Below are 57,671 nucleotides of genomic sequence, written 5' to 3' on the forward strand. Positions count from 1 at the left end.
GTTCTTGTGGGAATTTACTTTCGTAAGGGGATGTCCAGTCATAGTTGAGATATTGCAACCAGTCCATTTGGGCGGTATCCATTTCTCGCCATTCTTTCACTACACGATCGCCATTATCTAAGGCATCACGATAGAGATTCATCATCTCGATGGCTTCTTCTTCGGTGATTACCCCTTCAGCAATTAAACGATCTGCATAGACTTTGCGGGGCGTTGGATGTTTTTTGATGATGCTATACATCATTGGTTGAGTGGCTAATGGTTCATCAGCCTCATTATGACCATGACGACGATAAGAAATCAGATCAATGAAAATATCGCGTTTGAATAAATTACGATATTCCACCGCCATTCTCGCCGCAAAAGCAACCGCTTCAGGATCATCACCATTCACATGAATAATCGGTGCCTGAATCATTTTCGCAATGTCCGTACAATATTCTGTTGAACGGGTGTCATTTGGGTTAGAGGTGGTGAAACCAATTTGGTTATTGATCACAATACGGATTGTGCCACCAACGGTATAACCACGAGCATTAGACATATTCAAGGTTTCTTGTACAACACCTTGTCCCGCTACCGCGGAATCCCCATGAACAGTAACCGCTAATACTTGATTACGCTCTGTATCGTTCTTTTTGGTTTGACGAGAACGTACCGCACCAATAACCACTGGACTAACAATTTCTAAGTGCGACGGGTTAAATGCAAGGGTTAAATGCACGCGACGATCATCTACAGCAAAGTCAGAAGAGAAACCTTGGTGGTATTTCACGTCACCTGTACGCTCGCCTGAATGTTTACCCGCAAACTCGTCGAAAAGATCTTCAGGTTTCTTACCAAGCACGTTTACTAACATGTTTAAACGGCCACGGTGTGCCATACCAAACATCACATCTTGTACGCCTTGTTTGCTCGCATGACGAATAATTTCTTTCATTAATGGAATAAAGGCATCACTTCCCTCTAAAGAGAAACGTTTTGCCCCCGGGAATTTTGCACCGAGATAGCGTTCTAAGCCATCTGCAGCGGTCAATTCACTTAATAAATTAATTTTTTCTTCTTTGGTAAAGAGCGGTTTATTTAATTGGCTTTCTAATTTGCTTTGTAGCCAACTTTTTTGCTCCATATCTTGAACATGCATAAACTCAAGACCAATTGAGCCGCAATAGGTCTCTTTCAGCATTTCAGCTAAATCACCTAACTTGATGTTATCGCGATGATAGACGTAGTGATTAATATTGAAGGTTTCATTGAGATCCTGCTCGGTAAAACCGTGATAACGGTAATCCAATTCAGGTACGGTGGAGACTTTCCAGCGATAATAATTGATTGGGTCAAGTTTCGCTTCTAAATGACCGCGGAAGCGATAAGCATTGATAAATTGGAGGACTTTAACTAATTTGGCACTGGCTTCTGGATCGATAACCGTCACAGCTTCTGTTGTATTTTCTCTCGCTAAGCGACGGAAATAATCACGGACTGGTGAATGTGGTTGCTCTACTGCGATTGTTTTCGGCAATGCATCAAACGTAGCACGCCAGCTTTCATCGACTGAAGATGGATCTTCTAAATAACGTTCGTATAATTCCTCAATATACGATTGATTAGAACCACCCAAAGCGGTTGAAGCCAACCATTCATCAAAGGCATTGTAATGCTGCATATCTACCCCTTGTATTACATGATGTTGTCCGCCCATTATACATAGGATAAAAAAAGAAATAATCCTCAAATCACATTTTGTTACAATTTTGTGATCTACTTCAACAAAAAAACCGCACATAAAGTGCGGTCTGTTTTATCTGAATTTTCTTAGAAACTTAAGAATGGCGTGATTTTTTCAATTGTAGCTTCACCGATACCATCAATATTAGAAAGCTCGGCAGCACTTTTGATTTTGCCCACTTTGTTACGGTAATCAATAATCGCTTGTGCTTTTTTCTCACCGATACCAGAAAGTTTTTGTAATGTTTCTGCATCCGCTTTATTGATGTTTACTTTTGCAGAAGAAGCCACTTTCTCTTTTGCTGACTCTTTTGTTGAAGTCGCTTTTTCTTTCACTTCTTTTACTTTATCTGCGGCTTTTGTTTTTGCTTCAGATGCTTTTTCTTTCGCATTATCTTTAACTGAATTTAATTTTTCAGTGGTTTTGTCTTTCATGGACGGTTGATTATTCTCAGTCGCTTTTTCTTTTAAAGCAGATGCTTTCTCTTTTACCGCATTTTTTGCAGAAGTCGCTTTGTCTTTCATGGCATCTTTTGCTGATGTCGCTTTTTCTTTAGCCTCTTTTACTTTATCTAATGCAGTTGATTTTGTTGAACTTGCACTATCTGTCATTGATTTAAGCTTATCATTTGCCGCATTTTTTATATCAGCTTTTGTGCTTTCAACCATTGATTTTGAATTCGTTACAACATCTTCTTTTGTTGGCAATACGGAAGTATTCGTTGCTAATGCAGAACCTGATACCGCTAATGCGAGTGATGTTAATGTTAAAAGTGATTTTAAAGATTTCATAAAAACTCCTGTTTTATTATCAATAGGTTCAACTAGCGAACCTGTATGCTAAGACTTCTCTTCAGAAAATTAGTTCAAAACAAAAAACGCCCCTAATAAGGGGCGTCTTTAAATTTAATACTGACTAATCATCGCTTGAGAAGATAGAAAGTAATCTTAATAAGCTAATGAATAAGTTGTAAATTGATACATAAATACTCACTGTTGCACGAATATAGTTTGTTTCGCCACCGTGAATAATATTGCTGGTTTCATAAAGGATTGTCATTGTTGAGAACACCACAAACAATGCACTGATCCCTACCGCTAATGCTGGAATTTGGAAGAAGAAACTTGCCACAATTCCTAACAATAACACGATAAATAATGAGAAAATCGCGGTAGAAAGGAAAGACATATCTTTCTTCGTTGTTAGCACATAAGCTGAGCAAGCAAAGAAGACGATAGCGGTACCTGCGAAAGCAAGCATAATCAAATCTTCCATTCCTCTCGCCACATACATATTTAAAATTGGCCCAATGGTATAACCCATAAACCCTGTAAACGCGAATGCAGCCAAAATCCCCCACGCACTATTTGCTAAACGGTTTGTCACGAAAAGTAAACCGTAGAAACCCACAAGTAACACGATAAGGTTAGGATAAGGCAAGTTTAAGCTCATAGAGATATAAGCAACAACTGCCGAAAATGCCATCGTTAATCCCAATAAGAAATAGGTATTACGTAGCACTTTATGTGTGCTAAGTAGTGATTCTTCCTGTGAATTAACAACAATGCGAGATTGCATAAAAGCTCCTTATTTTACAAAGAATAAAGTTGATGAAACATCAATACGTAAAGTAAGGACTATAGGTCAAAAAGTCAATGGTAAATCAAGAATTTGTTTTAATTTTTAAATTTAAGAAGGTAAAAGTGATCTACCCCCAAAACCTGGACATCTAATTTGAGATGCAGATTATGTCCTACTCTTATCAATTTCGTTTGAAAATTATCAAACTCGTCACCGAACAGGATTATGGTATCCGTGAGGTGGCTAAACTTCATCAAATTTCCCATGCTCTCGTCATTTATTGGCTAAAAGCATTTCGGGAAAGAGGGCTTGATGGCATAAAATCGCCTTATACAAACCTTCAAACACCGAAAGTAGTGAAGCCAAAGATGAAAAAGAAAGGCATTGAAATTCCAGAAACCACAGACTTTTCACCTAAAGCGGCTTAAAAATAAGCCGCTTGTCATCGTTATTTTTCAGCAAACACTCGAATTTGCTCTGCGCCTAAATGCCCTGGCACAGTTTTCTTCACATTTAAATCAGAATCTAAAAATAGATTAAACGGATAACCTCGAACATGAACACGATCAATAATATCACCATTTTCATCTAGCAAGACTTTAATATTTTTATATTCTAGCCCTTTGTACCATTCAATAAAATCAGCAGGTGATTTTTCACCTTTATGACCTGGCGAAACAATGGTTATGACTTCAAATCCACGATTTTTTTCCGCACTTAAATCATCAATTTCAGCTAAGCCAGCCAAGCAAATTGGACACCAAGATGCCCACATTTTTACATACACAGGTTTGCCTTTATATTGGCTTAAAGTAACTGGCTGATTGTTTAAGTCTTTGAGTTGAACATCCGCCAAATTAGTTTGTGCAAAAGTGTTTAGGCTGAATGCCATTAAAAATATTGATAGTAGTTTTTTCATTGTTTTTTTCCTTTTATAGATTTCTTTTGTTGAGGTTATGTCTTACGAAAAATTATTCGTAATCAATAAAATGCCCATCACGATAATTAAAATTCCGCCACCGATTTTAAATTTGTCTAAGTGTTTATTTAACCCTTTGGCACGTTTTAGCAAGCTATCAGAGAAAAACGAAAACAGCACAAAAGGCGTTGCTAAACCAAGTACATAAACAAACATCATTGATGCACCGTAAAGTGCAGAGCCTTCATCGCCTGATAAAGCTAACACGGAAGCCAAAATCGGGCCAATACAAGGTGTCCAACCAAGACTAAACGTTAAACCAAGCACAAATGCCTCAAGTGCGGTCGATTTTCCTGATGTTTTGATTTCCACTAATTTCGTGCGTTCCAACAAACCAATTTTGAAAATGCCAAGTTGATGAATACCCAAAATAATCACGATAACGCCAGCGATAATGCGGGTAGTGTTACTAAATAAAATATTCCCTAAAAAACCAAAACTAAAGCCTAGACTTACAAATGTAAGGGAAAGCCCTAAAATAAATAAAAAAGTATTTAGGACTTTTTTACCGCCTTTACTCAAAATACCAAAATAAATTGGAATAATCGGGAAAATACAAGGCGAAAGAAAAGAAGCAAGCCCAGCTAAAAATACAGTTCCAATAAGGAGTTGTTGATCTAACATCCTGCATCTCCTTATTTTTTAATTGATTGAATCAAATATCCGTATCCTGCTTTTTCCATTTCAGCTAACGGAATAAATTTAATTGATGCGCTGTTAATGCAATAGCGCAAACCGCCTTTATCTTTCGGGCCGTCATCAAATACGTGACCTAAATGAGCATTGCCCGCACGGCTTAGCACTTCGGTACGTTGCATATTAAAACTATTATCTGTTTGATAATGCACTACCTCTTTTGCTATTGGTTTCGTAAAACTCGGCCAGCCACAACCCGATTCAAATTTATCATTTGAAGAGAAAACAGGCTCGCCCGTGGTGACATCAACATAAATACCCGGTTGGAAGTTATCCCAATATTCGTTACTAAAAGAGCGTTCAGTATGTTTATTTTGAGTAACGGAATATTGCAACGGTGTCAATTTCGCTTTAAGTTCTGCATCACTCGGTTTCGGATAATCTTTCTCGTCAATCATAGGTTCATCTGCTTTGGTAATATCAATATGGCAATAACCATTTGGATTTTTCTTTAAATAATCTTGATGATATTCTTCTGCTACGATGTAATTTTTAAGCGGCTGCACCTCAATTTGCACTGGTTTTTTATATTTGGTTTGAAGCTGGGCGAGTGCTTGTTCGATCACCGCTTTATCTGCCCCATCTTGATAATAAATCCCTGTGCGATATTGTCTGCCACGATCGTTACCTTGTTTGTTTACACTCGTTGGATCAATCACTTTAAAATAATATTGCAATAATTTATCGAGCGAAATTTGATTTGCATCGTAAGTGACTTTTACTGTTTCTGCGTGATCGGTTACGCCAATCATCTGATAACTGGTTTTTTCCGTATTACCATTGGCATAGCCAGAAATCGCATCTTTCACCCCGTGAATGCGCTCCATATATGCTTCCATACCCCAGAAACAGCCACCAGCAAGATAAATTTCTCGAATGTTTTGTGTATTTTCCATTGCCATTTTTTGTTCTCCAGATGATGATGTTGAATTTTGTATTGCTAAAGTTGGTGTAGCACAACAAAGTGCGGTAATAAATAGAAATGTTTTTGATAGTTTCATTGTTTTTCCTTATGATGTGAAAATTAACGTTACATAAGGTTAGACGGCGGATAATCCGATTTCTTACAGATTTTTGTAAAATTTTTAAAGAAATTGACTGAAATCCATTGTTATAACCAATAATAAAGAGCTAAAAAACACTGTTTCGCCCTCTTTTCTAAGGTAAAAAAATCTATATGCAATCATATTCCACTCCTTCGCTTTATCACAAAGCGGTGCAAAGTATGAGCCGCCGAGGAAATTGCTATGATAATGCGGTGATTGAAAGTTTTTTGCGATACTAAAATCAGAGTGTTTTTACTCTCGGACTTATCATTCAATTGCTGGATTACAGGCTAAAATTGAAGAATATTTAGTGTATTACAACCCAAAACGCATTAAACTTGCTTTCAAAGGATTGAGCCCAGTGCAATACCGATCTCAATATTTAAGTTAACTAACCTGTCCAACTTTTGGGGGGCAGATCAAAGAGCGATTAATTTCATCATTAAATTTGACCTCACTTTCTTTTAACAAGGACAATCAAGGAACAATCATGCAACTTCCTACCCTACAATCCGCAAAATTAATTCGCCGCTATAAGCGTTTTTTGACTGATATTGAATTACCAAATGGTGAAGTGATCACGATTCATTGTGCAAATACTGGTGCAATGACTGGCTGTGGTGAAAAAGGCGATACCGTTTGGTACTCTCATTCTGATAGCCAAACTCGCAAATATCCACACAGTTGGGAATTAACGCAATTAGCAAATGGCCAACTTGTTTGCATTAATACTCACAGATCCAATCAGTTAGTCTTTGAAGCCTTGCAAAATAAGCAAATTAAAGAACTCGCTATGTATGATGAAATTTATCCTGAAGTGAAATATGGTGAAGAAAATAGCCGTATCGACTTCTTACTTAAAGGTGGGGGCTTGCCAGATTGTTATGTTGAAGTGAAATCAATCACTTTTGTAAAAGGCACATTAGGGATGTTTCCCGATGCGGTAACTACTCGTGGACAAAAACATGTTCGCGAGCTTTTAGCTATGAAAAAACAAGGACATCGAGCCGTTGTTCTCTTTGCCGGATTACATGATGGCTTCGATCGTTTTAAAATCGCTGAGTTTGTAGATCCTGAATATGATCGCCTTTTAAAAGACGCCAAATCTCAGGGCGTTGAAGCTTATGCTTATGCGGGAAAATTTGACATTTCAGATGGAATTCCGACCGCACTTTCTCTCACTGAAAGTGTGCCGTACATCGATTAAAAAAATAATTGAGAATTATTTGCATTTTATTGTTGACAAGGTGTTTGAGAATAGTTATCATCTAGCCATTCCAAAAACAAACAGATAATCACTCCAACTTCACGCCTATTTCCCCACAAATAGGCGTTTTTTTTCATCTCAATCTTTTCATTTCAGCCATATTCTCTATAATGTAGCCTTTAATATTAAAATAACATTAGGAAATAGAATGACTGATATTAATACCGTTCTCGCAGAACTAAAACGCGGTACTGATGAGATTCTTTCTGAAGCAGATTTAATCGAAAAACTAAAAGAAAATCGCCCACTTAAAATTAAACTTGGTGCAGACCCTACTGCTCCGGATATTCACTTAGGGCATACCGTGGTATTAAACAAACTTCGTCAATTCCAACAATTAGGCCACGAAGTCTATTTCTTAATCGGTGATTTCACGGGTATGGTCGGTGACCCATCTGGTAAAAATACCACTCGCCCACCGCTTAGCCGCGAAGATGTGCTTCGCAATGCGGAAACCTATAAAGAACAGATTTACAAAATTCTAGACCCACAAAAAACGAAAATCGTATTCAACTCTGAATGGTTGGGTAAATTGGGTACTGAAGGAATGATCCGTTTAGCAAGCAACTACACTGTAGCGCGTATGCTAGAACGTGATGATTTCAAAAAACGTTTTGGTAACAATCAACCTATCGCAATTCACGAATTTATTTATCCTTTATTACAAGGCCATGACTCTGTTGCTTTAGAAGCAGACGTGGAACTTGGCGGTACAGACCAAAAATTTAACTTACTTGTTGGTCGTGAATTACAAAAATCAGCTGGTCAGAAACCACAGATAGCGATTACGCTTCCATTACTTGTTGGTTTAGACGGTGAGAAGAAAATGTCTAAATCATTAGGCAACTACATCGGCGTGACAGATGCACCAAGCGATATGTTCGGTAAAATCATGTCGATCTCGGATGAATTAATGTGGGATTGGTACAACTTACTTTCTTTCCGTCCACTCACTGAGATTGCTGAATTAAAAGCAGAAGTAGCAAATGGTAAAAACCCACGTGATGTGAAGATTTTACTAGCCAAAGAAATCATTGCACGTTTCCATGATGAAGCGGCTGCAGAGGCGGCTGAACAAGAATTTATTAACCGTTTCCAAAAAGGTGCGATGCCGGATGAAATGCCTGAATTCACCTTTGAAGGCGAAATTGGTTTAGCAACCTTATTAAAAGAAGCAGGACTGGTTCCTTCTACTTCTGAAGCGATTCGCTCAGCAAAACAAGGTGGTGTGAAAATCAATGGCGAAAAAGTCGAAGACATGAAAGCCAATGCACCAAAAGGCACGAATGTTTACCAAGTCGGTAAACGTAAGTTTGCACGCGTAACCATCGCATAAAACACCTATGAAAATGACCGCTCTTTTTAAGTGCGGTTATTTTTTAACTGATATCCACAATAGAAGGAAAATAATATGAGCCAAAAAATCTGGGTAACAGGCGATGCGGTTGTCGATCTTATTCCTGACGGTGAAAATCATTATTTACGTTGTGCCGGTGGCGCCCCTGCAAATGTGGCTGTTGGCGTAGCACGATTAGGCAGCCCGAGTGCCTTTATTGGTCGCGTAGGTAACGATCCGCTTGGCCAATTTATGCAAGATACCTTAAATGCGGAAAATGTGAATACACAACATATGATTTTAGATCCGCAACATCGTACCTCTACGGTTGTGGTTGGTTTAGATAATGGCGAACGCAGCTTTACCTTTATGGTAAACCCAAGTGCGGATCAGTTCTTACAAGCAAGTGATTTACCGCCTTTCCAACAAGGTGAATGGTTACATTGCTGCTCTATTGCGCTGATTAATAATCCATCTCGCGAAGCCACCTTTGAAGCAATTCGTCGTATTAAAGCTGCTGGTGGTTTCTTCTCTTTTGATCCAAATCTACGTGAATCACTTTGGTCAAGCTTAGAAGAAATGAAAACCGTGGTAATGGAAGCGGTTGCATTAGCTGACGTATTGAAATTCTCTGAAGAAGAATTAACGCTTTTGACTAATACTGACAGCCTTGAAAAAGCCTTTGAAAAAGTGACCGCACTTTACCCTGAAAAATTGATTATCGTGACCTTGGGTAAAGATGGTGCACTCTATCACTTAGAAGGTAAGAAAGATGTGATTTCTGGAAAAGCCTTACAACCTGTTGATACAACGGGTGCTGGCGATGCCTTCGTTGGTGGCCTACTTGCTGGACTTTCACAGCATCCAAACTGGAAAGAAAATGATGTATTAGTGCAAATCATTCGTCAGGCTAATGCCTGTGGTGCCCTTGCTACGACAGCAAAAGGGGCAATGTCTGCCTTACCAAACCAAACACAATTAGCGGCATTTTTAGCGAATTAGCATGCAAAGGTGCAAATAGCTGCACCTTTTATTTATGAAAATAATTTAGGAAGTATTTATGAAACTTTGGTATTCCAACTCTAGCCCTTATGCTAGAAAAGTCCGTGCTGTAGTGCAATATCATCAATTACAAGATCATGTTGAATTACTCCTCGCAACCAGTGGCTTAGATAAGAACTCACCACATAACTTAGACAATCCTCTTGGTCGTTTACCGGCATTACAACGAGAAAATGGTGAATGGCTTTATAGCAGTTCACTCATTGCAGAATATCTCGATCACATTGGTACTCAACCTTCACTTTATGGGAACAAAGAGACACGTTGGGAAATTCTCCGTTTACATTATTTAGCCGATGGTATTTTAGAGAATGAAATCTCAGTCGTACCAGAAAAACGCCTTCGTCCACAAGAGCAATGGTGGCTTGAACGTCATCAACAAATTTTTGACCGCACAGAACGAAGCTTAATTGAGCTCAAAAAAGCCATTGATATCTTTGGTGAAGAATTAAATATCGGTACATTGAATGCCGTATGTGCGATTGATTTTCTACTATTCCGCGATGCTTGGACTCATGCTTCACAACATGCAACCATCAAATCATTAAAAACATGGGCTGACGCAATGAATCAACGCTATGATTGCTTAAAAAACACCTTACCCAAATAAGATTAAATTATGATTATTTTCAATAATGGCAAATACAAAAGTATTCTAGCCGCAGAAAAAGGCGAACTTGCGGAAATTGCTGAAACCGTGCAAAAAGACAAGGATTTCCGACCGCACTTTCATATTGCCCCACCAACTGGCTTGATGAATGATCCGAATGGTTTGATCTTCGATGGAGAGAAATATCATCTTTTCTATCAATGGTTTCCATTCGATGCAATTCACGGGATGAAACATTGGAAGCATTTAATCACGAAAGACTTCCAACATTACCAATCAGCGGATGATCTGATTCCTTGTGAACTTTTTGAGTCTCACGGCTGTTATTCGGGTGGTGCTTTAAAAGTCGGTGATAAATTGGCTATGTTCTACACTGGCAATACTCGTCGTCCAAGTGATAATCAACGCGTGCCTTATCAAAATTTAGCGATTTTCGATCTTAACGGGAAATTGCTTAGCAAACGTCCGTTGATTGAAAATGCGCCGGAAGGTTATACCGAGCATGTTCGCGATCCTAAACCGTATTTAACTAAAGGCGGCAAAATCCGTTTTATCTGCGGCGCACAGCGAGAAAACCTCACGGGAACAGCCATTATTTTTGAAATGGACAATCTTGAAAGTACGCCTCGTTTATTAGGTGAGCTTTCCTTACCTGCTTTTGACAATACAAACGTGTTTATGTGGGAATGTCCTGATCTATTGAAGATCGGTGATAAAGATGTCTTTATTTGGTCGCCACAAGGTAAAGATCGGGAAGCGCATCAATTCCAAAATAATTATCACGCGACTTATGCCGTGGGTAAATTAACGGGTTTAACCTTTGAAGCAGAATATATCGGTGAGTTGGATCAAGGCTTTGATTTCTATGCTCCACAAACCTTCGGCGGTTTGGATAACAAAACCCATGCCGTGCTTTTCGGTTGGATTGGTTTGCCAGATTTAACTTATCCAACAGACAAATTTAAATGGCACTCAGCTTTAACCTTACCAAGAGAATTGCGTTTAGAAGGTTCGAAAATTTATCAACGCCCGATTGATAAAATATACAAAAATCTGACCGCACTTTCTGCGCTTCATCTCAATGAAAAAGCTGATATTGCTAATTTAGATCGTGCGTATATTAAATTTGAGGCAAATAACCAAGCCTTTGACTTAACCTTCTTCCAAAATGAAAAAGGACAATCATTACGACTTTCTTATGAAAATGGCTTGGTTTGCTTAGATCGCAGTCAAAGCGAACAAACCGAATTAATGGAAAAATTCGGTACCAAACGCTTCTGCGAAGTTGAAAATCTGCAGACTGTTGAGATTTTCTTTGATCGCTCAATTATTGAAATTTTCTTTAATCAGGGTGAAAAAGCGATGACATCAAGATTTTTCATTGAGAACAGAGAAAATACAATAAGCTGTGGCCGTCCATTGGATTTAATGATTGGTTATTTACCAGCAATTCAATATGACAAATAATCAACTCAAGTGCGGTTAAAATTAACCGCACTTTTATTTCCAACTACGCTCTTTTATTAAAATTAATGACTATGTTTGTTCAACAACAAAACGCAACACCATCTAATCTTGTGGCGTTCAATTTTCTATTGATTGCCTTTTTAACGGGGATTGCCTCTGCATTTCAGACGCCGACCTTGAGTTTATATCTGTCGCAAGAGATTCAGGTTTCACCTTTTTTTGTGGGCTTGTTCTATTCCGTCAATGCCATTATTGGCATTATCTTGAGCCAAATTCTCGCGAAATATTCTGATAAGCAAGATGATCGTCGCAAAGTGATGATTGTTTGCTGTTTGATTGCTGTGCTTGGATGCCTGATTTTTGCTTATAACCGAAATTATTATGTGTTGATTATTATCGGTACAACACTATTAGGATTGGGCTCATCCGCTAATCCGCAATCTTTTGCTTTAGCAAGAGAATATGCTGAAAGTAGTCATCGTGAAGCGGTGATGTTCACCACAATTATGCGAACTCAAATCTCATTGGCTTGGATTGTGGGACCGCCGCTTTCCTTTTTCATTGCGCTAAACTGGGGCTTTGATTATATGTATTTGGTGGCGGGTTCTGCCTTTTTACTATGTGCAGGTGTCAGCAAATTATTGCCGAAAATTCCTCGTCAAAGTGCGGTTAAAAATCAAGAGATTTTAGACAATACGCTACCAAGAAAAAGTGTGATTTACTTGTTCATCGCTAACCTATTGCTTTGGACCTGTAACAGCATGTATCTCATCAATATGCCATTATTTGTGATTAATGAGTTACATTTAGGCAAAGAATTAGCAGGAACATTGATGGGAACGGCTGCAGGCTTGGAAATCCCAGTGATGATTTTTGCAGGCTATCTCACCAAATATTTCAGTAAAAAACGCTTGATGATGATTGCTTTAGTTTCAGGCCTTGCTTTTTATTCAAGTTTATTATTCGCGGAGCAAACTTGGCAGCTTATCGGATTACAAATGCTTAATGCGATTTTTATCGGTATTACCGCTACTATTGGCATGGTGTATTTCCAAGACTTAATGCCGACTAAAATGGGTACAGCCACTACGCTATTCAGTAATGCAGCAAAAAGTAGTTGGATTATCGGAGGACCTATTGCCGGTATTATTGCAGAAATTTGGCATTACAATTCTGTTTTTTATGTCGCTGTGGCACTAATTTTTATCAGCGTAAGCTGTATGTGGAAAGTCAAATCAGTTTAATGAAAATAAAAAAGTGCGGTCAATTTTGACCGCACTTTGACTTTACACTATCTTAGCGCCATGCTTTGAATTGGTTAATCAATCCATTTGTTGAGCTATCATGGCTTAAGACTTTCTCTTTATCTGCCAATTCAGGAAGAATTCGGTTCGCTAATTGTTTACCTAATTCCACGCCCCATTGGTCGAAACTGAAGATATTGAAAATCACACCTTGTGTAAAAATTTTGTGTTCATACATGGCAATTAATGCACCAAGAACAAATGGTGTAATTTTTTGCACTAAAATAGAGTTGGTCGGTTTATTACCGGTAAAGACTTTAAATGGCACAATGTCTTTTACCTCATCCAACGATTTACCGGCTTTCACAAACTCGGCTTCGACTTCTTCTTTGGTTTTACCAAAAGCAAGTGCTTCAGTTTGTGCAAAGAAGTTTGATAATAATTTGCTGTGATGATCACCTAATGGATTATGACTTTGTGCCGGCGCGATAAAGTCACAAGGGATTAACATCGTACCTTGGTGAATTAATTGATAGAACGCATGCTGACCATTTGTACCTGGTTCACCCCAAATAATTGGGCCGGTTTGATAATCACGGATAACATCGCCATTACGATCGACATATTTACCGTTTGATTCCATATTGCCTTGTTGGAAATAAGCCGCAAAACGGTGTAAATATTGGTCATAAGGTAAAATTGCTTCAGTTTGTGCACCAAGGAAATTAGTATTCCATAAACCGACTAATGCTAATGTTGCAGGGATATTTTTTTCTAATGGCGCAGTACGGAAATGTTTATCCATTTCATGCGCACCACTTAAGAGTGCTTCAAAATTATCAAAGCCGATTGAAAGTGCAATTGAAAGACCGATTGCAGACCATAAAGAATAACGGCCACCAACCCAATCCCAGAACTCAAACATATTATTGGTATCAATACCAAATTCAGCTACCGCTTTACCATTGGTAGAAAGTGCGGCGAAGTGTTTTGCCACCGCGCTGTTATCTTTCGCTGCCGCTAATAACCAATCGCGTGCAGAATTCGCATTGGTCATAGTTTCTTGGGTGGTGAAGGTTTTAGAAGCCACTAAGAAAAGTGTCGTTTCAGGATTCACTTTTTTCAACGTTTCAGCGATATGGGTTCCATCCACGTTTGAAACGAAGTGCATATTCAAGTGATTTTTATAAGGACGAAGCGCTTCAGTCACCATGTAAGGGCCTAAGTCCGAACCACCGATACCAATATTCACCACATCAGTAATCGCCTTTCCTGTATAACCTTTCCATTCACCTGAAATCACACGATCACAGAACGATCTCATTTTCGCTAATACGGCATTCACTTCTGGCATCACATCTTTGCCATCTACATAGACAGGTGTATTTGAACGGTTACGAAGTGCGGTGTGTAATACAGCTCGATTTTCTGTGCGATTAATTTTCTCGCCTGTAAACATAGCATTAATCGCTTCATCTAATGCCGATTCTTTGGCTAATTGACGAAGTAATTTTAGGGTTTCTTGATTAATTTTATTTTTTGAAAAATCTACTAAGATTTGATTTTCAAAAGTTAAAGAATAGTCATTAAAACGATTTTCTTCTTGCTTAAACAAATCAGCAATCATGGTATGAGCCAGTTGAGATTGGTGAGCTTCAAGCGCTTTCCACGCTTGTGTATTGGTTGGATTGATGTTTTTCATGAATATTTCCTTTTAAAAATTGAATTCTTTACATTTTTGCTTTCTTGCAAAAACAATTAATCAACATATTCTGTTATAACACGCGGGGTTAATTTTGTAATCAATTCATAGCTTAAAATACCACTGTATTTAGCTACCGTTTCAATTGGTAATTCCTTACCCCATAAAATCACTTCATCACCTACTTTATCTTGGCTATCTGCGCCTAAGTCTACCGTTAGCATATCCATTGAGACGCGACCGACAATAGGAACAATACGACCATTTAGATAAACTGGCGTGCCTTCTGGCACATCACGCGGATATCCATCACCGTATCCAATAGCGACAACACCAATTTTGGTATCTTTCGGACTGGTCCAAATGCCACCATAGCCAACAGGTTCACCTTTTTTATGTTCACGCACCGCAAGCAATGAAGAAGTTAAGTTCATCACGGGGATTAAACCAAATTCAGCACCGACAGTATCCGTTGGTGAGATGCCGTACATAATAATCCCTGGTCGAATACAATCTAAATGGGCTTCAGGCCAAAATAGAATCCCGCCCGATGCCGCAATGGTTCTTTCTCCACCTTTATCTTTTGTCGCCTGAAGGAAACGATCAAGCTGAACTTGCGTATAATCGGAATCCAGCTCATCAGCACGGCTAAAATGACTAACAAAACCTAAGTGCGGTTGAATTTGAGGGAGTTTTTTCAGCTCTTGATAAAAATAGTCCACTTCATCAAGCGACACACCTAAACGGTGCATCCCCGTATCAATCTTCAACCAGACTTTGATTGGACTTGGTACTACAGCTCGTTTTAATGCTTCAAGCTGTTCACGGTTATGTACCACCGTTTCGATGTTATTTACCGCAATAATGGGTAAATCTTTTTCATCAAAAAAGCCTTCTAACAATAAGATCGGTTTGATAATACCGTTAGAGCGTAACGATAACGCCTCTTCTAAACGCGCTACGGCAAAGCAATCTACCATGCTTTCTAAAGCAGATGAAACAAATACCACGCCATGACCATATGCGTTTGCTTTTACCACGGCAATAATTTTGCTGTGAGGTGCTTTTTCTTTAATAACTTGTAAATTATGTTTTAAGGCAAGCGAACTAATTTTCGCTGTTGCCGGTTTTACGTTCATTTTTCTAATCCGTTCTATCTTGCCTAATAATCATCTCTGTATTCACGCTGTTCGGCAAGGTTATCAAAGCGTGAGAATTGACCGTTAAATGCTAGACGTACACGACCAATCGGACCGTTACGTTGTTTACCAATAATGATTTCAGCCACCCCTTTATCTTCGGAATTATCGTTATACACTTCGTCACGATAAATAAACATAATCAAATCAGCATCCTGCTCAATAGAGCCAGATTCACGCAAGTCTGAGTTTACCGGACGTTTATCTGCACGTTGTTCCAAAGTACGGTTAAGCTGGGAAAGTGCAATAACCGGGACTTCTAATTCTTTCGCTAATGCTTTTAAAGAACGAGAAATCTCGGCGATCTCTAAGGTACGGTTATCTGAAAATGCGGGCGCGCGCATTAATTGAAGATAATCCACCATAATCATGCTCAATCCACCATTTTCGCGATACACACGACGTGCGCGAGAACGTAATTCTGTTGGAGTTAAACCTGATGAATCATCAATATAAAGATTGTTTTTTTGCTTAAACATCCCAAACACGCTGGCTATTTTGCTCCATTCCGCCTCTTCCAAGTTTTGGCCAGTACGAATTTTGGTTTGGTCCACGCGAGCGAGAGAGGCAATCATACGCATCATAATTTGCTCAGCAGGCATCTCTAAACTGAATACCAATACAGGCTTATCACTTGCCATGGCCGCATTTTCACAAAGGTTCATTGCAAATGTTGTTTTACCCATGGAAGGACGTGCTGCCACAATGATGAGATCGGAAGGCTGTAAACCGGCTGTTTTCTTATCTAACTCAACAAAGCCTGTTGTGACCCCTGTCACACCGTTATGATTTTCAAGCTTACCTAAGGTTTCAATTCGAGCAATGGTGCTTTCCAACACACTGAGCACGTTTTGAGGGCCCTCTGTTGAAGAACTCCGTTTTTCAGCGATCGCAAATACTTCCCTTTCAGCTTCATCCAACACCATTTTGATGTCTTTGCCTTTTGGGGAATAACTGTTTTCTGCAATACGATTCCCCACTGCAATAAGCTCACGCAAAATCGCTTTCTCACGTACGATTTCGGCATAAGCCAAAATATTAATAGCATTTGGGGTGTTATTAGAAAGATCTGCGAGATAAGCAAAACCGCCTACAGAATCACTAATGCCTTTGGCCTTAAGGGCTTGATCAAGGGTGATTAAATCAATCGGCGTTTGGTTACGCATTAATTCTTCCATCGTTTGGAAGATTGCTTTATGTGCAAAAGTGTAAAAATCCTCAGCAATGACCCTTTCAGCGATACCATCCCAATGCTGATTACTCAACATAATACCGCCTAGAACGGCTTGTTCAGCTTCAGTGGAATGAGGCGGGATACTAACTTGTTCAGTTTTCTGATCGGAAGATTGGATTTGTCGTTGTGATGCCATAAGGATTTCAATTTAAACTAAAAAACTGTGCTTATGATACCGCAAATATGAGGTGGTTTTAAGAAAAAAGTGCGGTCAATATTTTCAATATTTTAGACATAAAAAAACGGTGGAAAAATCCACCGCTCTTTTTCATTCAGGAATGTTGATTATTCAACCGTTAAAGTACGACAAACGTTAGTTGTACCTTCTGATTCATCACCTTGTGTTAATAAAACAAGATCACCTGAAACTAAATAACCTTTTTCTTTTAATAGGTTAATCGCTGCTTTTGCACCTGCAGAGCTACGAGATTCACCATCAAAATGAACTGGTGTTACACCACGGTATAATGCGCAACGGTTTAATGTTTCTTGAACACGAGAAAGTGCAAAGATTGGTAAACCTGAGCTAATACGTGACATTAATAATGGTGTACGACCAGAGTGGCTTAATGTAATGATTGCTGCAATACCGCTTAAGTGGTTCGCTGCATACATCGCAGACATTGCTACAGATTCTTCAATATCTCTGAACTCACGATCTAAACGGTGATGAGAAACATTGATGCTAGGCATTTTTTCTGCACCTAAACATACGCGAGCCATTGTCGCTACAGTTTCAGCTGGATATTGACCTGCTGCAGTTTCTGCTGAAAGCATTACCGCATCAGTACCATCTAATACCGCATTTGCCACGTCCATTACTTCTGCACGAGTTGGCATTGGGTTGCTGATCATTGACTCCATCATTTGAGTTGCAGTGATTACCGCACGGTTTAATTGACGTGAACGACGAATTAATTTTTTCTGTACGCCAACTAATTCAGGGTCACCGATTTCAACACCTAAGTCACCACGCGCAACCATGATTACATCAGAAGCAAGGATGATATCGTCCATTGATGCATCATCAACTACGGTTTCAGCACGTTCAACTTTAGCAACGATTTTCGCATCTAAACCAGCTTGTTTTGCTAACTCACGTGCATAGTTTAAGTCTGCACTTGAACGTGGGAAAGATACCGCTAAGTAATCTACACCAATACGAGCTGCAGTGATGATATCTGCTTTATCTTTTTCAGTTAATGCATCTGCAGATAAGCCACCACCTAATTTGTTGATCCCTTTATTGTTTGATAAAGGACCACCAACAGTCACTTCAGTAAATACTTTTGCACCTTCTGTAGAAAGTACTTTTAATTGAACACGGCCGTCATCTAATAAAAGAATATCGCCTGGTACAACATCTTGTGGAAGTGTTTTATAGTCTAAACCAACGGCTTCTTGATTACCTTCACCTTTTGGTAATTCCGCATCAAGAATAAATTTATCACCAACATTTAAGAAAATTTTGCCGTCTTTAAAAGTAGAAACACGAATTTTAGGACCTTGTAAGTCACCTAAAATTGCCACGGTTTTACCTAATTTTTTCGCGATCGCACGAACACGCTCAGCACGCTCAATATGATCATCTGGTGTACCGTGAGAAAAGTTCATACGTACAACATTAGCGCCTGCTGCGATAATTTTTTCAAGATTGTTATCGCGGTCTGTAGCTGGACCCATTGTACATACAATCTTCGTTCTTCTTAATTTTCTAGACATTATCTAAACTCCACAAATGGTTACAATTTACTAAAGCTTTTTTAAATTTCGGCTCATCCGAGATAAAAAACGTTGCGCATTATACGCTTAAACCTACACAAAATCAAAATAACTACTGAGACTTTTTAAATCAGATTTTGGTTATTTTTTTAGCAGCTAAATTTAACTTAAAACAAATCCTCTTGTTTTCATCCTTAAAACTGTTTATCATCTGCCACATCTTTTACGCGACTATAGCTCAGTTGGTTAGAGCACCACCTTGACATGGTGGGGGTCACTGGTTCGAGTCCAGCTAGTCGCACCATGTTGCAATCCCAAGCTTTTTAGCTTGGGATTTTTTCTTTTTATCCCCCTCTTAATTTGAAGAAAAGCTTTCTAAACAACTATTACTCAAATGAAAATAATTTTCATTGATCGACGAAAACGTTTTCGCTATACTTGCGCCTCTTTTATTATCTATCGGGTTATATATCGGAACACAATTATGAAATTTAAATTAAGTCTTATTTCAACTGCACTTTTGGCGAGTTTCTCCGCGTCTACTTTTGCGGAAACTGAACAAGCCGCAAATACAAACACCGAAGTACTTGAGCAAATCAATGTTCAAGATACGGGTATCAAACAAAATGGTTATCAAACAACCGGGACATCCGTTGTATCAAAAGCTGAAGTGCCTGTATTCGACACACCAAACACAGTAAATATTCTTTCAACTAAACTATTGGAAGATCGCAAGCCTGAATCACTCATTGATGCACTTTATAACGTTAGTGGTGTGAGCCAAGCCAACACCTTAGGTGGTATGTTTGACTCTATTCAGAAACGTGGTTTTGGTGGAAACCGTGACAACTCAATTATGCGTAACGGTTTACAAGCTGGCCCAGCTAAAAACTTTAGCGCGACAACTGAAACCGTTGAAGTTTTAAAAGGGCCTGCATCTGTGCTTTATGGTATTCAAGATCCAGGTGGCGTGGTCAATATCATTACTAAAAAACCACAACAAACACCTCGCTATGTCATTGGTGGAACTTTAGGTAATCATAGCCTATGGGGAACACAATTAGATTTCACTGGTGGCTTAGGAAATGGTTTTGCTTACCGCTTTATCTATGACAAACAAGAAAAAGACTACTGGCGTAATTTTGGTAAAGTGAAGAATACCACTTACGCACCATCACTTTCTTGGGAAAATGATAAAACTAAAGTGCTTCTTTCTTATGAACATAAAGATATTCTTGAGCCATTTGATCGTGGTACAAATCTTTTAACGGCAACGAATGCATTACCGGATATCCCTGTATCACGTCGTTTAGATGAGCCGAATAATGAAACAACCGCAAAAACCGATAATATCGATTTCAAAATTGAACACAAATTAAGTGACGGTTGGAAATTAAATGCGGGTTACAGCTATGCTCGTTATAAATATTTCTATAACCAAGCACGTATTACAAATATCAATGTTAAAGATGTTGCGATCCCTGCTATTAAAAATAAAAAGGGCGAGATTACCTCTCCAGAATTAAGCGCTCGTCATGTACGCCGAGCTATTGAGCAACAACAAGGCGATCAACGTGTTCATAGTGGCACATTAAATATCGTCGGTGAATTTGGTATTGGTGATATTGCTAACCGTTTTGTAGCCGGTGTGGATGTTATGCGTAATATCCGCGATATTGGACCTATTTATAACCAAGGTATCATGAGTTCTGATATCAATATCGATCATCCAAATTATACCAATCCGGTTGCTGAACATAAAAACGGTAACGGCAACGCTTACCAATATAACCATCTCAAAACCGTTGGTGTTTATATTCAAGATACCGCTTACTTTACAGATAACTTTATCATGACAGGTGGTTTACGTTATGAGTACTTTGATCAATTTGCAGGACGTCATTGCTTAAATGCAGCAAACTGTAAAAAAGGTCAAAATCTAACAAAAACCGGCAATACCGATCAGCACGATGGTAAATTATTGTATCAATTAGGTGCCGTATATAAATTTACGCCACATATTGCGACCTTTGCAAACTACTCTGAGTCTTTCCGTCCACAAATGAGTGTGGCAACACCTGTTAGCGGAGATTTAAAACCAGAACAAGGTAAATCTTTTGAAATTGGTGCAAAATACGAAAACTCTGGCTTCAATGCGACACTTGCATTATTCAATATCAGCAAACGTAATGTGGCAGAAGCCGTTGGTTCGGGTTCAAATGCGCAATTGAATATCGTCGGCAAACAACGTTCTCGTGGTGTGGAATTTGATCTTAATGGTCAAATTACGGATAGTCTAAGCGTAGCGGCTAACTATACCTACACCAAAGTAAAATCACTTGAAAATGAACTTTATCCTGATGCAGTAAATCAACAACTTTCTGGTGTACCAAAACATCAAGCTTCTCTATTCTTAGCTTATAACGTAGGTGAATTTGATTTTGGTAACATCCGTGTTGGTGGTGGTGCTCGTTATTTAGGTTCTTGGCATGCTTATAACAGTGATTACACTAAAGCATACAAATTGCCTCATGCCGTGGTATATGATGCCTTTATTGCTTACGATACCAAAATCTCTGGCAAGAAAGTGTCTTTCCAACTTAACGGTAAAAACTTAGCAGATAAAACTTACTATCCATCCACCTCTGGTAACGCAACAAACACGTTAATCCCTGTTGCATTAGGTTATGGACGTGAATTTATCTTCAACACTAAAGTTGAGTTTTAATTGAGCGCACAATACGAGGGCGAATCATTTCGCCCTTTTTTCGTTTTTTACTTTATGGATAATCAATGAATTGGCAAACTGAACTTAACTCAAGTTTAAGCTGGATTTTGACCGCACTTTTCTGGGTGATTGTATGCTTTAGCGTGACGACACTGGCACTCAAACACACCACATTCGGTCAAAAGTTTTGGCATATTGCATCCCCTTCGATTAATCTCCGTAACAGCATCAAAATCATCGTTATGCTACTGGTGTTGTTTACGATGATTTTGTTAGAAGTGCGCTTCAGCGTACTCAACTCTTTTTTCTATAACGGGCTTTATAGCTCAATGCAGGAATTAGATGCGGATAAGTTTTGGTTCTTTGCAAAACTGAATGCCCTCTTAGTATTGGTACAAGTTATCCACTCCATCGCCGATTATTTCTTGCAACAAGTATTTGAAATCCGTTGGTTGGAAAGCTTGAATAAAGTCCTTGTTAAACGATGGTTAGAAAATAAAAAATACTATCGCCTCAAATACGAAAAAGATCTGCCCGATAATATTGATCAACGTATTGAACAAGATGCCCGTGAATTTATCAGTAGTACTGTGAAAATTGTGCGCGGTATGATTAATTCTATTTTGACTACCATTGAATTCACCATCATTCTTTGGTCACTTTCTGGAATATTAAGTCTTTTTGGCTTGAATATCGAAAAAGGCGTCGTTTTCTTTATTTATGCTTTTATTATCCTCGCAACACTGATGTCTGTCTGGATTGGTCATCCGTTAATCAAACTGAACTTCAATAAAGAAAAACTCAATGGTGACTACCGTTATTCTTTAATTCGAGTGCGAGATAATGCGGAAAGTATCGCGTTCTATCAAGGTGAACAGCAAGAACAGCATTTACTGAAAAACAAATTTGCCGAAATCATTCATAACCGTTGGGCAATTGTATTGAGAATGTTGGGATTAGACGGCTTTAATGGAAGTGTCACGCGTGTTGCAAAACTCTTACCGTTAATGCTGCAAGCACCTCGTTTTTTCACTGGACAAATCAAACTGGGTGATATGCACCAAACTGTGCAAGCATTTAACCGATTAATGACCGCACTTTCCTTCTTCCGTTTGTTCTATGAGGAATTTACGCTCTACCAAGCACGTTTAAATCGTCTTTATGGTTTTATGACGAAGTTGGATGAATTAGATCATTCAGAGGTTCATCAACCCATGAAATGTTCTAACCGTGTTGCATTATCAAACTTTGGTATTAAAGATGAGCAAGGCAGATTGTTGCTTAATAACTTGAATATTGAATTAAAAAATGGTGATGCTTTATTAATTCAAGGGCCTTCTGGTACGGGAAAAACATCGCTATTAAAAGCGATGGCAGGAATTTATCCTTTTGAAACAGTTGGTCTGGTGGAACATCCTTGTGTGACCAGTTTATTCTTACCGCAACGTCCTTATATGCCACAAGGCACGTTACGTGAAGCGATTTGCTATCCTGATATTGATCCTTATCATCCTGAATTGGAAAAAACACTGGCAGATTGTTGTTTGGATAAATATCTTCACAGCCTTGATGTGGATAATGATTGGCAAGCAATTTTGTCACCGGGTGAATTACAACGTGTGGCATTTATTCGGATTTTACTGACGAAGCCTGAAGTGGTCTTTTTGGATGAAACCACATCAGCACTTGATGAGCCAACCGAGTATATCCTTTATAAAACGATTAAAGAACGGTTACCCAATATGATCATTCTGAGTGTGGGCCATCGCGGCACATTGCATCAATTCCATAATAAACAATTGGATTTGACAGTCTGCATCGTCTAAATAACAAAAGGCTAAATTATATTTAGCCTTTTCTTTTTACTACGCCCGTACAATTGCTTAGAACTTGCACAATGCTTGCTACACACCCCAATCCCCCCTATAATTCCTCCAATTTTTCTAATTTCATTCTCACAATGTCAAATAAAACCATTGCCAAAAATACGCTATTTCTTTACATCCGAATGCTCTTCAATATGGGGGCGATGCTGTATATCTCTCGTGTGGTATTGCAGGTATTGGGTGTGGAAGATTTTGGTATCTACAACATTGTGATGGGTGTCGTGGTCTTATTTTCCTTTTTTAATGGCACAATGACCGCCACTACTCAGCGTTTTATTAACGTAGAAAAAGCCTCGAATGACATTCCACGTGTCAATAAAGTCTTTAATATTAGTATCTTAAATCACCTACTCATTATTTTTATCGTATTCGTGTTAGCCGAAACCGTCGGTTTATGGTTTTTAAATCACAAATTGGTGATCCCCGCTGAACGCTTGCAAGCCGCAAATATCGTTTACCAATTAGCATTAATTATTGCCCTTGTTGAAATCATCAAGGTGCCATTTAATGCCATGATTGTTGCACACGAGAAAATGGGATTCTATGCTTGGTTGGGATTAGGGGAAACCATTTTAAAACTGACCTCTGTCTTTATCTTAAGCCATATCACACATTACGATAAGTTGATTACTTATGGTTGCTTATTGCTTTCAGTCAGCTTAATTGTGCTCTCCCTTTATGTGTTATTCACTAAATATTATTTCAAAGAGGCCGCACGTTTCCACTTATATAAAGATTTAAGCAAAACTAAAGAAATGGTGAGTTTTTCCGGTTGGATGCTTATGGGGCAAGTCGCTTATGTGGGTTCAACACAAGGCTTGAATATGGTATCTAACCTATTCTTTGGCGTAGCAGTCAATGCAGCTGTCGCTATTGCGACTCAGGTAGAAGGTGCTGTTTATAGCTTTGTGAATAATTTCCAAATGGCGGCTAATCCGCAGTTAGTCCAGTCTTATGCAGCAAAAGATTATGATCGCAATCGCCAATTAATTCTTGGTATTTCAAAATATTCACTTTATTTAATGGCGATTCTCTCTGCGCCTGTATTGTATTTCACCCATACCTTACTGACATTTTGGTTAGGCGATCATCTTCCGCAATATACTGAACAACTTGTACAAGCTATTATTGCTTGCTTATTAATCAGCGCAATGGCTGGCGCATTTTGGATGAGTGCATTAGCCATTGGCACATCTACCGTAAAACAATACAATATCATCGTTGCGTTAATTGATCTTTGTACGGTGCCATTGGCTTATTATTTGTTCACACTAGGTTATAATCCAGTATTTGCCTTTGTGGGTAAATTTAGTACGATGGTCATCTCACAAATCTATCGATTATATTTTATTAATAAAAAAATTAAATTTAACCAAAAAGAATTTGTCTCATATTTAGTGAATGTCGGCGTGGTGTTTGGTCTGCTATTAGGTATCATCTATATATCAGATACTACCCGTAGCTATTCTTTATTGGAATTTATTGGACAATCCATCATCTTAGAAATGGTATTAATCTGTGTCATTTTAATCTTCGGATTAAACACAGCAGAAAAAAATTTCTTGTTTAGCTATTTAAAGAAAAGAGTAAAAAATGAATCAACTCCTTATTGATTTAAAAAATAAACTGAATCCTATTGTTGAACTGATCAAAGATAAAAACGACGTATTTTATTTTGACTACCCGCTTCATTTGAACGTGGGCGATTTATTGATTTATCACGGCACAGAACAATTTTTCAAAGATCTCCACATTAACGTGACCTTAAAACGCTGTGAATATGATTTAGATCTTAAAGAAGTCAAAGCAAAAATTACACCGAACACTACCATTCTTTTACATGGTGGTGGCAACTTTGGTGATCTTTATCCGCAGCATCAAAAGATCCGTGAAGAAATGGTGACCCATTTCCCGAATAATCGCATTATTGTGTTACCACAAACCGCTTATTTTAAGCACGAAGAAAATCTGCAAAAATCAGCCGCACTTTTCCGTAGCCACAGTGATTGCCATCTACTAGCTCGCGATGAAAGAACGGAGAACTTATTTGCACAATTTTCTGATCATGTTTATTTATCACCGGATATGGCACATCAGCTTTATGGCACGATGGAAACCAAGCAAGGCACAACGGGTGAACAACTTTATTTCTTGCGTAAAGACATTGAAGCAAGTGATGTAGAGAAAAATATCCTCGCGCAACTGCCCGCCAACAGCAATGTAAAAGACTGGGAAGACATTCTTTCAACCGAAGATGATGTGGTTTTAGCATTAAGTTGGCGAATGAGTAAAATGGCCAATAAATTTGGTTTAAGTTGGCTAAAAGATCTCTGCCATCAATTCTGGTATGCCTATACTCAGCACATTGTAAAACGTGTTGCGCAAGTATTCTTAGCGAACGACAAAGTGACCACAACTCGCTTACATGGTCATATTTTCTCTTGCTTGTTAGAAATTCCAAATCGTGTTTGCGATAACTCTTATGGTAAAAATAGCAGCTATGCGAAATTGTGGACTAAAGAGTTGGATTTTGTTGAATTGGATAAATAATGTTTGAATTGAAAAAACTCATTACCGCCATGATTCTTCCCCCATTTAATATTTTAATTTTGTGGGGGCTATCTCTTATTCTAGCTAAATTCAATTTTAAAAAATTAAGCCGAATTTCGACCGCACTTGGTTTCTCACTACTCTATCTTTTAAGTATTCCTTACACTGCACAAGTACTTAAAGACAGTCTCATTACTGAAGATCATTTAACACTGCAAGATTATCAACAAGCTCAAGCGATCGTTTTACTGGGTGGTGGTTTACGTGATAGCAAAGAGCTTTATGCGCCATTAGCTTCAACGGGTATTCAACTTGAACGCTTACGTTATGCCGCTTTCTTACAAAAAGAAACGCACTTGCCACTATTGATTACAGGGGCGAGTCCAACTGGTGCCATTGAGGCCAAAATCGCCGCAGAAGAGCTCCAAAACTTCTTTAATGTGCCAACTAAATGGATTGAACCTAAAGCACTTACCACCAAAGAAAATGCCCTTTTCACCAAACAAATATTGGAAAAAGAAGGTATTCATAAAATTATTTTAGTTACCAATGAATGGCATATGCAACGTGCAAAATTATTATTCCAACAACAAGGCTTTGATGTGTTACCTGCAAGTGTAGGTGAAGGCATTACGCCTGACAGTTATGGACTTAATATGATGCATTTTATTCCGCAAGGTGGCGCAATTACGAAAAATATGCAATTACTCAAAGAGTGGATTGGATATTGGAAAGAGCGCTAAAGTGCGGTCAAAAGATCACAAATTAGATAATGTTAAGAGGAAGAAAACATGAGTCAAATTACACGCGAACAGATGCTTCAGGTATTCGAAAATCGCTGTTCCACACGTTATTACGATCCGAATAAAAAAATTAGCCAAGAAGATTTCGCGGCAATTTTAGAATTTGCTCGTTTATCACCAAGTTCAGTCGGTTCTGAGCCATGGAAGTTCTTAGTTATTCAAAATAAAGCATTGCGCGATAAGCTCAAACCTTTTAGCTGGGGTATGCAATATCAATTAGATGATTGTAGTCATTTAGTGATCATTCTTGCGAAGAAAAATGCTCGATATGACACGCCTTTCTTCCGTGATGTGGCGGTGCGTAGAGGTTTACAAGGAGAGCAATTAGAAAAAGCCTTGGAAAAATATAAAGGCTTACAAGAAGTTGAAATGAAAACCGCAGAAAGCGAACGAGCATTATTTGACTGGACAAGCAAACAAACCTACATTGCATTAGCGAATATGCTAACTGGTGCTGCCGCTATCGGTGTAGATTCTTGCCCTATTGAAGGCTTTAACTACGATAAAATGAATGAAGTTTTAGCCGCTGAAGGCCTCTTTGATCCAAATGAATGGGGCGTATCCGTGGCAGCAACATTTGGTTATCGAACGAGAGACATTACCAAAAAATCTCGTAGACCAATTGAAGAAATCGTTACTTGGGTTGAATAATCTATTTTCAAATAAATGGGCAGCAAACGCTGCCCTTTTCTTTACCCACCAAACAAGGCTGCGCCACCTGTTACAGCCCCCATCGAGCCATATAACAAGCTTAGTGCAAAAAAGATCATAATTGCGCCCGCAATGCATTTAATCATGGCCTCACCTTTTTGATTAGAACCAGTTAAACCGTACCAATGGCCTAATCGCGTTGCGACATTTCTCGCATAGCGCACTAACGCAGCAAAAAGTGAAAGCATTAATCCTGTGCCCAGAGACATGGCAAACGTAGCTACAATTCCCCACCAATAAAGATCCAGCATATAAGCGAGAAAGAGCACAAAAATAGCGCCACTACACGGTCGCATACCAATAGTCAAAATCACTAAGAGCTGAGATTTTAAATCACCTGATTGCTTAAGCTGTTGATTATTCGGTAGATGTTGATGCCCACAGCTACACTGTGTTTGGCTTACTTTTCCTTGCCCATATCGAAAAGGCGAAGCTGTTCCAATCTGTTTTGGTAATGATTGAATCGATGTGATACGAAAAGATTGCTTTTTCTTTAAGCCTTTCAGACCTTGAGCGATCCAATAAAGCCCTAACAGCACTAATAAAATTAAAGCACTACGTTCCAGCCATAACTGACTAAGTTTAAAATATTTTGAGGAAAGATTAAGTATCACCACCACAATGGAGGTTGCAGCAACTGCGACAAAACCTTGCATGAGAGAGGAAAGCAAGCTTAAGCGTACGCTGGTCTTAAGTTGGCTTTCGTGCGTAGAAAGATAACTAGCGATAATAAATTTGCCATGCCCAGGCCCTAATGCATGTAATACACCATAAGAAAAGGCGGCAAAAATCAACCACAATCCTGCCGTTGATGAATGTGCTTGAATCTGGTGTAGATTTTCAGAGATCAACTGATTAAAGGCTTTTTGCCAATCAGCAACTTGCACAAACAGCCAAGGTAATAATGCGAAGATAATCGTTAATAAACCAATAAAAAGTGCGGTTAGTTTTAACTTCATTTTTATTCACACTTAATTTTTACTTTCTGCGCAAACAATACACCAAGAGAATCATCTTCATTTTTTTGCGATTTATCCAATGATGATGCGTAAGATTGAATTTTTTCATCGACATTAGGTTCCAGCACCTCGCCTTTGCAATTTGCAGGAAGTGATGAAAAATCAACCGCTCTTTTGCCTGGTTCTGCATACCGCATAGCCACATAATAAGTGCGATCATAAGTCATCAGCGTAAATTCATTATTTTGTAAGGCCTGTGGCTGTACCAAAAGAAAATCAAAATAATATTCCACCTCGTTCCCTTTCACACGCATACCGTAATTTTCAGGGTGTTTTGTGTATTTAATCTTATGATTTTCTTTGTCAAAGACATAACTAAAGTAATGTTCATTCACAACGTTCGCCATGACTTCATCAATTAACTTCTGTTGGGCGGCCTTATCCCCTTTCGCCTGTTTCACATCATACAGGACGGCTGAAGAACTGGCCTCATCAAGTAACCACTGCGTCGAGAAACCAATTAATTGATTATCTTTCACTAAGGGTTTCGTTTGCATATCGATGAATGCGTGGGGATGCGCTAGCGCTGAAAAAGGTGAAATCAGCAATAATCCAAGAAGTAATTTTTTAAACATAAATAAGAAAAAAGAGTGGCTAAATGATTGAATAGACAGATTTTATCACAAGCAGTTCCCAATCAAAATCGAATAAAAATCAGTCTAAAAGTAAAAAATCCTATGATTTTATTGATTTTTATCAAAAAATGATTCATTCGCATTTCCCTTATAACTGAAATTTATGTACTATTTGTTTCGTCAAGTGATTGCTTGATATTCATAAAGTTCCTAAATAAAATAATCATAAATATAGCTAAACTACTTTCCTACCACCCTGTATGGGTGGTTTTTTTTGCCTTTCAAATAGCTTATTCCATAAACATCAAGTAAAATAACCGCACTTTTATTCATAACATCGAGAGAATTATGTCAACGCAATTTGTATATACGATGCACCGTGTCGGCAAAGTGGTGCCACCGAAGCGCCATATTTTGAAAGATATTTCTTTAAGCTTCTTCCCTGGTGCCAAAATCGGGGTGCTCGGCTTAAATGGTGCGGGTAAATCAACCCTTTTACGCATTATGGCGGGTGTGGATAAAGAGTTCGAAGGTGAAGCTCGTCCACAACCAGGTATTAAGATCGGTTATCTCCCACAGGAACCAAAACTTGATCCGCAACAAACTGTGCGTGAAGCGGTAGAAGAAGCGGTTTCTGAAGTAAAAACGGCGCTTACCCGTTTAGATGAAGTCTATGCGCTTTATGCTGATCCTGATGCGGATTTCGATAAACTCGCGGCTGAACAAGCTAACCTTGAAGCCATTATTCAAGCACACGATGGTCACAATTTAGATAACCAATTAGAACGTGCAGCTGATGCTTTACGTTTACCGGATTGGGATGCAAAAATTGAGCATTTATCAGGGGGCGAACGTCGTCGTGTCGCACTTTGTCGTTTATTACTCGAAAAACCAGACATGCTCTTATTAGACGAGCCAACCAACCACTTAGATGCGGAATCTGTAGCATGGTTAGAACGCTTCTTACATGACTACGAAGGTACTGTTGTGGCGATTACCCACGACCGTTACTTCTTAGATAACGTAGCAGGTTGGATCTTAGAACTTGACCGTGGTGAAGGTATTCCTTGGGAAGGTAACTACTCTTCTTGGTTAGAGCAAAAAGAGAAACGTTTAGAACAAGAACAAGCAACTGAAAATGCGCGTCAAAAATCAATTGCGAAAGAGTTAGAATGGGTTCGTCAAAATCCGAAAGGCCGTCAAGCGAAAAGCAAAGCGCGTATGGCACGCTTTGATGAATTGAACTCAGGCGAATATCAAAAACGTAACGAAACAAACGAACTCTTTATTCCACCTGGTCCACGTTTAGGTGATAAAGTGATCGAAGTGCAAAACCTCACCAAATCCTACGGTGATCGCACTTTAATTGATGATTTATCATTCAGCATTCCAAAAGGTGCTATCGTAGGTATTATCGGAGCGAATGGTGCAGGTAAATCTACCCTATTCCGTATGCTTTCAGGTCAAGAACAACCAGATAGCGGCTCAATTACAATGGGTGAAACTGTGGTACTTGCCTCTGTCGATCAGTTCCGTGACTCAATGGATGATAAGAAAACCGTATGGGAAGAAGTGTCTAATGGACAAGATATTCTCACTATTGGTAACTTTGAAATTCCAAGCCGTGCGTATGTTGGACGCTTCAACTTCAAAGGCGTAGATCAACAAAAACGTGTGGGCGAATTATCGGGTGGTGAGCGTGGTCGTTTGCATTTAGCTAAACTTCTACAACGTGGTGGTAACGTACTGTTATTGGACGAACCGACCAATGACTTAGACGTTGAAACTTTACGTGCGTTAGAAAATGCGATCTTAGAATTCCCTGGTTGTGCAATGGTGATTTCCCATGACCGTTGGTTCTTAGACCGTATTGCGACTCATATTTTAGATTACGGTGATGAAGGTAAAGTGACGTTCTACGAAGGTAACTTCTCTGACTACGAAGAATGGAAAAAGAAAACCTTAGGTGAAGCTGCAACACAACCACACCGTATTAAATATAAACGTATTGCAAAATAAGAAATTAAAGTGCGGTTATTTTTGACCGCACTTTCCTTTTACATCTGGAGTGACTATGTTAGTTTATTTGCACATTGTTTGTGCATTTTTAAGTTTAGGATTATTAATTATCCGTGGGGGAATGCAATTAAGTGGGAAAAATTGGCGCGCGATTAAACTGCTAAAAATTTTACCACACTTAGTTGATACACTTTTAATTGCAAGCGGCTTAACGATTTTCTTCTTGGTCGGTTATCAGCTACAAAGCTGGTTGGTCATGAAAATCATCATGCTTGTGCTTTATATCTTCTTCTCGGCTAAATATTTTAGTCGTAAAGCGGTCAACCCAAACAGTGCATTTCTGGCATTTGCCTTGTTAAGTTTCTTAGGTGCAATGTTCTTTGCCTACCAACCAAACTTTATGGAAGGCTAATTATGAAAAAATCCATCTTCAATTGAAGATGGATTTTTGTCTTATCTTAACCACCGGCTAATTTTACTTTAAACCCTTTTTGTTCTAAAAGTTGTTTTAGTAAATCACGTTTTTCGCCTTGAATCTCAATATTGCCGTCCTTAACTGAACCACCACAACCACACCGCTTTTTAAGTTCAGCCGCTAACTTTTTCAATTCATCATCTGATAAATCTAGCCCTGTAATCACTGAAACGCCTGCGCCTTTTCGACCACTGGTTTGTTTTTGTATGCGAACCACACCATCACCTTTAGGGCGTTGTACTGGTTGATTTTGCTCTTTAATTCTACCTACTTCGGTAGAATAAACTAAAGTACTCTCTGTCATATTACAAAAGTGATGAATTAATTGAACGAAGCACTTCTGCTGGATTTTCAGCTTGAGTAATTGGGCGACCAATCACCAAATAATCAGAACCAGAACGGATAGCCGCAGCAGGAGTCATAACGCGACGTTGATCGCCAAAATCACTTCCAATTGGACGAATCCCCGGTGTGACTAATTTAAAATCAGGGCCACAAGCATTACGTAAAATCTCCACTTCCTGTGGTGAACAAACGACGCCATCTAATCCCGCACGCTGTGTTAAATGTGCAAGACGTAAAACATGTTCAAGTGGTGAAGAGTTAATACCGATTTGTAATAAATCCAAATCCTCCATACTGGTCAATACGGTTACTGCAATTAATAACGGTGCATCTTTTCCATAAGGCTCGAGAATTTTCTTCGCCTCTTCCATCATTTTCAGACCACCGCTAGCATGGACATCAACCATCCATACCCCTAAATCAGCCGCAGAACGCACTGCTCTTGCCACAGTATTAGGAATATCATGAAATTTAAGATCGAGGAAAATATCAAATTGACGCTCGTGCAATTGCTTAACGAAATTTGTTCCCAGTGTGGTAAACATTTCTTTACCCACTTTTAAGCGGCATAAGCTTGGATCAATTTGATCCACGAGGGATAGCGCTTGCGCTTCCGTTTCGTAATCTAATGCAACGATTACTTTGCTATTCATAATTTTACCTCACTGTGTCAATTAATTATGTTCTGGTTTGATGGATTCCCACCGTTTGCAAGAAGGGCAATTCCACATTAATTTATGGGTCTGATAACCGCAATTTGAGCAACGGTAACCAAAGCCTTGCTTAATTCTCTCACCGACCATTTTATGTAGCAAAATTAAGCTTTCTTTACCTCGCCCTTCCTCTGCATCATCAATTTGGAATTGAATAAAACGGTGGAAAATAGATGTACTCGGATGTTTTGTTAACTGCTGATAAAGTTTTGATTGTGCGGCACTCTTACCATATTTCTCTTCAATCACGCTTGCTAACATTAAATCGACTTTAGTATTGTTAACCTGCTGGCTAGCTCGAATCAAGAATAACTCAAAGTTATCTCTCTCTCCTAATTCATCATAACAATATTTGAGCGTTTTCAGCACTTCACCAATATAAATTGGGTTTTGATCAAGAATATTCTCTAAAAAGTGAATGGCTTGACGATAGTTTTTATTAGCCATTTCTAAATCAGCAAGCAGCATTGATGCTCTCACACTGGTTGGAGATACATTCAGCGCTTTTTGTAAAATACTGCGTTTTTCGACCGCACTTTCAAGTTCACCGCTTAAGGCATATTCACAATAACATTGTGCTAATTCCACATTATTTTCTTTGGGTGAGATCTTGGCAAGCTTCTCTGCGATATTAACGGCTTTTTTCCATTCTTTTGTTTTTTGGTAAATCACCAAAAGCTGCTGAAGTGCATTTTCAGCAAACTCTGGTTCATCCACCATAATAATATAAAGCGCTTCAGCGCGGTCATAAAAACCGACTGTCATGAAATCTTTGGCAAGTTGCTGTTTAGCTAATAATTTTTGTTCGAAAGAATAATTGGGACTACGATCGAGTGCTTGATGGATCCGCAAAGCACGATCCACTTCGCCTCGAGAACGGAAAAGATTACCGAGCGTTAGCTCAGCTTCAAATTGTGAGTTGCTTTCAATTTCATTTTCTGTTTCTTGTTTTTGCAACATATCAAGAAACAAATCAACGGCTTTATCCGTTTGATTGGAAAGCAAAAAATTGACCCCCGTGACATAATCACGGGAGAGTTTATTACTAATATCTTCCTGATCTTTCTTGGCACTCCGATGTCCCATATACCAACCGTAAGCGGCGGCTATTGGCAGAAGCAGAAAGAGTAATTCAAGCATTATACTGCCTTATCGCGAGTAGTCGTTAATTCGTTAATTTGTAATGTTTGACGTTTAACTTGACGCGCTAACGACATATTTTTGAATTTTAATTTTAAGTAGAAGAATCCGGTAATCAACCAACCTAAAATTAATCCAAAACCAAATAAAATCGCGACTAGCGTTGAAAGTTGGAATTGGCTTTCAGCAACAATGTAGTTAAAGGTGATTACTTGATCATTATTCGCCCCTATAGTTACCGCAACGATTACGATAGCTAGCACAATAATGAGTCCGAGAATATATTTAATCATCACAATCTCCTTGTTAAGAATAGTTTCATTATGCCAAAATTTGTAATAAAAAACGACACCTAAGTGTCGTTTTATTGATATCGATTGGTATGTTTAAGCAAAAACATTTACGCGATCTTTTAATTCTTTACCTGCTTTAAAGTGCGGTACCGATTTAGCATCTAATTTTACAGAATCACCGGTTTTAGGATTACGGCCCACTCGCGGTTGACGATGGTGTAAAGAGAAGCTACCAAAACCACGCACTTCAATACGATTACCTTCTTCTAAAGATTGTGCAATGAGTTCAAGAATATCCTTTACAATACCTTCTACTTCTTTTGCGGATAAAGTTGGGTGCTTTGTTGATAGATTTTCAATTAGTTCAGATTTAGTCATCGTCAACTCTCCTTTAAATTTGTACTTAAACTTGTTATTAAGACTTACAGGTAATGCATTAGTTCATAATAAATTACCGCTAAATCCTTGTTAATTATAGCTGGTAGTAATAAGGCTGAGTCAATGACCCAGCCTTATTCATGTGAATTAATTATTCACCTTTAGCTGCTTTGAAAGCTTCAGCCATTGCGTTTGGAATAGCAACATCTTCTTGTTTGGTATTCACGTTTGCAACTGCAGCTGCTTCTTCAGCTTGATCTTTCGCTTTTACAGATAAGTGAACGATACGTGCTTTACGATCTACACCAGTGTATTTCGCTTCAACTACATCGCCTGCTGCAACTTCGTTTGTTAAGTCTGCTGCACGGATATAACCTTCAACGCCACCTGCTAATTCAACTTTAGCACCTTTAGCGTCAGCTTCAACAACAGTTGCAGAAATTACTGCGCCTTTTTTGTTGATCGCTACGAAGTTGTTGAATGGATCATCTTCAAGTTGTTTGATACCTAAAGAAATACGTTCTTTCACTGCATCTACTGCTAATACTACTGCAGAAACTTCATCACCTTTTTTGTAGTTACGAACTGCTTCTTCACCTGCAACATTCCAAGAAATGTCAGATAAGTGAACTAAACCGTCGATACCACCTTCAAGACCAATGAAGATACCGAAATCAGTGATTGATTTGATTTTACCAGTAACTTTGTCGCCTTTGTTGTGAGTTTCAGCGAATTGAGTCCATGGGTTAGGTTTGCATTGTTTTAAACCTAAAGAAATACGACGACGTTCTTCATCAACTTCTAACACCATTACTTCAACTGTATCGCCTAAGCTTACAACTTTAGATGGGTGGATGTTTTTGTTAGTCCAATCCATTTCAGAAACGTGAACTAAACCTTCAACGCCATCTAAGATTTCAACAAAACAACCATAGTCAGTTAAGTTAGTTACTTTACCAGTTAATTTGCTGTTTACTGGGTGGTTTTCAGCGATAGCAACCCAAGGATCTTGACCTAATTGTTTTAAGCCTAAAGATACGCGAGTACGATCTTTGTCAAATTTTAATACTTTAACAGTTACTTCGTCGCCTACATTCACGATTTCGCTTGGGTGTTTAACACGTTTCCAAGCCATATCAGTGATGTGTAATAAACCATCAACGCCACCTAAATCTACGAATGCACCGTAGTCAGTTAAGTTTTTAACGATACCTTTAACTTCTGAACCTTCTGCTAGGTTCTCAAGGATTTGTTCACGTTCTTGGCTGTTTTCAGATTCGATCACTGCACGACGAGAAACAACAACGTTGTTACGTTTTTGATCTAATTTGATTACTTTGAATTCTAATTCTTTACCAAGTAGGTGATCAGCTTCACGCGCAGGACGTGTATCAACTAATGAACCTGGTAAGAATGCACGAACACCGTTTAACTCAACTGTGAAACCGCCTTTCACTTTGCCGTTGATTAAACCGATAACGGTCGCTTTTTCTTCGTAAGCTTTTTCTAATTCAATCCAAGATTCGTGACGAACTGCTTTCTCACGAGAAAGTTTAGTTTCGCCGTAACCATCTTCAACTGCATCTAAAGCTACGTTTACTGTGTCGCCAACTTTAACTTCAAGTTCACCTTGAGCGTTTTGGAATTCAGCAACAGGAATTGCAGATTCAGATTTTAAGCCGGCATCAACAAGTACAAAGCCTTTTTGAATAGCAACAACAGTACCGCTAACGATTGAACCTTGACGGGTTTCAAGGCCTTTTAATGATTCTTCAAAGAGTTGAGCAAAAGATTCTGACATATAAATAATCTTCTTAATTTAAGTTAATAACATCCACATTAAGATCCATAAAATGCGGGGTTGAGGATAAATGTCTATTCTTCCTTGAATAAACAGTTAAATCGAAATTGACGCTTTTTGTTGAATATAAGCTAACGCTTGAGCAATGACTTCATCAATACTCAATGTTGTGCTATCTAACAATAAAGCATCATCAGCCGGTTTCAATGGCGCAACCTCACGATTTCTATCACGAAAATCGCGTTCTTGTATCTCGGCTAAAATCTGTGCAAAGTTACCATTAATTCCCTTATTTTGCAACTGTTTATAGCGTCTTTTTGCACGTTCTTCCGCACTTGCATCTAAAAATAGTTTAACTTGTGCATTTGGGAAAACCACAGTTCCCATATCTCGCCCATCAGCAATCAGTCCATCATTTTTGCTAAAATCCTGCTGAAGTTGCAGTAAAGCTGACCGCACTTTAGGGAACACTGCCACTTTTGATGCAGCTTCCGCCACTTCTTGCGTACGGATTAAATGACTCACATCCATCCCACCAAGAAGCACATTGACTTCTCCATTTTTTGGAATGAACTGAATATCTAAATGACGGGCTAACTCTGCTAATCCTTCTTCATCGGTTAAGTCTGCATAACGTTTCAGCGCAGCCAATGCCGTCACACGATAAATCGCACCACTATCTAATAAGGTAAAACCTAACTTCTCTGCCAATGCGTAACAAAGTGTTCCTTTCCCTGCCCCACTTGGACCATCAACGGTGATAATTATCCCCATAAAAATCTCCAGTTAAAATAATAATGTGGAGAATTTTACCTTATTCTCCACATTATTGCTTTTTAAATTTGATTAGCCAGAGTTACTGTCGAATCAAGTAACACTTTTGCTCCTTTTTGGCACCAATCATCAGTAATATTTTCTGCCTCATTATGGCTTAATCCATCAACACAAGGAATAAATATCATTGATGTTGGAAATTTATGATTTAGTTGACATGCATCATGACCAGCTCCAGAAACAATATACTCCCAAGAATAACCTAATAAATCACAACTTTCTTGGACCGTTTTAACCAACGCTGAATTAAATTTAACTGGAGATAAAGAAACAACTTTCTTAATATCAAACACTAAATTATTTTCTCGAGCAATATCATTCAAAATCTCATAAATTTCTCTTTCGATATTTATTAAACTTTGTTCATTAGGATGACGAACCTCTAGCGTAAAATAAGCTTCACCTGGGATTACATTAGGGGAATTTGGCGTTAATTTAATCTGACCAACAGTTACACGCCCCTGATTCACTACTTCTCTCAAACCTAATTTATTAAATTTGACTATTGCCTTTGCCATGCCTACTGATGCATCTTGACGCATATTCATTGGCGTAGTTCCAGCATGAGAAGACAACCCCGTCAATGTGATTTGATACCAGTTCTGTCCTAATGCACCAGTTACTACACCTATTTCAGTCTGATTATTTTCTAAAACAGGACCTTGCTCGATATGAAGCTCTAATACAGCATAAGGATGATATGATGAAAAATCGTCTGTACCTAAATAATTAATATTATTTAAAGCTTCTTCCACTGAAATACCATCCTTATCTTTTTCAGATAATGCAGCTGTAAGAGATAAATTACCAATAAAAACTGAAGCTCCCATCATAGCAGGAGAAAATCTAGCCCCTTCTTCATTTGTCCACATAACAAGATCAATAGGTCGCTCAGTTTCGATATTATGATCATTTAATGACAATAACACTTCTAATCCAGCTAGCACCCCATAAATACCATCGTAACGGCCACCTAATGGCTGAGAATCAGCATGAGAACCGATTAAGATTGGCGCTAATCGGTTATCCTTTCCACTACGGCGAATAAAAATATTACCAATTGCATCTATTTTTATCGAAAAGCCTGCATCTTTGGAAAGTTTAATCAAATAATCTCTTGCAAGTTTATCCTCATTACTTAATGCAAGTCTTGTTACACCATTTAAGGGTGTTTTCCCAAATTGAGAAAACACATCTAACAAATAAAGTAATCTTGAATTATTAACATCCATGTTATTCCTCATTTTTAGCTGACTCTTCTTGTAATCGATATCTAAAATCACAGAAGCCATCACCATTCATGACTGTATGAGGTCGACTTAAACTCACATTTGGTGCATATCCCTCAATAAATTTGCTATCTCGATTACAAGAAAGCAGGAACCCAATTTCTTCTAATCCCATTTCTTTATACATTTCAGCATAACGACAACGATGTACATTATAATCATATTTATAATGATCATTATTAATAACCTCTATACGTAATGCATCATCCTTTTCCCATAAATATTGTAAGGCCACAAAACTCTCTACACTCGTACCATTAGGTTCTCGTTTGGCATATTCCTTTCCTGCATCAATTGCAGCATTAGCTACAGCTTCCTCTATGATAGATTTAGCTTTATCTAAACCAAATTCACGTTTCATAATTTCGTAAATAGGCTTAATTATTTCTGCTTCAATTTTACGTTGCTGTAAAATACCAATCTCGACAAACTCAGGAAAATCTTTATTCATTTTCACTCCTTTAAATTACAAAATCGTTACGTAAAATTTCATTATTAATAAATCGACGAATTCGAGGATCATCATTATTTCTTAACTCACTTGGAGTTTGTAAAAATGCTATTTCACCAGAATCCATAAACGCAATTTTATCTGATACCCGCATTGCGAATTGCATCTCATGGCTCACAATAATCATTGTCATTCCTTCTTTTGCAAGTTCTTCCATAACAAGCAATACTTCTCCAACTAGCGTAGGATCCAATGCCGAAGTTGGCTCATCAAACAGCATAATTTTAGGTTTCATCACTAAAGCTCTTGCAATAGCTACTCGCTGTTGTTGTCCACCTGATAATTGATGTGGATATTTATTGGCATGTTGCAACATTCCTACTTTATCAAGCATTGCTAAAGCCAATAATCGAGTCTCATCTTTAGGCTTATTATGATACTCAGGAGCAAGGAGAAGATTTTCTAACACTGTCTTATGTGGAAATAAATTATAATTTTGGAATACCATTCCTAAATTCACAATTTTACCCACTGAATTTGAAACAAAATGGCTACCATTGATAAAGTCCTCCCCTTCTAATTTGATACTTCCCTCATCTAATGACTCTAAACCATTAATACTTCGAATTAACGTTGTTTTACCAGATCCTGAGTAACCAATAATAGAAAGTACCTCCCCCCATTTTAAAGAAAGATCAATACCTTTTAGAACTTGTACGCCGTTAAAGGATTTTTTTACTCCATGCACACTCAATGCTTCATCGCTATTAGCATGTTCAGTTTTTAAAATACTATAAGGTACTAATGCTGACTTATCGATAGCAACCTCAGCATAATTTTCATTTTTAATTAAAGATACATCTAATTTACTTTCAACTTTTTTTAGCACCCAAGACAAGAAACTTACGATGATAATGTAATAAAATGCAACAGCAAGCAAAGTTTCTAATACTAAAAAGTTACGTGTATAAAGCTGTTGTCCGACCAATAAAATCTCAGTTAAAGAAATCACCGAAACAAGAGAAGTTAATTTTACAATTGTAATATACTGGTTAGTTAGTGGAGGTAACGCTACTTTTAATGCCTGAGGAATAATAATTAAACGTTGAAGCCCCCAGAATCGAATTCCTAATACTTTACCAGCTTCATATTGACCTTTAGGTATAGAGGATAAGGCTCCACGATGAATTTCTGCTATATAAGCAGATTCACTGAGCACCATAGCAATTAAACCTGCAATAAATGGATTTGATAATAAAACAGAACTAGCACTCCAGAATTGAGGTACATTATAGATAAAAATTAATAACACTAATAAAGGTAAACTACGAAACAACCAGATATAAGTATTCGAAAATTTATTAACTAGTTTTTTATTCGATTGAGTTCCAAGCGCAAGAAAAAATCCCCAAATAACAGCAAAGATCCAAGTTAATGTACTTAACTCAAATACGGTTAAAACAGCTTTCCAGAAATCAGTATTTACGAATAAGCTTGCTAAATATGACCAATTAAAACCTTTTGATATCGTTTTATCATTTCCATTTTCACTAGCTAGAATCGCATTATCTAAGGCATTTTCTAGTCCATTTTGTTTTAATAATGCTTCATTTGGAAACTCAAGGTTATATTTTTTTAGTAATTTTTCATATGAACCATCTGCTAAAGTATCTTTTATCGCATGTGCAATAACAGCCTTACCTGATAAGTCATTCTTATTAAAAGCAAGCCCAATCAATACCGGATATAACTGTTCTTTATTTGTAATTTTTAAACGATCACCTAATTGATTAATCACCATCTGTGCAACAGCTGCATCTTCATACTGAACATCAACACCACCAGATAAAAGTGCTTGGGCCGCCTCTGGCGCACTCGGATACTCTTTCACAATAAGCGGTTTTAGATTTTTAGGCGCACAATACTTCTCTGAAACCTCATTCATCGTTGGAATCCAAGCTGCACCTTTCATTGAAGAAATGCTTTTACCACAAAGATCCTCTAGTTTTTGTGGAGAAAAGCTATCGTTACCTCGGACAACAAGAACGCCTCCAGTTTGTAAATAAGGGAGAAAATCAACTTGCTTCGCACGTTGAGGATTAACATATAAAGCTGAAGCGACAAGATCATAATGTCCAGCATTTAATCCAATAATAATATTTTCAATTCGAGTGTCTTTAAACTCGACTGGACGATTCAGATTTTTTCCAAGTAATCGCATTAAATCAGGATCAAATCCGCTAGCCTCTTTATTATCTAAGTAAGCATAAGGAGCATAAGTTAAATCAATTCCTACTCGTAAAGGGCTTGCGTCATTAGCTTGTGAAAAGAAAGACAACAATAACAGCAATCCTCCCACAAGAGTTTTATGTATGATGTTTAGCATTTTGATAATCCTTTTATTATTATAAAAAATAAGCCTCCATTAACGGAGGCTTTTGATTTTATGTGTTTTATAAGAGGCTATCTAATAACTGATTTCCCTATTATATAATGATTTTATATATAAGCTTACAATCTATCTATCATGCCCAACACCAATGCCGAGGATTGCTTTGCTGCAAGTGGGAGAAATTCTTCAAATGACATACTCGCTTCGCCATCTCCTGCATCAGAAATAGCTCTAACGACTACAAACGGTACGTTAAAGGCATGACAAACTTGTGCAATCGCTGTTGCTTCCATTTCTACTGCTGTCACATTGGGAAAGTCAGCTTTAATTTGAGCAATTTTTTCTTCGCTATTAATAAAGCTATCACCCGAACAAATTAAACCACGTTTTACATTTTGCCCTTGTGACTGGGCAATTTCATCGGCTAAATCTGCTAATTGTTTATCAGAAAGGAAAGCCGCTGGATTAGCGGGTAATTGGCCTTTTTCATAGCCAAATGCCGTCACATCAGCATCGTGATAGCGAGTTTCATCCGAAATAACGATATCTCCAACTTTTAAACCTTTTGCGATACCACCTGCTGAGCCGGTATTTAAAACCACATCCGGTTTAGCCAATTGTAATAAAGCGGTAGTGCCAATAGCAGCCGCGACTTTACCAATCCCAGATTGCAATAATGCGACTTCTTTACCATTAATTTTGCCTTCAAAAATGACCGCACTTGCCACTTTTGTTTCTCTCTTATCTGTCATTAATTGGGATAAAATTTCCACTTCTTGTGCCATTGCACCAACAATCCCGATTTTCATTATTTTTTCCTTTCTTGTTCGAGTTTATTCACTAAGAAATCTAATACTGCTACGCCATAATCATCGTTATACAACGTACTCGCAGTGAGAACATACTTTCCACCCACAACCACATAAGGGAACGTAAATACGCCATATTCTTCTGTTAAATTAATGGCATTATTCACATCTTCCTTTACTTCAGCAGAATGCACGACTTTATTAAATTCAGCTTTACTGATCCCTTGCGAGATTATCCATTCACGCATCTTATCTAATGACGATAATTCGGTATAACGTGCCTTTTCAGAGGTTTCAAATAACAGCGTATCTGACAACTCGCCTACTTTTAAACGCTGTAAGGTATAAAATATTGTCGCTGAAAATTTAGCTTCGTTTGTAGCAACTGGGTATTCATCTAATGCCACTTTATTAGGGCGAATTTGGCTATAAAGCTGCAAGATGTCTTGGGCTGAAGAACAAACTCGACAGTCATAATCAAAGAAAAACTGGATCGGAATTTTACGATCGCTTCTTTTGGCTTGTTCAATGGGTTCTTGATATGAAAAATAATCTCGACCATCTTCAAACTGAGCCACATTCGCTGGTGGTAAGTGCGGTGGATTTTTGGCAGAAAAATCCTTTGCACTGACTTCACCAAATGCGACATTCGTCACACTCAGCAATATCATTGCAAAGGATCCTTTTAATAATTTATTCTGCCAAACTTTTTTCATAAATTAACCAATTGGTTCAATATAATCGACTAATAATTGGACGTTTCGATTTCCACGAAACTCATTAATTTCTAACTTATAAGCAAATTTTGCCTGCTTAATCGACAAATCGGGATAATACCGAGTATCGATATTAAACGCAATGGCATCTAATAATGGACCACCATTTTTAGGCTCTACAAGCATTTTTAAGTGATTTTGATTTTGCCCGATAGCCCGTTGCTCAAAAATGTTAAACTCACCATCAAAAACAGGCTCAGGAAAAGCTTGTCCCCAAGGTCCGCCAGATTTTATCACCTCTGCCGTTTCAATACTAAATTCATTTGCTTGAAGTTCGCCATCCGTCCAAATCACACCTTGTAATTGATCTTCATTTAACCAATCTTGCACCGTTTGATTAAAAATCTTTTGAAACTCAGGGAAAAAGCTTTCTTTAATGCTTAATCCTGCCGCCATGGAATGACCGCCAAATTTTAAAATCATATCTGGATGTTGGGAATGAATACGCTCTAATACATCGCGCATATGTAAGCCTTCAATTGAACGCGCAGAACCTTTTAAAATGCCTTCTTGATCTTGCGCAAAAGCAATAACGGGTCGATGGTATTGATCTTTAATACGAGAGGCTACAATACCTAATACACCTTGATGCCAATCTTTCTGAAATAAGGCTATTCCCATCGGTAATTCATCAGAAAGTGCGGTGAGATTTCGGCAAATTTCTAAGGCTTCTAACTTCATGCCTTGCTCAATTTCTTTTCTGGCTTGATTTAAACTATCCAAATCTAAGGCTTGCGCTCTAGCCTCTTGCATACTTTCTGCAAGTAATAACTCCACACCAACAGACATATTATCTAATCGACCCGCAGCATTTAAACGGGGTGCAATCGCAAAGCCTAAATCCGACGAACAAAGTTTTTCAACTTCCCGATTAGCCACTTCAGCGAGAGCAATAATTCCTGGTCGACAACGCTTCGCACGAATTCGCATCAACCCTTGATGGGCTAAAATACGGTTATTTTGATCAAGTGGAACAACGTCTGCAATCGTGCCGAGTGCAACTAAATCCAGTAATTCAGTAAAATTAGGTTGTGTTTCAGCCGTAAAAATGCCCAACTCGCGAAATTTAGTACGTAAAGCAAGCATTAAATAAAACGCTACACCCACACCAGCTAAACATTTTGAAGGGAAATCACATTGTTGCAAATTTGGATTAACAATGGCATCAGCATTCGGCAGTATTTCTGGTGGCAAGTGATGATCGGTAATTAACACCTTCACGCCATGCTCTTTTAAATACGCCACACCCTCAAAAGACGATACCCCGTTATCCACCGTCATCAATAACTGCACGCCTTTTTCCATTGCCATCTCAGCAACAGGTACACTCAAACCATAGCCTTGCTCAAAACGATTTGGCACTAGGTATTCCACATCAGTAAAGCCCAGCATACGCAAAGCTAATACTGAAAGCGCCGTACTCGTTGCCCCATCTGCATCAAAATCACCGACGATAACAATCTTTTGTTGCTGTTGATAAGCATCAACCAATAAATCTACGGCGTGTTGAATACCGTGTAATTGATTGGGATTCAGCATTGATTGCAAAGTGCGGTCTAATTCTTGGCTATTTTTAATATGGCGAGAACGATAGAGACGATCGAGTAATGCATTATCTGAAACAGAATTTCCGGCAGGAATTTCACGACGTTTGATGAGTTTTTTCACAGTATTTTGTTATTAAAAATGACCACTAAAGGAACATTCGATATGTGCTTTGATGATATGAATATTTTAAGGGCGTATATCATACGCCCTCACTACTAACAATTATTGTGCTGATTCTTGTAACACAGCTAATAAATCTTGAGGTTTTAAATATCCCCCAAGCATTTCACCTGTTGAAGTCACAATACTTGGCGTACCTTTCACACCAAGTTGTACACCTAAATCATACTGTTTTTTCACAATGTTAGGTGTTTTTAATTCTTTCGGTAAGTTACCTTTTTCTGCTTCGTTCAATGCAAATACAGGATCTTTCGATGTCCAAATTGCTTCCATTTGGCGAGCGGTTTCATTCATTCCAGCACGCGGGAATGCAAGATAACGAACAGTAATACCTAAATCATTATATTCTTTCAGTTGTTGATGAAGGATATGGCAATAATGACAAGTAATATCCATAAATACGGTCACAACATATTTTTCATTTTTTGCAGGATAAATGATCATTTCGCTTTTTAATGCATTCACTTTATCGGCTAAAAGTTTACCCGCTACATCAACTGGACCTTTATTTGTTAATTCATACATTTTGCCTTGCAAAACATATTGACCATTTTCGCTCACATATAAAATACCTTGATCAGTCACAGCTGTTTTAAGGCCTTTTACCGGTGAATCTTTCACCTCAATATTTTTCGCACCTAATGCCTGTAACTTCGATTTAATCTCAGCATCACTCGCCATTGCAGTGGCAGAAGCAGTGATTAAAAGTGCGGTCAGTAATTTTTTCATTTTTATTCCTAAATATCTAAACAACAAAGATTAGAATTATAAATGGATCGATGATTTGTGCAAGCTAAACTACCCAAAAAACTGAAAATGACTTATACTTCTGCCGCTTATAGAGGTTTATTTATTATGTTTGAAATTAATCCAATCAAAAACAAAATCGCCGACCTTTCCGAGCGCACTTCTGTGCTTCGGGGGTATCTTTGACTTCGATGCAAAAGTTGAGCGTTTAGAAGAAGTTAATGCCGAATTAGAACAACCCGATGTGTGGAATGATCCTGAAAAAGCCCAAGCGCTAGGGAAAGAACGTGTTTCACTTGAACAAGTGGTTGATACTATCAAGAATTTAGAACAAGGTTTAGAGGATGTTGAAGGGCTTCTTGAATTAGCCGTTGAAGCTGAAGATGAAGAGACCTTTAATGAAGCCGTTGCTGAATTAGACGAACTTGAACAACAACTTGCAAAATTAGAATTCCGCCGTATGTTTAGCGGTGAACATGATGCATGCGATTGTTATGTCGATTTACAAGCGGGTTCCGGTGGTACAGAAGCGCAGGACTGGACAGAAATGTTACTTCGCATGTACCTTCGCTGGGCTGAAAGCAAAGGCTTTAAAACAGAATTAATGGAAGTCTCTGATGGCGATGTCGCAGGTTTAAAATCCGCGACGATTCGTGTCAGCGGCGAATATGCTTTCGGTTGGTTACGTACTGAAACCGGTATTCATCGTTTAGTGCGCAAAAGTCCATTCGACTCCAATAACCGTCGTCATACATCATTTGCAGCAGCTTTCGTTTATCCTGAAATTGATGACGATATTGATATTGAAATCAATCCGGCTGATTTACGTATTGACGTTTACCGTGCATCCGGTGCGGGTGGTCAGCACGTCAATAAAACTGAAAGTGCGGTGCGTATTACTCACATGCCAAGTGGGATTGTTGTGCAATGTCAAAACGATCGTTCTCAGCACAAAAATAAAGATCAAGCCATGAAGCAGTTGAAAGCAAAATTGTATGAGCTTGAGTTACAAAAGAAAAATGCGGATAAACAAGCGATGGAAGATAATAAATCGGATATCGGTTGGGGCAGCCAAATTCGTTCTTATGTACTAGATGATGCGCGCATTAAGGATCTCCGCACAGGCGTGGAAAATCGTAATACACAAGCCGTACTAGATGGCGATCTCGATCGCTTTATTGAGGCAAGCTTGAAAGCGGGACTTTAATCATCTCTTTTATACAAAAAAGTGCGGTCAATTTTAACCGCACTTTTTTATTACACCTCTTCTTTTTCTTTCAGTTTATTCTTGCCTAACACTGCATCTTTCATCACCGTCAGCAATTCTTTTTGCACATGAGAAAGCTTTGGTTTTTCCGACTTTTCAAATACCTGTGGACGACAAAACTCCATAGCCTTAATCCCCAATCGAGCCGTCAATAATCCCACACCAATCCCCTGCGCTGCTCGTGCAGAAAGTTTCGCGGTAATATCTTGCGAAAGCCAATCCATCCCTAAATCTTGCACGATTTCAGTCGCACCGGCAAAAGCAAGATTCACCAATACCATTCTGAGTAAACGAAGACGGGTAAAATACCCTAATTCAATCCCATAAATCGCTGCAATTTTATTGATTAAACGAATATTTCGCCACGCAATAAAAAACATATCAATAATGGCTAAAGGACTGATTGCCACAATCACCGCTGATTCCGCTGCCATTTTAGTAATCAGTTTTTTTGCTTTTTTATCAAACGACTGCAACACAGTCTTACTAAATAAATGGGTAACTTCACGAGCAGAATAACTTTCATTCAACTGTTTTTCCCATTGGACAATTGCTGGATGTTGCGAATCCAATTTTAAGGTATCAGCAATCGATAAACACAAGGCTCTTCCTTTCTCACTATCCTGTTCAGAAAAAACGTGATGATTTTTAACCGCACTTTCACCTATTAATCGCTGACTTTGTTCTTGTAAATTCAAACGCTTTTTGAGTTTCACCAAACGTCGCCATTCTGCGATAATTTCAGATAAACCAAACAGTACAACGACAAAACTCACCAAGGCAAAAGCAAGATAAATCCATTGTTGATTTTGATAACTATCCCAAATCCATTGAACAGATTGCGCAACCGTCGCCCCTAAAAATAAAAGTGCGGTCAATTTCAAAGCCGTTTTCCAACCACTGGATTTAGGCTTCACAATTTGCTCAAATTGCTCGTCCAACAACTCCCCTTCTAAAGGTTCGTTATCAATGCTAGTTTCAACATTATGAAATTCTTGCTTAGGTAGAATTTCTTCCTCTTCGACTTGTTGGGATTGTGTGAAAATTTGTTTTGTCATTATTCTGTCCAATAAAAATAGAAACGGTATTTTACTTCGAATTTCTTTAGCAAATCTTAAATGGCTGAAATAAAAAAGCAATATTGACTAGAAAATAAAATGAGATACTATAGCCATTGTCCACAATTAGTTTATCTAATGTGTTAAGTTTTAACTGTTAACTAACTAGAAGGATCTTTTCATGAAGAAACTTATCGCCACTGCGGTGCTCTCCGCATGTTCCATGGCTTACGCCAATACCGACATTCCAAATTATAATACCGATTCTCATCTGTATGAATTCACTCAAACTTATGACTTAGTTGCGCCAAAAGGTTCACAAGGTCAAGCGAATCTGTGGGTGCCTTTACCGTTTAATGGCGAGTATCAACAGGTAAAATCTATCCATTTTGAAGGTAACTATTTGGATGCCTATGTAACGGAAAACAACAAATATGGGGCGAAAACCCTATTTGCTACTTGGGATAAAGATGCACAAAAACGCGATTTAAAAATCACGATGGTGATTGAAACCAAAGATCGTGAACCAATGGTTAAAGGTGCGTTGACGAATTACAAGCCACCAAAAGATGTTCACTATTCTGTTGATGTACAAGAATATTTAAAACCGACTCAACATATTAAAACAGATGGTATTGTGAAACAGTTCGCCGATAAGATTGTAGGCACTGAAACCAATCCATTGAAAAAAGCTGAGTTGATTCACCAATGGATCGTCAACAATATGGAACGTGATAATTCTGTTTTAGGCTGTGGTGATGGCGATGTAGAAAAAATTCTGACCACTGGTGTGTTAAAAGGCAAATGTACCGATATTAACTCTGTTTTTGTGGCATTAGCTCGTGCATCTGGTATTCCTGCTCGTGAAATCTTTGGTGTTCGTTTAGGTGCCGCAGATAAAATGGGTAAATATTCCAAAGGTGCATTCGGTAGCGCGGATGAGCATGGCGTAGCAAACGTAAGCGGTGGTCAGCACTGTCGTGCAGAATTCTATCTTGCTGGATTCGGCTGGGTGCCTGTTGATTCTGCAGACGTGGCAAAAATGCGTTTAGCAGAGAAAAAATCGGTTGAAGATAGCGATACGCAAGCTGTAGCTAAATATTTATTTGGTAACTGGGAAGCAAACTGGGTTGGTTTTAACCATGCTCGTGACTTCGATTTATATCCGCAACCAGAACTTGCCCCACTCAATAACTTTGGCTATCCGTATGCCGAAATCGGTGGTGACCCGTTAAATTCATTTGATCCAAAAGAATTTAAATATGACTACGTCTCTAAAAAGCTCTAATAAATCTTTTTGGGTTGCGATTGCCACCGCGCTAAGTGCTGCGGTGGCTTCAACCTTGTGCTGCATTGCGCCTTTGATCTATTTAGTATTTGGCGTGTCATCCACCTGGTTGATAGGCTTCGGTGAGTATGATTATTTACGCATTCCGATGCTTATCGTTTCATTATGCGCCTTTGCCTACGGCTTTTGGTTGCTAATGTTTTCCAAAAAAATCATTTGCAGCAAATACATTTCCCGTAAAAAGCTCATTGTTTTGTATTGGATTGTATTTATCGTCATGCTCTTTTTCTTAACTTATCCAACCATTTTACCGTGGATTTTAGAACTTTCTAATTAGGAACAAAAAATGAAGAAATTAACGACCGCACTTTTGCTTTCATTATTCACGTTCTCTGTCGCTCAGGCAGAAGAAATAAAGCAAGTTGTGTTAAAAGTAAATGAAATGAACTGCCAGCTTTGTGCTTATTTAGTAAATAAAGAGTTACGAAATATTGATGGCGTGATTTCCACTAAAGCCTCCATTAAAGATAGAACTGTGACTGTTGTAGAAGATCCGAAAGTTTCTGATGAGCAATTGATTAATGCGATTCACAAACTGGAATATACGGCGGAAGTGGTGAAGTAATTTAAGATTTGAATGTTTTTTATGATAAGGTACCCTCACCTTGCAGATTTAGACTATATTTTTAAAAATCTTAATTCTTTATTATCAAGTCTTTCTCTTATATCTGGGTAAATAACAGTAATCATACCTTCAATTCCTTTTCTTAAATAAGATTCAGATAAACTTAATGCCTTACATATATATTTGACTTCAAGTTCTGTTTTCACCCCTAATCCTCTTTCTCCTGGTGCCACATGGTAGAACCCCATGGGGAAAGAGTGAGCATTTGCTGATAACAGCTTATACCATAGCCTAAATTCTCTTTTATTAAATCCGCTTCGTTCTTCAATATCCTCCCTACTCAACATAAAAGCATTTTTCCCTTGTAAGTATCTATTTCGCTCCTTTTCGGGTAATGAATTAAAAAAAGAATCTTGTTGTATTTTATCTAAGATGAATTCTAAGCAATTTTCTTTATCATGGTGGAACTGGGTTGCTAAAGGCACTTCATTTAAATGCTCGAAGAGTTGTTTTCTTGAATAGTAATCATGTAAATCAAAAATATTTTTTCTAGTTTGTCTTTCTTCATTAGATACGTTATCAAAGCATAAATAAAACAAAGAATGATAACACTCCATTAAATTCCGTGTTAAACCAAATGTTGAAGCATAGTCCCAGTTTTCTAGGACATATTTTGTTGGAACATCTTGCTGAGTAAGTCGTTGTATGCTTTGAGCAATAACGCACATTCTTGCAAATAAAATACAAGCAAATGTCATTTGAAATCCTGTAGATTTTCTATAAGCACCCAATACAGAAACTTTTCTTGCTATTTTTAATGTTTTTGAAAATCTTTTGTAAAATTGTTCAAAATCTATATCATTCATAATATTTTCCCATAGAACCTAACTAACTCTGTTTTAAACAATAACAAAAGTGCGGTCAAAATTGACCGCACTTTTTTTGTCTTTAAGAATCGACTTATTTAATCACGCCACATGCCATACGTGGGCCGCCACCGCCAAGTGGAGCTGGATGATCTGAGTGGTTATCGCCGCCAGCGTGAATCATAATAGAGTGACCACGAACTTCATCTAATTTTTTAAGACGTGGTGCTAAAACAGGGTTAGTTGCTGTACCATCATGTAATACAGTTAAAGCCGGTAAGTCACCTAAGTGAGCATCATCTTGCCATGGGTAACCGTGTTGTTTTGCACCTTTAGGATCCCAGTGACCGCCAGCCGCTAAACCTGCTGTTAATTTACCGTCTTTTTCTTTTGGATCACAACTTGGATTTTCATGAATGTGGAAACCATGTAAACCTTCAGCTAAACCTTGTAGATTTGGTGTAAACACTAAACCATAATTTGATTCAGTAATGGTTACAGTCCCTACATCTTTGTTACCATTTGCAGGATCTAATTGTTGTACTTTTACTTCGATAGAAGGACCTGCTGGTTTTGCCATATGGTCATGTGCATTTGCCACGCCAGCAGCACAAATACCGCTGATTGCTAATGCTAAGAGAGTTTTCATTTTCATCATAAGCTCCTTTACTTTAGAAAGACTCAAATTAATTCTACCTAAATACCAATAAAAAAATAGTGGTTTATATTAAGTATTTGACAATTAAATTGATTTAATTTTTCTATCAATCAAACCTATCCGCCAATAAAAACTGCAAGACGGCATCCATTCTTAAATGCGGGATGCTTTCACCTTGTTGCAAAACTTGAGGTTCAAAGGAATCAAAATCAAAAGATTGTTTTGACCAGAACTCTGCATTAGGTAATTTACTTGGTACAGAACCTGGATAAAGCGTAATCAGTTCCTTATCTAAAGAACGCACACCTTGAATGGCTTTGATTTGTTTACCGTTTTGATTAACTAAAACTTGTTTTGTCGCTCGAATCGCAGCAATTGCCGTGTATTCTGTATCAATCCCTTCAAATTCAACATGACGACCGCCCTCTTGTACCAATTGGCGCATCAGACTAATTAAGTTTTGAATTTGATCTGTTGTGATATGATCAGCTTTTGTTGCCACAAACATGAGCTTATCAATATTGGGGGAAAACAAGCGATTAAGTAAATTGCGTTTCCCATAATGGAAATTTTTGAAAAGCTGATTAAGCCCTGTTTGCATATCGATAAAGGCTTGTTGACTATGATTTAGTGGCGTTAAGCAATCCGCTAAAATCACTTGGCGATCAAAAGTAGAAAAATAATTTTCATAAAAGCCTTTCACTACCTTATTACGATAATAATCATATCGCTTATTCAACACGGCAAAATAGCTATTGGATTTTGCTTCTCTTTTCAATTTTTGCCATTGTTCTTCTGATAAATGCAATAACGGGAAAAATTGTAATACAGGTGCACCTTCTAATTCCCCAGGCAAGACAAATCGGCCAGGTTGAATAAATTGCATTCCTTCTGCTTTGCAGGCGAGCAAATAATCGGTGTAAGATTTTGCAATCTGCGCTAAAACATCTTCATTGACGACCGCACTTAGGTCGAGTTTTTTCAGTTTATCCAACCAATCTTGCGCAAACTGTTGACGAATACCCGATGTAATTTTAGCTTGTTCAAGTGACCATTGTTGAAAATCTAAATTCAGCAAAGGTAAATCCAATAGCCATTCACCAGGATAATCAAAAATATCCAAATATAATGTACCACGTTCTTTAAAATGGCGAAGTAAGCCTGATTGGCGTTCAAAACGAATAGCCAGGCGTGTTTCACTCACTCCTCTGGTAGATTGGCACCATTGTGGAGGATTATTCATTAAATCATTGAGATTCGCTTCATAATCAAAACGTGGGATACTTAAATTCTGCTGAGGCACTCGTTTTACCGCTAAAATAGATTGATTTCGAGCAGCCTCAAATAAAGGAAGATGACCATTCCCCTCTTGATTAATATGTAACAATTGATTAATCAAGCTAGTAATAAAGGCTGTTTTACCGCTTCGACTTAGCCCTGTCACAGCTAAACGTAAAGTGCGGTCAAATCCACGATTGATTATTTGATTAATTTCCCGATTAATTGATTTAAACATATCCTAAAAATCCAATAACTAGCCATTTTTGCCAAGATATTTTACAATTCACTCAATTTATCACAAAACGGTCTTTAATAATAAAGCTATGTTACGTCGAAATGTCACTTTTTGTTTTTTATTGTGTGGGTTGAGCCAAATTAATCTGGCACAAGCCGCGCCAAGCATACCCAAAATGTTGACAGAAAACGGCTTAACATACTGCACGAATGCATCGGGTTTTTCCTTTAACCCGCAAACTGCTGACGCTGGCACCAGTATGAATGTGGTGACGGAACAAATTTATAACAAATTGTTTGATATTAAAGATCATAGTGCAGCGCTTGTTCCGGTGTTAGCACAATCCTATTCTCTTTCATCTGATGGTAAACAAATCCTCATTAATCTTCGTAAAGGGGTGAAATTCCATCGTACCCCTTGGTTTACCCCTACACGTGACTTTAATGCAGAAGATGTGGTCTTTTCGATTAATCGTGTTTTAGGGCATGATACTTACCTACCAACACTTTCAGATGATGTGGTCACCTATAAAAATCCACAATATAGAATCTTCCATGAGCAAGCCAAAAAGGTACACTTTCCTTATTTTGAAAGTATTAAGCTGAATCAAAAAATTAAAAGTATCACAGCAACGAATCCTTATCAGGTTAAAATTGATCTGTTTGAACCCGATGCCTCTATTCTTTCCCATCTTGCCAGTCAATACTCTATTATTTTCTCGCAAGAATATGCGTATCAATTAAGTGCGGATGATAATCTCGCCCAATTGGATACGCATCCTGTTGGCACGGGCCCTTATCAAGTGAAAGATTACATTTATAACCAATATGTTCGCTTGGTTCGTAATGAGGATTATTGGAAAAAAGAAGCTAAAATTAAAAATATCATCGTGGATCTTTCTACGGATCGTACGGGACGTTTAATAAAATTCTTTAATAATGAATGCCAAATTGCTTCTTACCCTGAAGTTAGCCAACTCGGTTTATTAAGCGAAAAAGATGATCGCTATTATCTGCAATCTACAGATGGAATGAACCTGGCCTATTTAGCTTTTAATTTCCAAAAGCCATTAATGCAGGATAAAACCATTCGCCAAGCCATTTCGCAAAGTTTAAACCGTTTTAGAATTGTGCGAAATATTTACCACAACACAGCAACGGTGGCGAATAACATTATTCCTGAAATTTCTTGGGCTTCTGCAATTAATACGCCTGATTTTCCTTATGATTATCAGCCTGCAGAAGCAGAAAAAACATTACGCGATAAAAAACTCACGTTAAATATGTGGGTGATGAATGAAGAGCAAGTGTATAACCCAGCCCCAATTAAAATGGCGGAGCTCATTAAATGGGATTTAGCCAAAGCGGGCGTGGATGTTAAAGTACGGTCAGTCACACGTACATATTTAATCGAACAATTACGCAAAGGCACTGAAGATTACGATTTAATCTTAACGGGTTGGCTTGCTGGAAACCTTGATCCTGACGGTTTTATGCGTCCGATTTTAAGTTGTGATACGCAAAATGAAATCACGAATTTATCAAATTGGTGTAATCCTGAATTTGATAAGATGATGAATCGTGCGCTAGCGACCAATCATTTATATGAGCGCTCTAAAGCATATAACCATGCGCAAGATCTTATTTTAAATGAGTTGCCGATTGTGCCAATTGCAAACGTCAAACGACTTTTGGTCGCACGCGGCAATGTTAAAGGAATTGAGATGACCCCATTTGGTAGCATCAATTTTTCTACCTTGTATTTCATGAAAAATAAGGAGAATAAATAATGCTCGTTTCAGCGATCCGTCATGTGATTTGGGTAAGCATTTTATTATTGATTTTATCCGTATTAAGTTTTGTGATTTTAATGCGAGATCCGCTCAACGCCGATCTTGTCACAAATAACATTTATAGTGCTTATTATCATTACCTTATATCATTGTTACAGGGCGATTTAGGGATTACCTATAACGGCGGAGAATCCTTAAAAGATTTAATTTTTACGGTATTACCACCCACATTAGAACTCTGTTTTACTGCGCTCTTATTAGCTTGTATCTTAGGTATTCCTCTCGGTGTATTAAGTGCGGTCTATAATCAACGTGTTTTTTCACGTACATTGCAGGGTATATCCAATGTTGGTTTGTCTATTCCGATTTTCTGGTTTGCACCAATTTTGCTTTATGTAGCAGCGATTCAAAGCTGGGAGATCGCAGCCATTGGGCAATATAATTTACTCTATGAAATCAAACCTATCACGGGTTTCCCTATTATTGATGTGTGGTTTGTGGATGTGCCTTACCGAACTAAAATCGTACAAAATGTTTTACAACATCTAGCCTTGCCTACATTAGTGCTTTGTATTCTGCCGACCATGGAATTTATCCGCATCATTCAGCAACGAGCAGATTATTTACTTCAACAAGAATATGCTAAAGCAGCCGCAACACGTGGCTGGTCAAAATGGGCGATTTTAAGACGTTATGTTTTCCGCAATACTTTTCCGTTATTAATTCCACAACTTACGCGTGTATTTACCTTAGTATTAACGCAATGTATGTTGGTTGAGACGGTATTAGGCTGGCCAGGAATTGGACGTTGGTTGATTGATGCCGTAACCCAACAAGATTACAACAGTATTTCTGCCGGTGTAGTTGTAATTGGTATTTGTATCATTATTATTGATACCTTCGCCAAGTTGCTCATGTTTGTGTTAGATCCATTGAATAAGAAGGGCTGGTATGCAAGATAGAGAACCTGATGAATTTCGCGAAAGCACCTCCTTCTTTCAGATTTGGTTGCTTTTCCGTCAGAATCGCGTGGCATTATTCTGTTTCTATTTATTTTGTCTTCTGATTTTGACCGCACTTTTTCCTAAACTCATTATGCCTTATAGCGAAAGCATGGAGTTTGTCGGAGAAGAACTCATGCCGCCATCTTGGGTAGAAAAAGGTCGTATTGCTTTTTTCTTTGGTACGGATGATCTTGGTCGTGATGTACTCAGTCGATTAATTATGGGGACACAATATACTCTCGGTTCCTCTCTTTTAGTGGTCATTGCTGTGGCAATTATTGGCGGCGCATTAGGTATTCTTGCCGGTATGTCAGAAGGGATTAAATCCCGTTTCTTAGGTCATATTTTTGATGCGTTTTTATCTATCCCCATTTTGCTGATTGCTATTATTATTTCCACGTTAATGGAACCAAGCTTAATAAATGCCATGTTTGCCACTCTGTTGGCTATTTTGCCTTATTTTGTACATGCGATTTATCAAGCTATTCAGCAAGAACTAAAGAAAGACTACGTACTCTTACTGAAATTAGATGGTATTTCAAACTGGGAATTATTAAAAACGACAATCTTGCCGAATATTAGTGTCGTCTATACGCAAGAAATTTCTCGTGCATTTGTGGTCGCTATTTTAGATATTACGGCACTCAGCTTTATTTCTCTTGGTGCACAACGTCCAATGCCAGAATGGGGCGCAATGATTAAAGATTCGTTAGAGCTGATTTATCTTGCCCCTTGGACAGTTTTATTACCGGGCTTTGCTATTATTTTCACCATTTTATTAAGCATTATTTTTACTAACGGATTGTGTAAAGCAATCAATAAATATTACGAGTAACCCATGGCGCTGTTAGATATTCGCAATCTTAATATTGAAATTCAAACACCAAACGGTCGCATGAAAATTGTGGACGGCGTCAATCTTTCGCTTAATGAAGGGGAAATTCTAGGGCTCGTCGGTGAATCAGGTTCAGGTAAAAGTTTAATCGCTAAAGTAATCAGTAATTCCATTAAAGATAACTGGATTGTCACCGCTGACCGTTTTCGTTTTAATGATGTTGAATTGCTTAAACTGACACCGAATCAACGTCGAAAAATCGTTGGAAAAGAAATTTCAATGATCTTCCAAAATCCATTAAGTTGCCTTGATCCAAGCCGAAAAATTGGTAAACAGCTTATTCAAAGTATTCCGAACTGGACCTTTAAAGGTCGCTGGTGGCAATGGTTTGGCTGGAAAAAGCGCCGTGCAATTGAGTTGCTACACCGTGTAGGGATTAAAAACCACCAAGACATTATGGCAAGTTATCCTACTGAGATCACTGAAGGTGAAGGCCAAAAAGTGATGATTGCGATAGCAGTGGCGAATCAACCTCGTCTATTAATTGCGGACGAACCCACAAATTCTTTGGAATCTATTACGGCCTTGCAAATTTTCCGTTTGCTTTCGAGCATGAATCAAAACCAAGGCACAACGATTTTATTAGCAAGTAACGATCTTAAAAGTATCAGCGAATGGTGTGATAGTATTTCCGTCCTTTATTGTGGGCAAAATACAGAGTCTGGGCCAACCGACCAAATATTAGAAATGCCTCACCATCCTTATACGCAGGCATTACTTTACTCTGTGCCGGATTTTAGTCACCCCTTAGGTTTTAAAAGCAAATTAGGAACACTAGAAGGCACCGTACCAATTTTGGAACAAATGCCTATTGGTTGTCGTTTAGGACCTCGTTGTCCTTTCGCTCAACGGGAATGCATTCAAAAGCCAAGCCGATATCGTATTAAACAGCATGAGTTTTCCTGCCATCATCCGATTAATCTTCGAGAACGGCAGTTTAAAGATAAAATTGAAACTTCACCGCTTACGCTCAATACCGACTCAAAAGGAAACGAATAATGCCATTATTACAAGTGGAAAATCTCAGTAAAACCTTTGATGAACCCACCAAATTTTTGGGCTCAGAGCAATTTTATGCGGTAAAAGACGTCAGCTTTACACTTAACCGTAAAGAAACCCTTGCGATTATCGGTAAAAATGGTTCAGGTAAATCAACATTAGTGAAAATGATTGCGGGAATTACCTCTCCTACATCAGGGAAAATCTTATTTAATGGTTTACCATTACAATTTGAAGATTTTCACTATCGTGCACAGCATATTCGAATGGTTTTCCAAGATGCGAATTCAGCGTTTAACCCGCGTTTAAACATTGGGCAAGCCTTAGATGCACCACTACGATTAATTACCGATTGGGATGAAGAAAC

54 protein-coding genes, 1 tRNA gene and 1 pseudogene (2 of these 56 only partly in view) are annotated in these 57,671 nt (G+C 38.2%); 26 read left to right on the plus strand and 30 right to left on the minus strand.

What is annotated here, in order from left to right; all coding sequences use genetic code 11:
* The 3 genes from sucA to INP95_RS07980 all read right to left on the minus strand — a co-directional run.
* Positions 1 to 1,666 carry the 5' portion of a 2-oxoglutarate dehydrogenase E1 component gene (gene sucA, locus INP95_RS07970; protein ID WP_197560484.1) on the minus strand. It extends 1,142 nt beyond the left edge of the window, so only the first 1,666 of its 2,808 coding nucleotides appear in the window; the start codon lies at positions 1,664 to 1,666; its stop codon lies off the left edge, out of view.
* A 149-nt stretch (positions 1,667 to 1,815) separates the two neighbouring features.
* Positions 1,816 to 2,520, minus strand: a complete 705-nt coding sequence (locus INP95_RS07975) for a ComEA family DNA-binding protein (protein ID WP_197560485.1) — start codon at positions 2,518 to 2,520, stop codon at positions 1,816 to 1,818.
* 124 nt (positions 2,521 to 2,644) lie between these two features.
* Positions 2,645 to 3,307 (minus strand): Bax inhibitor-1/YccA family protein, encoded by a 663-nt coding sequence (locus INP95_RS07980; protein WP_005699490.1) that lies wholly within the window; start codon positions 3,305 to 3,307, stop codon positions 2,645 to 2,647.
* 170 nt (positions 3,308 to 3,477) lie between these two features.
* Here INP95_RS07980 and INP95_RS07985 point away from each other — a divergent pair.
* A pseudogene (locus INP95_RS07985) lies at positions 3,478 to 3,732 on the plus strand (transposase); the annotation flags it as partial.
* 26 nt (positions 3,733 to 3,758) lie between these two features.
* On the opposite strand, the gene INP95_RS07990 reads toward INP95_RS07985, so the two are convergent.
* The 3 genes from INP95_RS07990 to msrAB are packed head-to-tail and all read right to left on the minus strand — an operon-like array spanning position 3,759 to position 5,986.
* Complete coding sequence (locus tag INP95_RS07990) at positions 3,759 to 4,229, minus strand: redoxin family protein (protein WP_054419358.1); 471 nt, start codon at positions 4,227 to 4,229, stop codon at positions 3,759 to 3,761.
* A gap of 42 nt (positions 4,230 to 4,271) precedes the next feature.
* Positions 4,272 to 4,913 carry a cytochrome c biogenesis protein CcdA gene (locus INP95_RS07995; RefSeq protein WP_005628783.1) on the minus strand — a complete coding sequence of 214 codons (642 nt, stop codon included), beginning with the start codon at positions 4,911 to 4,913 and terminating at the stop codon, positions 4,272 to 4,274.
* Between the two features lie 11 nt (positions 4,914 to 4,924).
* A complete protein-coding gene (gene msrAB, locus INP95_RS08000) occupies positions 4,925 to 5,986 on the minus strand; it encodes a bifunctional peptide-methionine (S)-S-oxide reductase MsrA/peptide-methionine (R)-S-oxide reductase MsrB (RefSeq protein WP_005636030.1) in 1,062 nt (353 codons plus the stop codon).
* Between the two features lie 319 nt (positions 5,987 to 6,305).
* On the opposite strand from msrAB, the gene INP95_RS09955 reads away from it, so the two are divergent.
* The 7 genes from INP95_RS09955 to INP95_RS08035 all read left to right on the plus strand — a co-directional run bounded on the left by INP95_RS09955 (position 6,306) and on the right by INP95_RS08035 (position 13,017).
* Positions 6,306 to 6,422 carry an IS3 family transposase gene (locus INP95_RS09955; protein ID WP_373897080.1) on the plus strand — a complete coding sequence of 39 codons (117 nt, stop codon included), beginning with the start codon at positions 6,306 to 6,308 and terminating at the stop codon, positions 6,420 to 6,422.
* 99 nt (positions 6,423 to 6,521) lie between these two features.
* Positions 6,522 to 7,238 (plus strand): DNA/RNA nuclease SfsA, encoded by a 717-nt coding sequence (sfsA, locus tag INP95_RS08010; RefSeq protein ID WP_197560486.1) that lies wholly within the window; start codon positions 6,522 to 6,524, stop codon positions 7,236 to 7,238.
* A 208-nt stretch (positions 7,239 to 7,446) separates the two neighbouring features.
* Positions 7,447 to 8,634, plus strand: a complete 1,188-nt coding sequence (gene tyrS, locus INP95_RS08015) for a tyrosine--tRNA ligase (protein WP_197560487.1) — start codon at positions 7,447 to 7,449, stop codon at positions 8,632 to 8,634.
* Positions 8,635 to 8,709: 75 nt separating this feature from the next.
* A complete protein-coding gene (gene cscK / locus INP95_RS08020; RefSeq protein WP_070592206.1) occupies positions 8,710 to 9,636 on the plus strand; it encodes a fructokinase in 927 nt (308 codons plus the stop codon).
* 58 nt (positions 9,637 to 9,694) lie between these two features.
* On the plus strand, positions 9,695 to 10,306 hold the full coding sequence (locus tag INP95_RS08025) for a glutathione S-transferase N-terminal domain-containing protein (RefSeq protein ID WP_197560488.1): 612 nt from the start codon (positions 9,695 to 9,697) through the stop codon (positions 10,304 to 10,306).
* Between the two features lie 9 nt (positions 10,307 to 10,315).
* A complete protein-coding gene (locus tag INP95_RS08030) occupies positions 10,316 to 11,773 on the plus strand; it encodes a glycoside hydrolase family 32 protein (RefSeq protein WP_197560489.1) in 1,458 nt (485 codons plus the stop codon).
* A gap of 71 nt (positions 11,774 to 11,844) precedes the next feature.
* Positions 11,845 to 13,017, plus strand: coding sequence for an MFS transporter (locus INP95_RS08035; RefSeq protein ID WP_197560115.1), 1,173 nt, complete (start codon positions 11,845 to 11,847; stop codon positions 13,015 to 13,017).
* 52 nt (positions 13,018 to 13,069) lie between these two features.
* Here the strand turns inward: INP95_RS08035 and pgi are convergent, their stop codons facing one another.
* From pgi to pyk, 4 genes are all read right to left on the minus strand, one after another.
* Entirely contained in the window at positions 13,070 to 14,719 is a 1,650-nt protein-coding gene (gene pgi, locus INP95_RS08040; RefSeq protein ID WP_197560490.1) for a glucose-6-phosphate isomerase, read from the minus strand.
* Between the two features lie 56 nt (positions 14,720 to 14,775).
* Positions 14,776 to 15,858, minus strand: a complete 1,083-nt coding sequence (gene alr, locus INP95_RS08045; RefSeq protein ID WP_049380934.1) for an alanine racemase — start codon at positions 15,856 to 15,858, stop codon at positions 14,776 to 14,778.
* A 23-nt stretch (positions 15,859 to 15,881) separates the two neighbouring features.
* A complete protein-coding gene (locus tag INP95_RS08050) occupies positions 15,882 to 17,288 on the minus strand; it encodes a replicative DNA helicase (protein WP_005695940.1) in 1,407 nt (468 codons plus the stop codon).
* Between the two features lie 149 nt (positions 17,289 to 17,437).
* On the minus strand, positions 17,438 to 18,874 hold the full coding sequence (gene pyk, locus INP95_RS08055) for a pyruvate kinase (RefSeq protein WP_070867947.1): 1,437 nt from the start codon (positions 18,872 to 18,874) through the stop codon (positions 17,438 to 17,440).
* A gap of 227 nt (positions 18,875 to 19,101) precedes the next feature.
* Here pyk and INP95_RS08060 point away from each other — a divergent pair.
* The 7 genes from INP95_RS08060 (at position 19,102) to INP95_RS08090 (ending at position 27,492) form a co-directional block, all read left to right on the plus strand.
* A tRNA-Val gene (locus INP95_RS08060) sits at positions 19,102 to 19,178 on the plus strand.
* A 180-nt stretch (positions 19,179 to 19,358) separates the two neighbouring features.
* On the plus strand, positions 19,359 to 21,602 hold the full coding sequence (locus INP95_RS08065; RefSeq protein WP_197560491.1) for a TonB-dependent siderophore receptor: 2,244 nt from the start codon (positions 19,359 to 19,361) through the stop codon (positions 21,600 to 21,602).
* A gap of 65 nt (positions 21,603 to 21,667) precedes the next feature.
* Positions 21,668 to 23,428 carry an ABC transporter ATP-binding protein/permease gene (locus INP95_RS08070; protein ID WP_197560492.1) on the plus strand — a complete coding sequence of 587 codons (1,761 nt, stop codon included), beginning with the start codon at positions 21,668 to 21,670 and terminating at the stop codon, positions 23,426 to 23,428.
* A gap of 134 nt (positions 23,429 to 23,562) precedes the next feature.
* Positions 23,563 to 25,101: a lipopolysaccharide biosynthesis protein gene (locus tag INP95_RS08075; RefSeq protein ID WP_111327133.1), complete on the plus strand. Its 1,539-nt coding sequence runs from the start codon at positions 23,563 to 23,565 to the stop codon at positions 25,099 to 25,101.
* Positions 25,082 to 26,038: a polysaccharide pyruvyl transferase family protein gene (locus INP95_RS08080; RefSeq protein WP_111327132.1), complete on the plus strand. Its 957-nt coding sequence runs from the start codon at positions 25,082 to 25,084 to the stop codon at positions 26,036 to 26,038. Before INP95_RS08075 ends, INP95_RS08080 begins: the two co-directional genes overlap by 20 nt.
* Positions 26,038 to 26,781 carry a YdcF family protein gene (locus INP95_RS08085; protein ID WP_049376249.1) on the plus strand — a complete coding sequence of 248 codons (744 nt, stop codon included), beginning with the start codon at positions 26,038 to 26,040 and terminating at the stop codon, positions 26,779 to 26,781. The genes INP95_RS08080 and INP95_RS08085 overlap by 1 nt, the downstream gene beginning before the upstream one ends.
* A gap of 48 nt (positions 26,782 to 26,829) precedes the next feature.
* On the plus strand, positions 26,830 to 27,492 hold the full coding sequence (locus INP95_RS08090) for an NAD(P)H-dependent oxidoreductase (protein ID WP_111327131.1): 663 nt from the start codon (positions 26,830 to 26,832) through the stop codon (positions 27,490 to 27,492).
* Positions 27,493 to 27,533: 41 nt separating this feature from the next.
* Here the strand turns inward: INP95_RS08090 and zevB are convergent, their stop codons facing one another.
* Both zevB and zevA read right to left on the minus strand, forming a co-directional pair.
* Positions 27,534 to 28,511, minus strand: a complete 978-nt coding sequence (gene zevB / locus INP95_RS08095; protein WP_070582330.1) for a zinc transporter permease subunit ZevB — start codon at positions 28,509 to 28,511, stop codon at positions 27,534 to 27,536.
* A gap of 2 nt (positions 28,512 to 28,513) precedes the next feature.
* On the minus strand, positions 28,514 to 29,146 hold the full coding sequence (gene zevA, locus INP95_RS08100; RefSeq protein WP_111327130.1) for a zinc transporter binding subunit ZevA: 633 nt from the start codon (positions 29,144 to 29,146) through the stop codon (positions 28,514 to 28,516).
* Between the two features lie 348 nt (positions 29,147 to 29,494).
* Here zevA and ettA point away from each other — a divergent pair, with 348 nt between their 5' ends.
* Both ettA and INP95_RS08110 read left to right on the plus strand, forming a co-directional pair.
* Positions 29,495 to 31,165: an energy-dependent translational throttle protein EttA gene (gene ettA, locus INP95_RS08105; protein ID WP_111327129.1), complete on the plus strand. Its 1,671-nt coding sequence runs from the start codon at positions 29,495 to 29,497 to the stop codon at positions 31,163 to 31,165.
* 55 nt (positions 31,166 to 31,220) lie between these two features.
* A complete protein-coding gene (locus INP95_RS08110) occupies positions 31,221 to 31,577 on the plus strand; it encodes a SirB2 family protein (protein WP_165816470.1) in 357 nt (118 codons plus the stop codon).
* A gap of 46 nt (positions 31,578 to 31,623) precedes the next feature.
* On the opposite strand, the gene yciH is transcribed toward INP95_RS08110, so the two are convergent.
* From yciH to dsbC, 14 genes are all read right to left on the minus strand, one after another.
* A complete protein-coding gene (yciH, locus tag INP95_RS08115) occupies positions 31,624 to 31,944 on the minus strand; it encodes a stress response translation initiation inhibitor YciH (protein WP_111327127.1) in 321 nt (106 codons plus the stop codon).
* A 1-nt stretch (position 31,945) separates the two neighbouring features.
* Positions 31,946 to 32,638: an orotidine-5'-phosphate decarboxylase gene (pyrF, locus tag INP95_RS08120; RefSeq protein ID WP_111327126.1), complete on the minus strand. Its 693-nt coding sequence runs from the start codon at positions 32,636 to 32,638 to the stop codon at positions 31,946 to 31,948.
* Between the two features lie 21 nt (positions 32,639 to 32,659).
* Positions 32,660 to 33,838: a lipopolysaccharide assembly protein LapB gene (gene lapB, locus INP95_RS08125; protein WP_111327125.1), complete on the minus strand. Its 1,179-nt coding sequence runs from the start codon at positions 33,836 to 33,838 to the stop codon at positions 32,660 to 32,662.
* Positions 33,838 to 34,131 carry a LapA family protein gene (locus INP95_RS08130; protein WP_049369025.1) on the minus strand — a complete coding sequence of 98 codons (294 nt, stop codon included), beginning with the start codon at positions 34,129 to 34,131 and terminating at the stop codon, positions 33,838 to 33,840. The genes lapB and INP95_RS08130 overlap by 1 nt, the downstream gene beginning before the upstream one ends.
* Positions 34,132 to 34,224: 93 nt before the next feature.
* Entirely contained in the window at positions 34,225 to 34,515 is a 291-nt protein-coding gene (locus INP95_RS08135) for an integration host factor subunit beta (RefSeq protein ID WP_279386107.1), read from the minus strand.
* Positions 34,516 to 34,660: 145 nt separating this feature from the next.
* Positions 34,661 to 36,310 (minus strand): 30S ribosomal protein S1, encoded by a 1,650-nt coding sequence (gene rpsA, locus INP95_RS08140; protein ID WP_054419321.1) that lies wholly within the window; start codon positions 36,308 to 36,310, stop codon positions 34,661 to 34,663.
* Between the two features lie 96 nt (positions 36,311 to 36,406).
* Positions 36,407 to 37,084, minus strand: a complete 678-nt coding sequence (cmk, locus tag INP95_RS08145; protein ID WP_197560493.1) for a (d)CMP kinase — start codon at positions 37,082 to 37,084, stop codon at positions 36,407 to 36,409.
* A 62-nt stretch (positions 37,085 to 37,146) separates the two neighbouring features.
* On the minus strand, positions 37,147 to 38,436 hold the full coding sequence (locus INP95_RS08150; protein ID WP_232088514.1) for a M20 family metallo-hydrolase: 1,290 nt from the start codon (positions 38,434 to 38,436) through the stop codon (positions 37,147 to 37,149).
* A complete protein-coding gene (locus INP95_RS08155) occupies positions 38,378 to 38,884 on the minus strand; it encodes an L-2-amino-thiazoline-4-carboxylic acid hydrolase (protein WP_049369021.1) in 507 nt (168 codons plus the stop codon). The genes INP95_RS08150 and INP95_RS08155 overlap by 59 nt, the downstream gene beginning before the upstream one ends.
* Positions 38,885 to 38,894: 10 nt before the next feature.
* Positions 38,895 to 41,270: an ABC transporter permease subunit gene (locus tag INP95_RS08160; protein ID WP_083304362.1), complete on the minus strand. Its 2,376-nt coding sequence runs from the start codon at positions 41,268 to 41,270 to the stop codon at positions 38,895 to 38,897.
* Between the two features lie 125 nt (positions 41,271 to 41,395).
* On the minus strand, positions 41,396 to 42,085 hold the full coding sequence (locus INP95_RS08165; RefSeq protein WP_070592238.1) for a 5'-methylthioadenosine/adenosylhomocysteine nucleosidase: 690 nt from the start codon (positions 42,083 to 42,085) through the stop codon (positions 41,396 to 41,398).
* Positions 42,085 to 42,756: a thiol:disulfide interchange protein DsbA/DsbL gene (locus tag INP95_RS08170; RefSeq protein WP_232086159.1), complete on the minus strand. Its 672-nt coding sequence runs from the start codon at positions 42,754 to 42,756 to the stop codon at positions 42,085 to 42,087. Before INP95_RS08170 ends, INP95_RS08165 begins: the two co-directional genes overlap by 1 nt.
* Positions 42,757 to 42,804: 48 nt before the next feature.
* The gene (gene recJ / locus INP95_RS08175; protein ID WP_197560494.1) at positions 42,805 to 44,529 is read right to left on the minus strand and encodes a single-stranded-DNA-specific exonuclease RecJ; all 1,725 of its coding nucleotides are present in this window, start codon (positions 44,527 to 44,529) and stop codon (positions 42,805 to 42,807) included.
* Positions 44,530 to 44,631: 102 nt separating this feature from the next.
* Entirely contained in the window at positions 44,632 to 45,318 is a 687-nt protein-coding gene (dsbC, locus tag INP95_RS08180; RefSeq protein ID WP_197560495.1) for a bifunctional protein-disulfide isomerase/oxidoreductase DsbC, read from the minus strand.
* A 126-nt stretch (positions 45,319 to 45,444) separates the two neighbouring features.
* Between dsbC and prfB the strand changes: the two genes are divergently transcribed.
* Positions 45,445 to 46,543 (plus strand): peptide chain release factor 2 gene (gene prfB, locus INP95_RS08185; RefSeq protein ID WP_111406587.1). Its coding sequence is split into 2 segments (ribosomal slippage): positions 45,445 to 45,519 and positions 45,521 to 46,543, totalling 1,098 coding nucleotides; the frame shifts between segments, so codons are not numbered across the junction.
* A 50-nt stretch (positions 46,544 to 46,593) separates the two neighbouring features.
* Here prfB and INP95_RS08190 read toward each other — a convergent pair.
* Complete coding sequence (locus INP95_RS08190) at positions 46,594 to 47,661, minus strand: TIGR01620 family protein (protein WP_197560496.1); 1,068 nt, start codon at positions 47,659 to 47,661, stop codon at positions 46,594 to 46,596.
* A 181-nt stretch (positions 47,662 to 47,842) separates the two neighbouring features.
* Between INP95_RS08190 and INP95_RS08195 the strand changes: the two genes are divergently transcribed.
* The 3 genes from INP95_RS08195 to INP95_RS08205 are packed head-to-tail and all read left to right on the plus strand — an operon-like array spanning position 47,843 to position 49,574.
* Positions 47,843 to 48,949 carry a transglutaminase-like domain-containing protein gene (locus INP95_RS08195; RefSeq protein ID WP_197560497.1) on the plus strand — a complete coding sequence of 369 codons (1,107 nt, stop codon included), beginning with the start codon at positions 47,843 to 47,845 and terminating at the stop codon, positions 48,947 to 48,949.
* Positions 48,924 to 49,286, plus strand: coding sequence for a mercuric transporter MerT family protein (locus INP95_RS08200; protein ID WP_197560498.1), 363 nt, complete (start codon positions 48,924 to 48,926; stop codon positions 49,284 to 49,286). Before INP95_RS08195 ends, INP95_RS08200 begins: the two co-directional genes overlap by 26 nt.
* A gap of 9 nt (positions 49,287 to 49,295) precedes the next feature.
* Positions 49,296 to 49,574 (plus strand): heavy-metal-associated domain-containing protein, encoded by a 279-nt coding sequence (locus INP95_RS08205; protein WP_197560499.1) that lies wholly within the window; start codon positions 49,296 to 49,298, stop codon positions 49,572 to 49,574.
* Between the two features lie 53 nt (positions 49,575 to 49,627).
* Here INP95_RS08205 and INP95_RS08210 read toward each other — a convergent pair whose 3' ends face one another.
* The 3 genes from INP95_RS08210 to INP95_RS08220 form a co-directional block, all read right to left on the minus strand.
* Positions 49,628 to 50,440, minus strand: coding sequence for a DUF5677 domain-containing protein (locus INP95_RS08210; protein ID WP_197560500.1), 813 nt, complete (start codon positions 50,438 to 50,440; stop codon positions 49,628 to 49,630).
* A 94-nt stretch (positions 50,441 to 50,534) separates the two neighbouring features.
* On the minus strand, positions 50,535 to 51,095 hold the full coding sequence (gene sodC / locus INP95_RS08215; protein ID WP_005695896.1) for a superoxide dismutase family protein: 561 nt from the start codon (positions 51,093 to 51,095) through the stop codon (positions 50,535 to 50,537).
* Positions 51,096 to 51,204: 109 nt separating this feature from the next.
* Complete coding sequence (locus INP95_RS08220; RefSeq protein ID WP_197560501.1) at positions 51,205 to 52,614, minus strand: YcjX family GTP-binding protein; 1,410 nt, start codon at positions 52,612 to 52,614, stop codon at positions 51,205 to 51,207.
* 88 nt (positions 52,615 to 52,702) lie between these two features.
* Between INP95_RS08220 and INP95_RS08225 the strand changes: the two genes are divergently transcribed.
* The 5 genes in view from INP95_RS08225 to INP95_RS08245 are tightly spaced (at most 3 nt apart) and all read left to right on the plus strand, a layout consistent with a single transcriptional unit that may run on beyond the window.
* Complete coding sequence (locus tag INP95_RS08225) at positions 52,703 to 54,403, plus strand: ABC transporter substrate-binding protein (RefSeq protein WP_049367516.1); 1,701 nt, start codon at positions 52,703 to 52,705, stop codon at positions 54,401 to 54,403.
* Complete coding sequence (locus tag INP95_RS08230) at positions 54,403 to 55,368, plus strand: ABC transporter permease (protein ID WP_049367515.1); 966 nt, start codon at positions 54,403 to 54,405, stop codon at positions 55,366 to 55,368. Before INP95_RS08225 ends, INP95_RS08230 begins: the two co-directional genes overlap by 1 nt.
* Entirely contained in the window at positions 55,358 to 56,245 is an 888-nt protein-coding gene (locus tag INP95_RS08235) for an ABC transporter permease subunit (RefSeq protein ID WP_111386292.1), read from the plus strand. Before INP95_RS08230 ends, INP95_RS08235 begins: the two co-directional genes overlap by 11 nt.
* 3 nt (positions 56,246 to 56,248) lie before the next feature.
* Complete coding sequence (locus tag INP95_RS08240) at positions 56,249 to 57,304, plus strand: peptide ABC transporter ATP-binding protein (RefSeq protein WP_197560502.1); 1,056 nt, start codon at positions 56,249 to 56,251, stop codon at positions 57,302 to 57,304.
* On the plus strand, positions 57,304 to 57,671 hold the beginning of the coding sequence (locus tag INP95_RS08245) for a peptide ABC transporter ATP-binding protein (protein WP_197560503.1). It continues 436 nt past the right edge of the window; only the first 368 of its 804 coding nucleotides appear in the window; the start codon lies at positions 57,304 to 57,306; the stop codon falls past the right edge of the window. The genes INP95_RS08240 and INP95_RS08245 overlap by 1 nt, the downstream gene beginning before the upstream one ends.

The sequence above is a fragment of the Haemophilus parainfluenzae genome (genome assembly GCF_014931375.1).
Lineage (GTDB): Bacteria > Pseudomonadota > Gammaproteobacteria > Enterobacterales > Pasteurellaceae > Haemophilus_D.

Bases quoted from the DNA above. Each gene is read 5' to 3' on its own strand.
- rpsA (WP_054419321.1), bottom strand. From the start codon at position 36,310: ATGTCAGAATCTTTTGCTCAACTCTTTGAAGAATCATTAAAAGGCCTT.
- INP95_RS08050 (WP_005695940.1), bottom strand. From the start codon at position 17,288: ATGGCATCACAACGACAAATCCAATCTTCCGATCAGAAAACTGAACAA.
- pgi (WP_197560490.1), bottom strand. From the start codon at position 14,719: ATGAAAAACATCAATCCAACCAATACACAAGCGTGGAAAGCGCTTGAA.
- INP95_RS08210 (WP_197560500.1), bottom strand. From the start codon at position 50,440: ATGAATGATATAGATTTTGAACAATTTTACAAAAGATTTTCAAAAACA.
- INP95_RS08130 (WP_049369025.1), bottom strand. From the start codon at position 34,131: ATGATTAAATATATTCTCGGACTCATTATTGTGCTAGCTATCGTAATC.
- dsbC (WP_197560495.1), bottom strand. From the start codon at position 45,318: ATGAAAAAATTACTGACCGCACTTTTAATCACTGCTTCTGCCACTGCA.
- sfsA (WP_197560486.1), top strand. From the start codon at position 6,522: ATGCAACTTCCTACCCTACAATCCGCAAAATTAATTCGCCGCTATAAG.
- INP95_RS08160 (WP_083304362.1), bottom strand. From the start codon at position 41,270: ATGCTAAACATCATACATAAAACTCTTGTGGGAGGATTGCTGTTATTG.
- INP95_RS08155 (WP_049369021.1), bottom strand. From the start codon at position 38,884: ATGAATAAAGATTTTCCTGAGTTTGTCGAGATTGGTATTTTACAGCAA.
- INP95_RS08165 (WP_070592238.1), bottom strand. From the start codon at position 42,085: ATGAAAATCGGGATTGTTGGTGCAATGGCACAAGAAGTGGAAATTTTA.
- INP95_RS07995 (WP_005628783.1), bottom strand. From the start codon at position 4,913: ATGTTAGATCAACAACTCCTTATTGGAACTGTATTTTTAGCTGGGCTT.
- INP95_RS08200 (WP_197560498.1), top strand. From the start codon at position 48,924: ATGACTACGTCTCTAAAAAGCTCTAATAAATCTTTTTGGGTTGCGATT.
- INP95_RS08205 (WP_197560499.1), top strand. From the start codon at position 49,296: ATGAAGAAATTAACGACCGCACTTTTGCTTTCATTATTCACGTTCTCT.
- cscK (WP_070592206.1), top strand. From the start codon at position 8,710: ATGAGCCAAAAAATCTGGGTAACAGGCGATGCGGTTGTCGATCTTATT.
- INP95_RS08075 (WP_111327133.1), top strand. From the start codon at position 23,563: ATGTCAAATAAAACCATTGCCAAAAATACGCTATTTCTTTACATCCGA.
- INP95_RS08090 (WP_111327131.1), top strand. From the start codon at position 26,830: ATGAGTCAAATTACACGCGAACAGATGCTTCAGGTATTCGAAAATCGC.
- INP95_RS07975 (WP_197560485.1), bottom strand. From the start codon at position 2,520: ATGAAATCTTTAAAATCACTTTTAACATTAACATCACTCGCATTAGCG.
- INP95_RS08070 (WP_197560492.1), top strand. From the start codon at position 21,668: ATGAATTGGCAAACTGAACTTAACTCAAGTTTAAGCTGGATTTTGACC.
- INP95_RS08080 (WP_111327132.1), top strand. From the start codon at position 25,082: ATGAATCAACTCCTTATTGATTTAAAAAATAAACTGAATCCTATTGTT.
- INP95_RS08065 (WP_197560491.1), top strand. From the start codon at position 19,359: ATGAAATTTAAATTAAGTCTTATTTCAACTGCACTTTTGGCGAGTTTC.
- msrAB (WP_005636030.1), bottom strand. From the start codon at position 5,986: ATGAAACTATCAAAAACATTTCTATTTATTACCGCACTTTGTTGTGCT.
- INP95_RS08195 (WP_197560497.1), top strand. From the start codon at position 47,843: ATGAAGAAACTTATCGCCACTGCGGTGCTCTCCGCATGTTCCATGGCT.
- INP95_RS08035 (WP_197560115.1), top strand. From the start codon at position 11,845: ATGTTTGTTCAACAACAAAACGCAACACCATCTAATCTTGTGGCGTTC.
- INP95_RS08150 (WP_232088514.1), bottom strand. From the start codon at position 38,436: ATGGCTTCTGTGATTTTAGATATCGATTACAAGAAGAGTCAGCTAAAA.
- zevB (WP_070582330.1), bottom strand. From the start codon at position 28,511: ATGAAGTTAAAACTAACCGCACTTTTTATTGGTTTATTAACGATTATC.
- sodC (WP_005695896.1), bottom strand. From the start codon at position 51,095: ATGAAAATGAAAACTCTCTTAGCATTAGCAATCAGCGGTATTTGTGCT.
- INP95_RS08225 (WP_049367516.1), top strand. From the start codon at position 52,703: ATGTTACGTCGAAATGTCACTTTTTGTTTTTTATTGTGTGGGTTGAGC.
- INP95_RS08025 (WP_197560488.1), top strand. From the start codon at position 9,695: ATGAAACTTTGGTATTCCAACTCTAGCCCTTATGCTAGAAAAGTCCGT.
- INP95_RS08110 (WP_165816470.1), top strand. From the start codon at position 31,221: ATGTTAGTTTATTTGCACATTGTTTGTGCATTTTTAAGTTTAGGATTA.
- INP95_RS07990 (WP_054419358.1), bottom strand. From the start codon at position 4,229: ATGAAAAAACTACTATCAATATTTTTAATGGCATTCAGCCTAAACACT.
- INP95_RS08190 (WP_197560496.1), bottom strand. From the start codon at position 47,661: ATGACAAAACAAATTTTCACACAATCCCAACAAGTCGAAGAGGAAGAA.
- alr (WP_049380934.1), bottom strand. From the start codon at position 15,858: ATGAACGTAAAACCGGCAACAGCGAAAATTAGTTCGCTTGCCTTAAAA.
- pyk (WP_070867947.1), bottom strand. From the start codon at position 18,874: ATGTCTAGAAAATTAAGAAGAACGAAGATTGTATGTACAATGGGTCCA.
- INP95_RS08170 (WP_232086159.1), bottom strand. From the start codon at position 42,756: ATGATATTGCTGAGTGTGACGAATGTCGCATTTGGTGAAGTCAGTGCA.
- lapB (WP_111327125.1), bottom strand. From the start codon at position 33,838: ATGCTTGAATTACTCTTTCTGCTTCTGCCAATAGCCGCCGCTTACGGT.
- zevA (WP_111327130.1), bottom strand. From the start codon at position 29,146: ATGTTTAAAAAATTACTTCTTGGATTATTGCTGATTTCACCTTTTTCA.
- INP95_RS08030 (WP_197560489.1), top strand. From the start codon at position 10,316: ATGATTATTTTCAATAATGGCAAATACAAAAGTATTCTAGCCGCAGAA.
- INP95_RS08085 (WP_049376249.1), top strand. From the start codon at position 26,038: ATGTTTGAATTGAAAAAACTCATTACCGCCATGATTCTTCCCCCATTT.
- INP95_RS08240 (WP_197560502.1), top strand. From the start codon at position 56,249: ATGGCGCTGTTAGATATTCGCAATCTTAATATTGAAATTCAAACACCA.
- tyrS (WP_197560487.1), top strand. From the start codon at position 7,447: ATGACTGATATTAATACCGTTCTCGCAGAACTAAAACGCGGTACTGAT.
- INP95_RS08220 (WP_197560501.1), bottom strand. From the start codon at position 52,614: ATGTTTAAATCAATTAATCGGGAAATTAATCAAATAATCAATCGTGGA.
- INP95_RS08235 (WP_111386292.1), top strand. From the start codon at position 55,358: ATGCAAGATAGAGAACCTGATGAATTTCGCGAAAGCACCTCCTTCTTT.
- ettA (WP_111327129.1), top strand. From the start codon at position 29,495: ATGTCAACGCAATTTGTATATACGATGCACCGTGTCGGCAAAGTGGTG.
- pyrF (WP_111327126.1), bottom strand. From the start codon at position 32,638: ATGAATAGCAAAGTAATCGTTGCATTAGATTACGAAACGGAAGCGCAA.
- INP95_RS07980 (WP_005699490.1), bottom strand. From the start codon at position 3,307: ATGCAATCTCGCATTGTTGTTAATTCACAGGAAGAATCACTACTTAGC.
- INP95_RS08230 (WP_049367515.1), top strand. From the start codon at position 54,403: ATGCTCGTTTCAGCGATCCGTCATGTGATTTGGGTAAGCATTTTATTA.
- yciH (WP_111327127.1), bottom strand. From the start codon at position 31,944: ATGACAGAGAGTACTTTAGTTTATTCTACCGAAGTAGGTAGAATTAAA.
- cmk (WP_197560493.1), bottom strand. From the start codon at position 37,084: ATGGGGATAATTATCACCGTTGATGGTCCAAGTGGGGCAGGGAAAGGA.